This is a genomic window from Acidovorax temperans, assembly GCF_028596105.1.
Lineage (GTDB): Bacteria > Pseudomonadota > Gammaproteobacteria > Burkholderiales > Burkholderiaceae_C > Acidovorax > Acidovorax temperans.
This window is the reverse complement of the sequence record NZ_CP117193.1, coordinates 325001-382035: the sequence shown is the minus strand read 5'-3', so window position 1 is coordinate 382035 and position 57035 is coordinate 325001. Positions and strand designations below refer to the sequence as shown.

Below are 57035 nucleotides of genomic sequence, written 5' to 3'. Positions count from 1 at the left end.
CATCACAGCGGGCACCATCCGGCGCAGCTACCTCAAGGGGCTGGGGCAGGCTGCGGGCTGCGAGTCGCCTGCGGCGCCCTTGGCACCCAAGGCCGAGGAATAAGCCCCCCTCCAGCGCGGTGAAGGTGTGGGGCAGCGCCTCAGCCCTGGTTCCGCTCCCGGAACGCCCGCGCCTGGCCGAAATGGCCATTGCCAATGAAGGGCACGGGTGGCCGCAAGGCCGACAGAGGCGAGGGGTGGTTGGAGGTGAGCACGAGATGCCCCCGGCCCTGCGGGATGAAGGCGCGTTTGGACTGTGCGTGCGAGCCCCACAGCATGAAAACCACCGGGCGATCCCCTTCAGCCACATGGCGGATGACGGCATCGGTCAGCAGCTCCCAGCCCTTGCCGGCGTGGCTGGCAGCTTGCCCCTCTTCCACGGTGAGGCAGGTGTTGAGCAGCAGCACCCCGTTTTGCGCCCACTTCACCAGGCTGCCACCAGGATTGGGAAAGGGCGGAAACGGCACGCCCAGATCGCGCTGCATTTCCTTGAAGATGTTTTGTAGCGAGGGCGGCAGGCGCACGCCGGGCGCTACCGAAAAGGCCAGCCCTTCGGCCTGCCCACGCCCGGGATAGGGGTCTTGCCCCAGGATGACCACGCGCACGGCATCGGGCGGGGTCAGTTCCAGCGCGCGCAGCGGGCGGGGTGGGAAGATGCTGGCGCCTGCATCCATGCGGCTTTGCAAGAAAGCCAGCAGCTTTTGCCCCACAGGTCCACCAAAAAACTCATCCACCAACGGCTGCCAGCCAGGGGCCACAGGCCAATCGGCAGGGTTGGCAGAGGTGAGCTGAGTGGGGGCTTCGTTGGCAGGGGCAAGCAAGTCGGTCATGGCAAAGCAGCGGGAATGTGCGCGGGGCTAGAGTATCGGCCGAAACGACCCTCACGCCTGCTGCGGCTCTCCAGTGCAACTGATAGTCATCAAAAGCTATCATTTTGATAGCTTCTCGCGCTTACCCATCAAGCGCTAGAGCCTTATTTCATCTAAAAATTCAGCCCGCTTGGTGTCTCTGCGCCACATCGGCAAAAGCCTCGTGCGTGCTCAGGAACACCTGGCCCTGCATGCGCCGACCGAAGTCAGTATGCTTGAGCCGGTCCATCACCGGGCCCTTGACCTCGGCCAGCAAAAAGCGAATGCCGCGCTCGCGCAGGCTGCGCTCCAGATCGCCCAGCACCCCGAGGGCGGTGGTGTCGATCTGGTTGACGGCAGAGCACACCAGCAGCACATGGCGCGCGGCGGGGTTGGCGTGGACCAGCGCCTCAATGCGGTCTTGCAGCACGCTGGCGTTGGCGAAATACAGGCTTTCGTCCACCCGCACCGCCACCAAGCCGGGCTCGGTGACGACCTGGTGCCGGTCTACGTTGCGGAAGTGCTCGGTACCCGGCACCCGGCCCACCACGGCCATGTGCGGGTGGCTGCTGCGCCACACCAGGGTGCCCAGCGACAACGCCACCCCCAGCAGAATGCCTGCCTCCACACCCAGCGCCATCACCCCCAACGCGGTGGCGATCAGCGACAGCGCATCGGCCTTGTCATAGTGCCATGCCTCGCGCAGCGTGCCCCAATCGATGAGACCAGTCACGGCCACGATGATGGTGGCCGCCAGCACGGCTTGGGGCAGCGCATGGAACCAGCCGGTGAAGAAAGCCACCACCAGCGCCATCAGCGCGGCGGAGATGACGCCTGCCAGCGGTGTGTTGGCACCGGCAGCAAAATTGACGACCGAGCGGGCAAACCCACCGGTGACCGGAAAGCCCCCCGACACGGCGCTGGCCAGGTTGGCAGCGCCCAAGCCCAGCAGTTCGCGGTTGGGTTCAATGCGTTGCTGCCGCTTGAGCGCCAGCGACTGGGCCACCGACACGCTCTCGACAAAGCCCACCAGTGAAATCAGCAGCGCAGGCAACCACAGCGCCTGCACAGAGCCCCAATCCCAGGCGGGCAGACCCAGCGCGGGCAAGCCCTGCGGCACGGTGCCCACCACGGGCACACCGTGGCTGCGGTCCAGCCCCCACAGGCTGACGACGGCCGTGGAAACAACCACCACCAGCATCGGCGACAGCTTGGCGGCCATGTCAGCCGCTTTGGCAGGCCAACCTGTGCGCACCAGCAACTTGGCCAGGTATTTGCGGGCGAACCACAGGAACAGCACGCTGGCGCCCCCCAGCGCCAGCACGGCGGGCTTGGTTTGGGGCAAGGCGTGGGCCAGGCTGAAGAGGGTCTGGAAGACGTTCTCGCCCTGCACCTTCACGCCCAGCAAGTGCTTGAGCTGGCCCACGGCAATCAGTACCGCAGAGCCGGTAATGAAGCCGCTGATGACCGGGTGGCTCAAGAAATGCGCCAGAAACCCCAGGCGCAACAGGCCAAACGCCAGCAACATCACCCCGGAGAGCAGCGACAGCAACACGGCCAGCTGCACATACTGCACCGAGCCCGCCGCAGCCAGCGGCTGCAAGGCGCTCGCTGTCATCAGCGAAGCCACAGCCACGGGCCCCACAGCCAGCGTCATGCTGGAGCCCAGCAGCGCATAAGCCACGATGGGCAGCAGGCTGGCGTACAACCCCACCTCAGCCGGAAGCCCCGCCAGCAGCGCATAGGCCAGGCTTTGCGGGATCAGCATCACCGTGACGATCAGGCCCGCCACCGCATCCCCGGCCAGCCAGGAGGCCCGGTAGTTGCGCAGCCAATCGGGAATGGGGTTCATGGCGGGCCTTCCTTGCCGTGACAACTCAAGGCGATGAGTCAAGCTCAGGCTTTCGTGGAGCGGCGCGATTCCAGCCATTCAAAAATGGCCATGCCAGCCACCATCGCAATGACGAACACGATGGCCTTGGGCTGGCCAGCGCCCGCCGACACGATGGCAGGCCCAGGGCAGAAACCGGCCACACCCCAGCCTGCGCCAAACATCAAGCTGCCAATGACCAGGCGCTTGTCGATGTGGCGCGCCGTGGGCAACTGCATGGCGCCACCCAGAAATGCGGTGGTGCGCTTGCGGGCCACAAAAAAGGCGCCAATGCCGACCAGGATGGCCCCGCCCATCACAAAGGCGAGCGACGGGTCCCAATTCCCGGCCAGATCCAGAAAGCCCTGGACTTTGGCCGGATCGGTCATGCCTGCCACGATGAGGCCGATGCCAAACAACAGACCAACAACAAATTCCATCAAACGGTGTGCCATGGTGTACTCCTCAGCTTGAAAACGGGCGGCTTACGCGAAGACGTGGCGCAGCAAGAAGACAGTGATGAAACCCGCCGCCATGAACGACAGCGTGGCCACCAGCGAGCGGGGCGACATGCGCGAGAGGCCGCACACCCCATGGCCGCTGGTGCAGCCCGAGCCGTAGCGGGTGCCAATGCCCACCAGCAAGCCCGCGACGATCACCATGGCCCAACTGGCGTCGATGGTCGCGACCATCGGGCCGATGAAGGCCACATACAGGCTGGGCGCCACCAGCATGCCCAGCAGGAAAGACAGGCGCCAGACGATGTCGCGCGTCTTGGGCCGCAGCAGCCCGCCCACAATGCCGCTGATGCCCAGCACCCGCCCGTTGAACAGGATGAACAGGGCCGAGGCCAGGCCCAGCACGATGCCGCCGGCCAGCGACATCCAGGGGGTGAAGTGGTTCCAGTCAATCGTCATGTCTCTGTACTCCTTGATTTCACAAAATGGCTTGAACAGTTCCGCGATCACTGCCCGAATGTCCAAGACAGCATCGTTGCGTTCGCATGGCTGGAAATTGTATATGATTTGATATATTATTCAAACACATTCTGTTTTTTCTAAAACGTAGGGAGCTGCCATGCAAGCTCAAGTGAAAGCCTTCTTTGACCCGGCCACCTGGACCGTGTCCTATGTGGTGTTCGATGCGCCTGGCGGCCATTGCGCGCTGGTGGATTCGGTACTGGACTACGACCCCAAGTCCGGCCGCACCCGCCCGGATTCAGCCGATCAGCTGATCGCTTTCGTGCGCGAGCAGAACCTGACGGTGGACTGGATTCTGGAAACCCATGCCCATGCCGACCACCTCTCGGCGGCGCCGTACCTGCGCAAGCACCTGGGCGGCAAGATTGCCATCGGCGGCAAGATCACCCAGGTGCAGAACGTGTTCAAGGGCATCTTCCATCTGGAGCCTGAATTCGCTACCAACGGCAGCCAGTTCGACCACCTGTTTGAAGACGGTGACACCTTTGCGATTGGCGCCCTGCAGGCGCAGGCGCTGTCGGTGCCCGGCCACACCCCTGCCTGCATGGCCTACCAGGTGGGTGATGCGGTGTTCGTGGGCGATACGCTCTTCATGCCCGATGTGGGCACTGCGCGCTGCGACTTCCCCGGCGGCAACGCCCACACGCTGTACCAGTCGGTTCGCAAGTTGCTGAGCCTGCCACCCGAGACACGTCTGTTCATGTGCCACGACTACCCACCCGAAGGGCGAGAAGCCCAATGGGAATGCACCGTGGCAGACCAGCGCGCGCGCAACATCCATGTGCACGATGGCGTGAGCGAAGCAGAGTTCGTGGGCATGCGCACAAAGCGCGATGCAGGCCTGGCCATGCCGGTGCTGATCCTGCCTTCGGTGCAGGTCAACATCCGCGCGGGCGAGCTGCCCCCCCCCGAGGCCAATGGCGTCAGCTACCTCAAGATCCCGCTGAACGCGCTGTGATACCTCCCAGGGGCTTCAAAAAAAAACGCATCCCGCCCCAGATCACTGTGCGGGATGTGCACGGCAGCACGCTGCACGGCGGCCAAGCCACAGGACTGCAAGCCTGAATTGGAGGGCCAGCAATTGGACGCGGAGGGCTGACACCGAAGCGCAGCGCCAAATGCCATCAAGCCCTCCCGCGCAGCGCGGAAATGCGGAGCGCTTGTGCCCCGCCCGTCCAACCCTCAGGCGAACAGTTTGGCGAGCGCCAGCCCTGGGTCGTCGGCCCGCATGAAGGCCTCACCCACCAGAAAGGCGTGCACACCCGCGTCGCGCATGGTCTTCACATCGGCGGGCTTGAGGATGCCGGATTCGGTCACCAGCAGGCGATCGGCGGGCACGTCCTTCAGCATGCCCAGGGTCGTATCGAGCGTGACCTCGAACGTCCGCAGGTTGCGGTTGTTGATGCCCACCAGCGGAGTCTTGAGCTTGAGCGCGCGCTCCAGCTCGGGGCGGTCGTGCACTTCTACCAGCACCGCCATGTCCAGGCTGCGGGCGATGGCTTCAAAGTCAGCCATCTGCGCGTCATCCAGACACGCGGCGATCAGCAGAATGGCATCGGCCCCCATGGCTCGCGACTCATAGATCTGGTACGCATCCACCATGAAATCCTTGCGCAGCACGGGCAGCAATGTGCTGGCCCGGGCCTGCTTCAGGTAGTCGGGCTGGCCCTGGAAAAACTGCCGATCGGTCAGCACCGACAGGCAAGCCGCGCTCACCTTGCCGTCGCCTTCCATGTAGCTCTGGGCAATGTCGGCAGGCTCGAAGTTGGCGCGCAGCACGCCCTTGCTGGGGCTGGCCTTCTTGACCTCGGCAATCACCGCCGCCTGACCCTTGGCGATCTTGGCGCGCAGCGCGCCTTCAAAGTCGCGGGTGAGCACACGGCTCTCGGCATCGGCGCGCATGGCGGGCAGCGGCAGGCGCTTTTTGGCGGCGGCCACTTCTTCGTGCTTGACGGCGACGATTTTGTTGAGGATGTCACTCATGGTTTGCAGCCTTCTTGTCGGGCTCCTCAGAGCCCTGTTTCAGTATGTTGGTGAACACGCGGTGCATCACCACGCCCACCACGATGAACAGCGCTGATACGCCCAGGGCGATCCACAGTCCAGGGTCGCTCCACATGGCTGCCTCAGGCCGCCAGCGCGTGGGTGCGCACCACCAGTGCCTCCAGCTTGGCCTTGGCGGCGCCGCTGGCGATGGCTGCTCGTGCCTTGGCGATGCCGTCCTGGATGGACGCCGCCACATTGGCCGCATACAGCGCCGCCCCTGCGTTCAGACAAACGATGTCGTGCGCGGCGCCGGTCGCACCACTGAGCACATCCAGCAGCATCTGGCGCGACTGCTCGGGCGTTTCCACTTTCAGCGCCCGGTTGCTCACCATGGGCAGGCCAAAGTCTTCGGGGTGGATTTCGTATTCGGTGATCTGGCCATTCTTCAGCTCGCCCACCAGCGTAGCGGCGCCCAGGCTCACTTCGTCCATGCCGTCGCGGCCGTACACAACCAGCGCGTGTTCGGCGCCCAGGCGCTGCAGCGCGCGCACCTGGATACCGACGAGGTCGGGGTGGAACACACCCATCAAGATGTTGGGCGCGCCTGCCGGGTTGGTCAGCGGCCCCAGGATGTTGAACAGCGTGCGCACGCCCAGCTCCTTGCGCACCGGCGCCACGTTTTTCATGGCGGGGTGGTGGTTGGGCGCAAACATGAAGCCAATGCCCACGTCGGCAATGCACTGGGCGATCTGCTCTGGCTGCAGGTTGATGTGGATGCCCAGAGCGTCCATCACATCCGCGCTGCCGCTCTTGCTGGAAACACTGCGCCCACCGTGCTTGCTGACCTTGGCGCCCGCCGCCGCTGCCACAAACATGGAGCAGGTGGAGATGTTGAAGGTGTTGGCACCGTCACCACCCGTGCCCACGATGTCCACCATGTGGGTCGTGTCCTGAACGTGCACCTTGGTGCTGAACTCGCGCATGACCTGCGCGGCGGCGGTGATCTCGCCAATGGTTTCCTTCTTCACGCGCAGGCCGGTGATGATGGCGGCGGTCATCACGGGCGAGAGCTCGCCGTTCATGATGAGCCGCATCAGGTGCAGCATCTCGTCGTGGAAGATTTCGCGGTGTTCAATCGTGCGCTGCAGCGCTTCCTGGGGGGTGATGGGCATGGGGTACCTACTGGGTGTGGGGTGGTGACCGAAACGGTAGCGGCACTCAGGCCCGCTGCTCCAAAAAGTTCTTGAGCATGGCGTGGCCGTGCTCGGTCAAGATGCTTTCGGGGTGGAACTGCACGCCTTCAATCGGCAGCGTCTTATGGCGCACGCCCATGATTTCGCCGTCCTCCGTCCAGGCCGTTACTTCCAGTACCTCGGGGCAGGTGGCGCGCTCGATGGCCAGCGAGTGGTAGCGGTTGACCGTGAACTTTTCAGGCAACCCGGCAAACACGCCCTTTTGCGTGGTGGTGATGACGCTGGTTTTGCCATGCATCAGCTCTTGCGCGCGGATGATGTTGCCGCCAAACGCTGCGCCAATGCTCTGGTGGCCCAAGCACACACCCAGGATGGGCAGCTTGCCCGCAAAGTGCTTGATCGCAGCCACCGAGATGCCAGCCTCGGCCGGTGAGCAGGGGCCGGGCGAGATGACCAGGCGATCCAGCTTGCCAGCATTGAGGCGCGCTTCAATCTCGGCCACGGTGATCTCGTCGTTGCGGAACACTTCCACCTCTGCGCCCAGTTCACCAAAGTACTGGACGATGTTGTAGGTGAAGCTGTCGTAGTTATCGACCATCAAGAGTTTCATGCGGCGCTCCCGGCAGTGGCGGGCTCGCGCAGGCGGGCGAACTCGCGGTGTTCATAGGCAATGCAGGCTTCCATGAGGCTGCGGTAGATGGCTTCCATCACATCGGCGTCGCCGCCTTCGGCCAGGGTCTGCTCGCGCACGCGGTCCACAATGGCCTGGATGCGGGCTTCGTCACGCACCTGGGCAGGGTCTTGCTTGATGCGGGCGGCCTGGGTCATGTAGCCCACGCGCTCCACCAGCAGGGGCACCAGCACGTCGTCCAGCGCGTTTACTTCACGGCGCACATCCTGCATCGTGTGGCAGTGTTTGACTTTGTCGATTGCGCGGGTCATTCGAGGCCCTCCTCCACCAGTTCGGCCGCACGCAACAGTGCGCGGGCCTTGTGTTCAGTTTCTTTCCATTCCAGCTCAGGCACAGAATCGGCCACCACACCGGCGGCGGCCTGCACATACAGCGTGCCGTTCTTGATGATGCCGGTGCGAATGGCGATGGCCACGTCCATGTCGCCCGCATAGCTGAGGTAGCCACACGCGCCACCATACAGGCCACGCTTGGTAGGTTCGAGCTGGTCGATGAGTTCCATGGCATGCACCTTGGGCGCACCCGTCAGCGTGCCTGCAGGGAAGGTGGCCTTGAGCACATCCATGCTGGTCATGCCGTCGTGCAGGATGCCTTCCACGTTGCTCACGATGTGCATCACATGGCTGTAGCGCTCCACCACAAAGGCTTCCGTCACCTTCACGCTGCCGGTTTTGGCGATACGGCCAATGTCATTGCGCGCCAGGTCGATCAGCATCACATGCTCGGCGCGTTCCTTGGGGTCGTTGATGAGTTCCACCTCGGCCGCCTTGTCCTTCTCTGGGGTGGCGCCGCGTGGGCGTGTACCAGCCAGGGGACGGATGGTGACTTTGGTGCCTTCTTCCGTCTTTTCCTGGCGCACCAGGATCTCGGGGCTGGCGCCCACCACATGGAAGTCGCCAAAGTCGTAGAAATACATGTAGGGCGATGGGTTCAGCGAACGCAGCGCACGGTACAGCGACAAGGGAGACTCGGTGTAGCGCTTGTGGATGCGCTGACCCACCTGCACCTGCATGAAGTCACCGGCAGCGATCAGCTCCTTGGCGCGCTCCACAGCGGCCAGGTAATCGGCCTTGGCAAAGTCGCGCTGGGCGGGGTGGCTTTCGGTGGCCTTCACCACCGGGGCGCTCACCGAATACTTGAGCTGCTCCTTGAGGTCACGCAGGCGCTTTTTGGCCCGGGTGTAGGCCTCGGGCTGGGCCGGGTCGGCGTAGACGATGAGGTAGAGCTTGCCCGACAGGTTGTCGATGACCGCCAGCTCTTCGCACTGCAGCAGCAGAATGTCGGGGCAGCCCAGGGTGTCGGGGGGGCAGGTGGATTCGAGTTTCTTCTCGATGTAGCGCACCGCGTCATACCCAAAGTAGCCCGCCAAGCCGCCGCAAAAGCGCGGCAGGCCGGGGCGCAGGGCCACCTTGAAGCGCTTTTGGTACTCCGCAATGAAGTCCAGCGGATTGCCCGCAGCGGTTTCCACCACTTGGCCGTCGGTCACCACCTCGGTGCGCGCATCGGCACCAAAGCCACTGGCGCACAGCAGGGTGCGGGCAGGCAGCCCGATGAAGCTGTAGCGCCCAAAGCGCTCGCCGCCCACCACGGATTCGAGCAGAAAGCTGTGCTTGCCGCCGTCCTTGGTGTGCGCCAGCTTCAAGTACAGCGAGAGCGGGGTTTCCAGGTCCGCAAAGGCCTCCACCATGAGGGGAATACGGTTATAGCCTTCGCTGGCCAGGCTTTTGAATTCAAGTTCTGTGATCACGGGGAGAGCTCCCAGCTGTCGCAGCGCGCATCCCCTGGGTAGTGAAACGGGGGCGCTGCGGTCCATTCAATCGGCCTTGCCGCCTGAATGGGGCAGAGGCCACGGGTGCACGCCGGGCTCAGGCCCAGGTGCCATCAGGCGTTCAAAGCGGCAGGCTGACGCCAGGGCCAGGCTCCCCGGTCGCTGCAACCTGTGATGAACACGTGATGAATGAACATGGGGCCAAAGTGTAGCAAAGGCTCCCGGGGAATTTGCCTGCGGATAACCCCATCACAACAAAACCAACGCCTACCCCATCGAAAACCCTGTTGCACAGGCCCGGGAGGCAAGCAACAATTTTAAACGAACGACCGTTCTTTTTTCGGGAGCTGTAGATGACGATCTTGAAGCGATGGGCTCTGGGCGTGTGCGCCTTCATCCTGGCAGGCAGTGCCTGGAGCCAGGCAGTGACCGTGGCAGACGTGAAGTACGAACCCACCCAGACGCTGGGGGATAGCACCGTGCAGCTCAACGGCGCTGGCGTGCGCTACAAGGCGGTGTTCAAGGTGTACACCGCCGGTCTGTACCTGGAGAAAAAAGCCTCCACCCCACAAGAAGTAGCCAGCCAGCGCGGCCCCAAGCGCCTGAGCATCACCATGCTGCGCGAAATCGACTCGACGGAACTGGGCAAGCTGTTTTCCCGAGGCATGGAAGACAACATGGACCGCGCCGCGTTCTCGCGCATCGTGCCGGGCGTGCTGCGCATGAGCCAGATCTTTTCAGACCACAAAAAGCTGCAGGCGGGAGATCAGTTCATGATCGACTGGATTCCTGGCACCGGCACTGTCATCACCGTGAAGGGCAAAGTCCAGGGCGAGCCCTTCAAGGAGCCTGAGTTTTTCAATGCCCTCTTGGGCATCTGGCTGGGCAACCTGCCCGCCGACTTCAAGCTGAAAGACGCCTTGCTGGGCAAGCCTGCCTGACGCGGAGCAGACACGGCCTGCGCGTCACCGGCGGGCCAGCCACTGCCCCACTTGTTCCAGCGAATCGACGTACCCGTCGGCGTCCACATGGCGCACCGGCTGGCCGTGGTTGTAGCCATAGGTCACCAGCACCACCGGGCAACCGGCGGCGCGTGCTGCCTGCGCGTCATTGCTGGAGTCGCCCAGCATCAGCGTGCGCGCGGCGGAGGTGCCCAGCGCTTCGCAGGTCTTGACCAGGGGCAGCGGGTCGGGCTTTTTGCGCTCAAAGCTGTCGCCGCCAAACACGCGTGCAAAAAAACCATCCAGGCCTTTGGCCTGGAGCAGTGGCTGAGCGAACGCCAGCGGCTTGTTGGTCAGGCAAGCCAGCGGCAGGCCCGCCCCCTGCAAGGCTTGCAGCCCCTGCACCACGCCGGGGTACACGGCCGAATGGCTGCCGTTGATTTCCAGGTAGTGGTGCTGGTAGCGGGCCCAGGCTTGCGGAAACAGCGCTTCAATTTTGATAGCTGCCTGCGCTTGTTCCACGGGCGCTAGAACGTGTTTTAGCACCGAACGCAGCAAATGCTCCGAGCCCTTGCCCACCATGTTCTCGGCCTGATCGGCGGCAATGGGGGGCAGGCTCAGATCGCGCAGCATGCGGTTCAATGCTTCGTTGAAGTCACCCATGGTGTCCACCATGGTGCCATCCAGATCGACGATGACGGCGTCTACGCCGCTGGGGTTCAGGGTATTCAGGTTCACAGGAAGAAGGGGCGGAAAGGCGCCAGCACAGCGATGAAAGCGCCTGAATATAGACCAGCGCCAGCACGCCACGGCGCCCCGCCGCGTACGCCCAGGGCAGGCCTCGTCTGACAATGCCCGGCCGCTCAGGCTTTTATGCTTTGCCTTCATTTCCCTGGCTTATCGCAAGGAATATCCATGAAACGCACAGCATTTTTGACATCAACCTGCACCATGGCAGCCGCCTTGGCCTGCGCCACCGCCCTGGCCCAGCCCGCGAATGACGCCCGCGCCCGCTACGAAGAAGAACGGCGCGCCTGCATGACCCAAAACACCCAGGACTCCCAGGCTACCTGCCTGCGCGAAGCCAGCGCCGCACGCGATGCTGCGGCCAAAGGCCAGTTGAGCAGCCCCGGCACCGCCGCTGAGGCCAACGCCCGTGAGCGCTGCAAGGTTTTTCAGGAGGCCGCCGACCAGGCGGAATGTGTGCGTCGGCTGGAGTCCACCGCCAGTGGCTCCGTCGCAGGCGGCGGGTTGCTGCGCGAATCCGTCACCACCACCTACGAGCCGCGCTGAACCCCGGCACCGTGTGGGGCAGGCTCGGCGCCCGAGCGAAAGCGGGGGCTACCACAACCCCCCGCAGCTTGTTTGGGTGCGTCAGGCCAGCTGAACGCGCATGGCGTCGATCACCGACTTGTAGTCCGGTTTGCCGAAAATCGCGCTACCCGCCACAAAGGTGTCAGCACCGGCATCGGCCACGCGGCGAATGTTGTCGGCCTTGATGCCGCCATCCACTTCCAGGCGGATGTCCTTGCCCGAAGCGTCGATGCGCTTGCGCACGGCTTCGATCTTGCGCAGGGCCGAGTCGATGAAGCTCTGGCCACCAAAGCCGGGGTTCACGCTCATGATGAGGATGAGGTCGATGTCGTCAATCACCCAGTCCAGCACATCCAGCGGCTCGGCAGGGTTGAACACCAGACCGGGCTTCACGCCCTTGGACCGGATGGCCTGGATGCTGCGGTGCACATGGCCCGAGGCATCTGGGTGGAAGCTGATGTAGTCAGCGCCAGCGTCGGCAAACGCGGCGGCCAGCGCGTCCACTGGCTGGATCATCAGGTGCACATCAATCGGCACCGCTACGCCCGCTGGCGTTTTGGCGTGCGGCTTGAGGGCCTGGCACACCATGGGGCCGAAAGTGAGGTTGGGCACGTAATGGTTGTCCATCACGTCGAAGTGGATCCAGTCGGCGCCAGCGGCAATGACATTGCGCACTTCTTCGCCCAGGCGGGCAAAGTCGGCAGAGAGGATGGAGGGGGCGATTTGGAAGGTGCGGCTCATCCCCCGATTGTCGCAAAGCTGGAACGCTGCGGGGTTTTGCCTTGCCCAAGGGCACGCGCTCACACCCCGCACGGTTACCATTCGGCCCATGCCAAAGTACCAGTTTGCGGTGGAAGTTCTGCCCGAATACCTGCCCGAGGAATCGGAGCCAGAACGCGAGGTGTTTGCCTTCGCCTACACCATCACCATCACCAACACGGGCGACGCCCCCGGCCAGCTGATTTCGCGGCACTGGATCATCAGTGACGCCCGCGGCCACACCGAAGAGGTCAAAGGCCTGGGTGTGGTGGGGCAACAGCCCCTGCTCAAGCCGGGTGAGGCCTTCCAGTACACCAGCGGGTGCCGCCTGCGCACGGCCAGCGGCACCATGCACGGCACGTTCCACTGCGTGGCCGAAGACGGCGAGCCTTTCGCCACGCCCGTTCCCCTGTTTGTGCTGGAAGCCATTCACCACGGCCCCACAGGCGAGCCCCTGAACGGAAGGGTGCTGCATTGAGCCGCCCCACCGACCTGGCGCGCCTGCTGGCGGAACTGGACCCCGAGGCCGACCTTCCCCACCGCCACCTCTGGCTCATCCATTTGCTGGAATGGGTGCGCGGCGATCGCGACTCCGTGCCCGGCGCCACGGCCAGACTGCAGCTTTTTCTGGATGCGGTCGAAGCCCGGCCAGAGCTGCGCGCGCGCCTGCAGGCTTGGTGGGCGCAGCTGGTGGACACGGTAGATATCACCACCTTGTTGGCCGACTTCGGCTTTGCGCCACGCACCGCTTTTGTGAGCGAGCTGGCGGCGCGCCTGCGCACCAAGTGGCTGCCGGGCACGCCGGACACGATCGATGCGTCTGAACTGTTCGTGCTGGCAGTGCCCCATGAATTTGACGCGCAATGGATGGCCGCGCTGGACGAAGCACAGCTCAACCGCCTGGCCGCCCTGCTGGTGCCGCCGGGCGAGGAAAGCGGCCTCTCGCTGTGGCGCCACGCGCTGCTCAACGCCATCACCTACTGCGCGGGACAAATCCTCTCGACCGGGTTTGCCCCTGAACTGCGCCTTCGCATGAGCGAAGAGGCGCGCGAAGCCCAGCCCTTCCATGCGCTGATCCGCGACGTGGAGAGCCTGCGCGTGGAGGTGCTGCACGCCTTGCGCACCCCCGACCGGCTCAACGAAGCCGCGCAGCGCCTGCGCGAGCGGCTGGAGGCCTGCCGCGCCGCCACGGCCACGGTGTACACGCACTTTGAAGACAACGGCATCTCCGTCGGGCTGGTGTTCCGCCTGCGCCAGCTGCGCGAGCGCATCGTGCGCGTGCGGCTGCTGCTCGACTGCCTGCTGTCGCCCAAGCCCGCCCTGGCGGCCGCCCGGCTGATGTCTTCGCTGGTGCAGGTGGGCCAGGAGCGGCGCAGTCTGCGCGCGCTGTTCGCCTCCAACTCCTCGCTGGTCGCGGCCAAGGTGGCCGAGCGCAGCGCAGAAACCGGCGAGCACTACATCACCCGCACGCCAGCCGAATACCGCTCCATGGTCCACAAGGCAGCGGGCGGCGGGCTGGTGATTGCGTTCACCACGCTGATCAAGTTTGGCTTGTATGCCCTGGCGCTGTCGGCCTTCTGGGCGGGCTTCTGGGCGGGTGTGAACTATGCAGTGAGCTTTGTGCTGGTGCAGTTGCTGCATTTCACGGTGGCCACCAAGCAGCCAGCCATGACCGCCCCGGCCATGGCGGCCAAGCTCAAAGAACTGGGCTGCGGCGACGCCATCGAGTCGTTTGTGGACGAGATCACCCATCTGGTGCGATCGCAGGTAGCCGCAGTGCTGGGCAACGTGCTGGTGGTGATGCCTGTGGTGCTGGGCATTGCACTGCTCATGCTCCACACCCTGGGCACACCGCCCATCTCGGAAAAGCAGGCGCTGCATGTGCTGGAGTCGCTGCACCTGCTGGGCCCATCGGTGTTTTTTGCTGCCTTCACAGGCGTGCTGCTGTTTGCCTCCAGCATCATTGCCGGGTGGACGGAAAACTGGTTCGTGCTGGCGCGCATGGACTCGGCCATTCAATACAACCCACGCATCACCCGCCTGCTGGGCACTGCGCGCGCGGCGCGCTGGGCGCACTTCCTGCGCGAGAACATCTCGGGCTTTGCGGCCAACATTTCACTGGGGTTCATGCTGGGCCTGGTACCCGTGATTGCCACCTTCTTCGGCCTGGGGCTGGATGTGCGCCATGTCACCTTGTCGGCGGGCCAGATTGCCGCTGCCTGCGCCACGCTAGGGCTGGATGTATTGCACCAGCCCGGCTTCTGGTGGGCAGTTGCCACGTTGCCCTTGCTGGGGGCGTTCAACGTGGGTGTGAGCTTCTACCTGGCATTCAATCTGGCCATGCGCGCCCGCAACGTCAGCGGCGTGGAGCGCTCGCGCATTTATGCAGCGATCCGGGCCCGCCTGCGCAGCGCACCGTTGAGCTTTTTCCGACCTGAACGCGCACGGGCTGCCTGAGAGTCTTCTCTGCGTGCCCGCGCGTTTTGACACCGCCAGGACACCGGTGGCGACAGACGAAACTGTCCTACACACACATCCTGTTGCAACCCGTAGAGTCTGGCGGTACGTCAAAAAACGTCTCTGTGAACGCTCTGAAGGGAGTTGCTTGAATGCGCCGCTGACCTTTGCTGATGCAAAGAGCGGTTGATCCGCGCGGCGGGTATCTGGTACGGTCGGGTGGTTGAGCGCCCCCTGCGTTCGGTCGCAGACTCGTCCCAGAGTCCTGTTGGCTCGTTGGCCCGTGTGCAGTTTTTGCCCCCAGCCTGCCTGTCACCGAACCCTTTTGCAGGACATGAGCCTGCAGGGCTTGCCGGGGGTCGCACAAACGCCAGCCGCCGCGCTGGATGCACCACCGCTCGCCCAGCCCATGCATGCTCCGCAGGTGCAGCGCCCCGCTTGCACTGCAATGGGCGCACCAAGGCACCGGGCGTTTTGTTCCACCTCCGGGCCGCAGGCCCGTTTCCACCCGAGGTCACCACCACATGAATGAACTTATGAGTTTTTGGGCCCAGTGGCTCAGGCCATCGGCGGGACTGCCCACCGTGCAGTGGTCACTGCTGCTGGCGGTTGCTGCCATGGCGGGCTACCTCATCCAGCGCCACACCGGTCTGCCCAAGGTGCTGGGCTATTCGCTGGTAGGCACGGCCGCCGGGCTGGCCGGCTTCAGCGGCGCGGTGTGGCCTTTGCAGGGCATTGGCCTGTTCCTGCTGGAGCTGGGCATTGCGCTGGTGCTGTTTGAATGCGGTGGCCGTATCTCGCTGCGGTGGTTCCGCCACAACCCCATGGTGCTGGTGCAAAGCATTGCCGAGTCGGCCCTGACGTACTTTGCCGTGTATGCGGTGCTGTTGTGGCTGGATCAGCCCACCCAGGTGGCCGGGCCGCTGGCCTTGGTGGCGCTGGCCGCTTCGCCCGCCGTGCTGACACGCGTGGTGGCCGACACCCGGGCCGCCGGGCCGGTGACGGAACGCGCCGTGGTGCTGGCCACGTTGTCCACGCTGTACGCGCTGACGCTGGGCTCCGCCTGGTCCGAGCAGATGAACCGGCAAAGCGCCACCTTGCTGGATGCGATTTCGCCCGCCGTGGTGGTGCTGGGCGTGTCCATTCTGGTCGCGGCCGTGCTCACGCTGGTGCTGCGCACTGCACTGCGCTTCATGAGCCCCACCAGCGAAAACACCTCGATGCTGCTGCTCACGCTCATCGCCGCGGGCTCCACCGTGGCCTCGCACATGGGCGGCTCGGCGCCGCTGGCAGCGCTGCTGGCGGGCATCTTGCTTAAGCAATTGAACCCCCGGCCCTGGGCCTGGCCACGGCAGCTGGGCAACGCCTCATCGCTGCTGACCATGCTGATGTTTGTACTGGTGTCCACCGTGGCCGCGCAGGCAGACTGGAGCGGCCCCGTGGCCGGCGCCGTGCTGGCTCTGATTGCTGCGCGCCTGATCGCCAAAGCCGTTGGCGTGGGCCTGGGCAACGTGGGCAGCGGCGCCAGCTGGCGCCAGGCGCTGTGGGCGGGCTGCGCGATGACGCCCATGTCCTCCATCGCGCTGCTGATTGCATCGCAGTTTGTGGTGGCTTCGCCCTCCACCGGCTACCAGATTGCCAGCGTGGCGCTGCCCGCCATCTTGCTGATGGAAGTGCTGGGCGCCGTGATTGCCACCGTGGCCATCTACCGTGCGGGCGAAAGCTCGAAACCCTGGGCACCGCTGCTGCGCGGTGGCCGCAACGGAGAATCGAATGAGTCTTGAAGCCTTCCACCATTCCGAGCCGCTGACGCTGGGCGTCGAGCTGGAGTTGCAGCTGGTCAACACCAACGACTACGACCTTGCCCCGTATGCGGAAGACATGCTGCGCCTGATGAAGAAAACCCCGCTGCCCGGCAGCGTGGTGCCCGAGATGACGAACAGCATGATCGAAATCTCCACCGGCATCTGCCACTCGGCCAGCGAAGTGGTGGGCCAGCTCACCCCCATCCGCGATGCGCTGGTCAAAAGCGCCGACAAGCTCAACATCGCCGTGGTGGGCGGTGGCACGCACCCCTTCCAGCAGTGGCATGAGCGCCGTATCTACGACAAGCCGCGCTTCCGCGAACTGTCGGAGCTGTATGGCTACCTCTCCAAGCAGTTCACCATCTTTGGCCAGCACGTGCACATTGGCTGCCCCAGCGCCAACGCGGCCCTGCTCATGCTGCACCGCATGAGCCGCTACATCCCGCACTTCATCGCGCTGTCGGCCTCCAGCCCCTACGTGCAGGGGCAAGACACGGCCTTTGATTCGGCGCGGCTCAACTCGGTGTTTGCCTTCCCGCTGTCGGGCCGCGCACCGTTTGCTTTGACGTGGGAAGACTTCACCGCCTACTTCGACAAGATGACCCGCACCGGGGTGGTGAAGAGCATGAAGGACTTCTACTGGGACATTCGCCCCAAGCCCGAGTTCGGCACCATCGAGATCCGCGTGTTCGACACCCCGCTCACCATCGAACGGGCCGCGGCCCTGGCGGGCTACGTGCAGTCGCTGGGCGCATGGTTCCTGGCCGACGAGCCCTTCATGCCGCAGGAAGACGACTACCTCGTCTACACCTACAACCGCTTCCAGGCCTGCCGCTTCGGCATGGAGGCGGTGTACGTGGACCCCGCCACGGGCGACCACATGCCGCTGCGCGAGCACATCCTGATGACCATGGACAAGATCGCCGGCCACGCTGCGGCGCATGGCGCCTCGAACGCCCTGCACCTGCTGCGCACCGACACCCAGGCCGGCCAAAACGACGCCCGCTGGCTGCGCGACCGCCAGCGCCAGGAACAGTTGCTGGCCGAGGTCAGCCGCCAGGCAGCGCAGCGCTTTCGCGGCGCACCTGTCTGAGCAGTGCGCCTCAACCCGCCGACAATCAGGCCATGGGTGAATTTGACCTGATTGCGCGCTACTTCACGCGCCCCGTTCGCCACGCCGCCTTGGGCGTGGGCGACGACTGCGCCTTGCTGGCCCCGCGCCCCGGCATGCAACTGGCCATCAGCAGCGACATGCTGGTCGAAGGCCGCCACTTCTTTGCCGATGTAGACCCCGAGGCCCTGGGCCACAAGGCACTGGCCGTCAACCTGTCGGACCTGGCGGCCTGCGGGGCCAGGCCGCTGGCCTTCACGCTGGCACTGGCGCTGCCGCGAGTCGATGAAGCATGGCTGGCTGGTTTTTCCAAAGGCTTGCTGGCGCTGGCCGATGAGTACGGCTGCGAGCTGGTGGGCGGCGACACCACGCAAGGCCCGCTGAACATCTGCATCACCGTATTTGGCGAAGTGCCTGCGAGCCAGGCCCTGCTGCGCAGCGGCGCGCGCGCGGGTGATGACATCTACGTGAGCGGCACGCTGGGCGATGCACGCCTGGCGCTGGAAGCCCTGCTCGGCCACATCCACCTGCCAGGCGAACTGCTGGCCCAGGCCCGCCAGCGGCTGGAGCGCCCCACACCCCGCGTGGCGCTGGGCCTGGCACTGCGCGGCATTGCCAGCAGCGCCATGGACGTGAGCGACGGCCTGCTGGGCGACTTTGGGCACATCCTCAAAGCGTCTGGCGTGGGTGCCTGCATCCGCACCGATGAAACTATTAAATTGATAGCTGCTGGCGCTTTCCCATCAAGCGCTAGAGGCCAATTTGAGCAAAAACTTCTGCAGCAATGCACCCTGGCGGGGGGTGACGACTACGAGCTGCTGTTCACCGCCCCACCCCAGCACCGCGCCGCCGTGGCAGAGGCTGCAACCCAGAGCCAGACACCTGTCACGCGCATTGGCCAGGTGGAAGCTGCACCGGGCTTGCGGCTGGTGGATGCACAAGGCATGCCGGTAGAAAACCGCTTCGCCTCGTTTGATCACTTCGCCTGACAGCCAGAGCGCCCTGTGGGAGCGCCCCGGAAGAAGGCGCCCCGCTCAGCGCATCTGAAACAGCTCCTGGTGAAAGCGCCCTTGCCTGCGCCCCAGGCGCTGCATGGTGTCGCGCAGCGCCTGGCCAAAGCCCTGCGGCCCGCAGAACCACACGCTGGCCTGGGGCCCGGCGCTGGCCAGCAGCGCATCGGCGGCCACCTTCCCGGTGACGTCGCTGTGGTGGATGTGCAGCGTCACGCTGGGCAATTGCGCGCACAGCTGCTGCATGCGCTCGGCAAACACGGCCTCTTGGGCGTTGCGCACGCAGTAGTGCAGTTGCACCACCGGGGCCTGGGCCGGGTTGGCCACCAGCGATTCCAGCCAGGCCACAAACGGCGTGGCGCCAATGCCTGCGGCCACCCACACCTGCTCGGGGGCACGGTCCTGGCGGAAGTCGAATCGCCCGTACGGCCCTTCCACCCACACCTGCTGGCCCACGGCCACCTGCTGCGCCAGTCGCGCGGTGTAGTCGCCCAGCGCCTTGATGGCAAAGCGCAGGCGGCCGTCGCCGGTATCGGCGTTGACCAGCGTGAAGGGGTGGTGCCCCTCGCCCGCCTGCAACGTCAAGAACACAAACTGCCCGGCCCGATGCTTCCAGGCGCCCTGCACCTGGCATTCCAGCTCGACCACGCCACTGGGGTGCACCTGCACATCCACCACCTGGGCCGCATGGCGGCGGCTGCCGCCAATGCGCCCGGCCAGCGAACGCACTGCGCACAGCACCCCCACCAGCGAGGCCACGGCCACAAAGGCGCCTGCAGGCTGCGCCCACCAGGCGGGCGGCACCAGCACCACCGCATGAAACGCCAGCACCAGGTACACCCCAGCCAGCAGTTTGTGCAGATAGCGCCAGACGTGGTACGGAAAGCGCTGCCACAGCGTGATGACCAGCATGGCGGCCAGGAACCATACCGCCCACTCGCCCATGTCTTCCGCCAGGTGGCGGAAGGTGTTGAGCCACCAGTCCGCGCGCGGCCCCCGCACCGGGCGGCCCACCAGCGTGATCAGCAGGTCTTTGGACAGCTGCGTGCCGTAATGCAGCAGCGACAGCACGATGGCGCCAATGCCCGCCCACTTGTGCAGGCGGTAGATCTTGTCCATGCCGCCAAGCGGCCGCTCCAGCCACACCGGGCGCAGCGACAGCACCATGATGAGCGACATCAACGCCCAGCCCCCCAGCCCGGTGAGCAGCAGGATCTGGTTGCGCCACCACCAGACATTCATGGCCGGGTCTTGCCACGGCACCGTCATCGCCCACAACAACACCGCCAGCGCCAGCGTGCTTCCCAGAACCTTCTTCATCATCGACCCTGTATTTGTTTTATGAGACTTCTCACGATAGCCCTGGGGGATGAAGGGCGCCTTAACCCGACATAAACAAGCCGTAAAGATGGGCAGCGCCGCGCCCTCTCGCTGCTAGGATTCGCCCACCCCAACACCCCGCACGCCCTGCGCTGCGCTACCGGAGCCCCACCGTGAAGCCATCCCTGCGCCCTCTTGCCTCCACCGCCGCCGTTGCGCTGGCCGCTGCCTGGGTGGCTGCCGCCAACCCGGCCCTGGCGCAAGACACTGCCTCGCCAGTGACTTCGCGGATTGCCCGCGTCACCGTGTACCCCGGCAGCGCCACGGTGGAACGTGTAGCCAAGGTGCCCGCCGGTGCGCGCAGCATCACGCTGGGTTGCCTGCCTGCGTCGCTCGATGCGCAAAGCCTGCAGATCAACGCCGACCCCGCCGTGCGCGTGGGCGAATTCAATGTGCGCACCGAAGACCGCGACGTGGTGGCCGCCTGCGCCAGCCCGCTCGATGGCCGCATCCGCGAGCTGGAAGACCAGATCGCCGCCGTGAAGGCCGAAGCCGCCTCGCTGCAACTGGTCGATGGCTACCTGAAGAACGTAGCGACCGGGGGAGCTGGCACTGAAGCGCCCGGCGGCCGCTTGCAAGCCACCACGCCCGCACAGATCGCTGCCACCGCCGACGCGCTGCGCAAGTCGGCGCACGAATCGAAAACCCGCGCGCACCAGTTGCAGCGCAAGCAAGAGGCACTGGAGCTGGCCCTCAAGCCCTTGGCCGCGGAGCGCGAACGCACCGCCAGCCAGCGGGCGCAGGTGGTCTCCATCACCGTGACGCTGGCCACCGACCGCGAGGCCGAGTTGCGCCTGTCTTACCAGGTGCGCGGCACCGGCTGGCAGCCCACCTACCGCGCCACTCTCGATGCCGCCAAACCCAGCGTGCTGCTGGAACGCCAGGCCCTGGTGGCGCAAAACAGCGGCGAGGACTGGAGCAACGTGCAGCTCACCCTCTCCACCGGCCAGCCCGGCCGCACCACCCAGGGCCGCCTGCCCCGCCCGTGGACGCTGGACATCGCACCGCCCACCCCCAAGGCCGCCCCGGTGCCCGCCATGGCCATGGCAGCCCCTGCCCCCGCATCGCCCCTAGCGCGCCGCAGCGTGGCCGAAGACGCCCTGCCCAGCTTTGAAGTGACCAGCACCGACAAAGCCTTTGCCACCGAATTTGCCGTGCCACAGCGCATCACCGTGCCCTCCAACGGCCAGCGCGTGACGCTGGCCCTGGGCAGCTACACCGCGCCCGCCACCCTCATCACCCGCACCGCGCCTGCCATGGAAGAAGCCGCCTATCTGGTGGCCGAACTGGCCCCGCCCCCTGGCGTGTGGCCGGCGGGCAATGCCAACCTGTACCGCGACGGCGCCTTTGTGGGCACGGGCCGCATCGACTTTGCCGCGGCCACCAGCGCCAACGGCACCAGCAGCCTGGCCTTTGGGCGCGACGAGCTGGTGACCGTGCGCGCCGAGCCCGTGCAGGATTTGACGGGCAGCGCAGGCTTCACCGGCTCGCGCGTGGAGCGCCGCACCCGCCGCGCCTACACCGTGGAAAACCGCCACAAAACACCCGTCACGCTGCAAGTGCTGCACGCCGCGCCCGTCTCGCGCAACGAGAAGATCGAGGTGGAATCACGCTACCAGCCCCAGCCCACCGACCTGGCCTGGAACCGCAACCCTGGCACCGTGGCCTGGCAGCAGCCGCTGGCTGCCGGGGCCACTGCGCAGTTCAGCGCAGAACACACCATCCGCCACCCCAAAGACCTGGACGTACAGGAACGCCAATGACCTTCGCTTCCCCGACTTCTGCAGCAGCAGCCCCTGGCGTGGCCGCCCCGCGCCGCGCCAGCGCCGCCTTCATGCTGGCACACCCGGCCCACGCCATAGCGCTGGGCTTTGGCTCCGGCCTCTCTCCGTTGGCCCCCGGCACCGTGGGCACGCTGTGGGGCTGGATGTCGTTCCTGGTGCTCATGCCCTGGCTCAGTGCTGCGCAAATGGGCCTGCTGATTGCAGGCGGCGCGCTGGTGGGCTGGTGGGCCTGCACCACCACGGCACGCAACCTGCGCGTGGCCGACCCCGGCGCCATCGTGTGGGACGAAATCGTGGCCTTCTGGCTCGTGCTGTGGCTGGCCATGCCCATGGGCCTCATGGGCCAGATCGTGGCCTTTGCCCTGTTCCGCTTTTTTGACGCCGCCAAGCCCGGCCCCGTGGGGTGGGCTGACAGCCTGTTCAAAGGCTTTGGCTGGCGCGGTGGCTGGGGTATCTTGTTCGACGACTTTGTGGCAGCCTTCTGTACCCTGCTGGTCATTGCACTGTGGAGGTTCTTCGCATGAACCCCGCAGCGCCCATCACCCCTCATCCACTATCAAAAAGTGAGCTACCAGCGCTTACAAATCAAGCGCTGGAGGCCAATTTGATTCAAATCTCCACCACCCTGCTGGCCCGTGGCTGGATGCTGGCCACCGCCGAAAGCTGCACCGGCGGCATGATCGCCGCCGCCTGCACCGACCTGGCAGGCTCCAGCCAGTGGTTTGAGCGCGGCTTCGTCACCTATTCCAACGAGGCCAAGACCGAACTGCTGGGCGTGCCTGCCGGGCTGATCGCCACCCACGGCGCCGTGAGCGAACCCGTGGCCCGCGCCATGGCCCTGGGCGCCGTCGCCCATTCCCGCGCGCAAGTGGCCGTGGCCGTCACCGGTATTGCGGGCCCCACCGGCGGCACTGCCGACAAGCCCGTGGGCACCGTGTGGTTTGGCTGGAACGTGAACGGCAACATCACCACCGCCACCCGCCGCTTTGACGGCGACCGCGCTGCTGTGCGCCAGCAGACGCTGGCCTGGGCGTGCGCGCGGTTGAACGCCCTATTGCAAACACCCCCGCCTGCACCCCGCTAATTCAACGGAAAGTCATCCAGACAAACACAGGCAACGCCGCCCAGGCGGCACTGCAGCCGCCGCGCTGCGGGTAGCATGCCCCCCACATTCAGGAGGAGACCGCATGCACCCCAACGCCCAGACCCTGCAACGCTTCTACACCGCCTTCAGCCAGCTTGACCACGCCACCATGGCCGCCTGCTATGCGCCGGATGCGATGTTTGAAGACGAGGCCTTTTCGCTGAAAGGCCGCGAGCAGATCGGCGGCATGTGGCGCATGCTGTGCAGCGCCGCCCAAAAGCCCGCCGCTGCCAAGCACTGGAAGCTGGAGTACAGCGGCATCGAAGCCGACGCCAACGGCGGCCGCGCGCACTGGGAGGCGCACTACCTCTTCAGCGCTACCGGCCGCGCGGTGCACAACATCATCGACGGCACCTTCACCTTCACACCCGACGGGCTGATCGCCACCCACCGCGACCGTTTCAACTTCTGGCGCTGGTCGCGCCAGGCTCTGGGGCTGCCAGGGCTGCTGCTGGGCTGGTCGCCCTCGCTGAAGCGCAAAGTGCGCAGCACGGCAGCGGCCAATCTGAAGAAGTTTTTGGCACAGGGCTGATTCAGGCGCCATCCGTGGCGCGGGCTTCTGCCGCGCCACCCATGCGGTCAATCAACACGGCACTGGCCGCGTTCAGCCCCAGCACCTGCACCGTGCAGCCGTGGTGGCGCAGGCGTTCCACCACCTTGTCGAGCGCGGCTACGGCGGTGATGTCCCAGAAGTGGGCGTGCGTCACGTCGATGACCACCGCGCGGCCTTCGGCGCCCAGCACGTCAAACGCCTCGATGAACGCATCGGCGGAGGCAAAGAACACCTGGCCGGACACCTGCCAGGTGCGTTGACCGGTCTGCGGGTCGTCGTGCACGCGCACGTCCAGCATGCGCGAGACCTTGAAGGCAAAGAACACGCCGCTGAGCACCACGCCCACGGCCACGCCAGCGGCCAGGTTGTGGGTGGCGATGGTGACGGCCACGGTGGCCAGCATGGCGGCGCTGGAAAGGCGCGGGTGGCGCACCAGGGCGCCGAGCGATTTCCATTCGAACGTCTCGGCCGACACCATGACCATGATGGCCACGAGCGCGATCACCGGCACCTGCGACACCCAGTCTTTCAGCGCCACCATGAGGATGAGCAGAAACACCCCGGCAAACAGCGTGGACAGGCGCCCGCGCCCGCCGTACTTCACGTTGCCCACGGCCTGGCCGATCATTCCGCAGCCAGCAATGCCACCAAAGCAGCTGGCTGCGATGTTGGCCACGCCCAGCCCGGCGCATTCGCGGTTCTTGTCGCTGGGGGTGTCGGTCAGCTCATCGACCACGGCAGCGGTGAGCACCGATTCGAGCAGGCCCACCATGGCAATCGCCAGCGCGGGCAGCAGGATGATGCGCAGGGTGTCGAGCGACACGGGCACCTGCGGCAACGCAAACACGGGCAGCGCATCGGGCAACTGCCCCAGGTCACCCACGGTGGTCAGCTTGAGGCCTAGAGCCGACGCCAGCACCGTCAGCACCACCACGCAGATCAGCGGTGACGGGATCACGGACAGCGCAGGCCATGCCAGCCGCTGGCCCAGCCACGGCAGGCCGTAGATGAGCGCGAGCCCCAGCGCCAGCGCGCCCCAGGTGGCTGCGCTGGCCCCGTGCAGGTGCGGCAGCTGCGCGGCAAAGATCAGGATGGCCAGTGCATTCACAAACCCCGTACGCACCGAGCTGGACACAAAGCGCATCAGCACGCCCAGCTTCATCAACCCAAACGCCACCTGCACGGCCCCAGCCAGCAGCCCGGCCGCCAGCAGGTAGCCCAGCCCGTGCGACTGCACCAGCGGCGCGGCCACCAGCGCCACCGAGCCCGCAGCGGCCGACACCATGGCGGGCCGCCCGCCGGTGAAGGCGATGACCAGGCTGATGACAAACGAGGCAAAGAGCCCCACTGAAGGATCGACCCCGGCCACGAACGAGAAAGCGATGACCTCGGGAATGAGCGCAAACGTGGCCACGGCCCCGGCCAGCAGTTCGCGTGGAATGCTGGGCGCCCATTCGGCGCGCAGGCGGGTGAGGAAAGATGGATTCATGGAAGCTGCAAAGCAAAGCGCGCCCGAAGGCGCGCTGCGAGACATATCAAACAAAAACAGGCTCTAGCGCTTATCTATAAAGCGCAAGCAGCTACAAACTCAATAGCAAAACACAATACATCTCACCGAGGATAGGGGCCACACATTCGCATCAATCCCGATCTCTTCAGTGCGCGCAGCCCTACCAGCGGCCACCGCGCAAGGGCCGCCAAGCCGCTCAAGCGGCGCTTCGCTTGCGGGCGCTGGTGGCGTCCCCCTTCCCGAATCGCATAGCGATTCGAGAGAAGGGGGAAGGCGCGCAGCGCCTCAGGGGGTTGTACTCATCCTCCATGGCACTTCTTGTACTTCTTGCCGCTGCCGCAGTGGCAAGGATCGTTGCGGCCGGGCTCGGGGACCTTGCGCAAGGTTTCCACACGCGGGCCCATGCTCTTCCACAGCTGGCGCAGGTCGTACACGGCCCAGATGGCTTCGCCGAAGGCTTCCACGCGCGCCTGGCTGGTGCTGGGTGGGCCGTCTTCGTTGTACATGCAGACTTCGGGCTTGCCGGTGTCGTCTTCGGTCAGCGCGACGATGCTGTCGAGCGCATCGTCCAGCCACTGGGCGGCTTCCTTGTCGCGCGGGGCGGCCCAGTCTTCGGGCCAGTTTTCCACAGCGAACATGAAGCCCAGGGCCCACACCTGGCCGAAGGATGGGATTTCCTGGCCTTCCATTTCGGCGCGCTCGGCCTCAGGCAGGCTGGCCACGGCACCGCGCATGTCCATCGCTTCGGGCTGGAAGGTGCGCTCGTCGTCCAGCGTCTTCACGTCGGTGTCGAGCTGGGTGACGATCTCGTTCCAGCGGCGGTCCCACAGCTCCAGAAAGCGCGCTTGCTGGGCAGCATCGGCAAAGGCGGGCAGCAGCGGCAGCGGCTCGCCTTCGGCCACTTCCAGCTCGGCACCATCGCCCAGCAGCATGGGCAGGTATTCGGCGGGGGCGATGGGGCGGCGGCTGCAGATCACGGCCGTCATGAAGCCATCGCAGAACTCCCACTGCGGGATTTCTTCGCCACGCGTGCGCAGGTCGTCCAGCAGGTTGTCGAGTTCTTCCAGCTCGGCAGCCGTCAAGCCCAGCGCCGGGGCGGCAGCCGAGGAAGTGGTGGTCAGTTCAGTATCGCCCTGGGGCGCAGTGGATTCGGTGGGATTCATGGGTGGGCTCCGATAGGGCGAAGGGGCAGGCGGGGTGCGCTGGGCCTTGCAGGTGCGGCAGCGTGGTGGCGCAACGCCGAGGCCGCGAGTTTATCCGGCAGCACACCCCGCGGCCAGCCCACGGCCGCGACAGCGGCACAATAGCGCCCTTGCCCACCGGTGCCCTGAGAACCTTTTCAAAGAGCCTGTGCCCCCGTTTTCAGGCCCGCACCGTGGTGCAGCCGTGCCCTGCGCTTTCATGAATTTGCCCACCATCACCCAGCCCGCTGCAGCGCCCCAGCCGCCTGTGGACTATGCCGCCTATCTGGCCCGCCAGCTGGCCGTGCAGCAGTTCAACGTGGCCAGTTACCGCCTGGGCGATGAGCAGGTGTGGGTGAAAAAAGCCAACACGCCCCATGGCATGGCGCGCTACCGGGTGCTGGGGGCCCTGGCCACGCTGTTTGGCCTGCCGGTGCTATACCCAGTGCCCAACCTGGGCGGCCGCACCGCCATTGCCACCGAAGTGCGGCGGCTGCGCGATCTGGCCGCACGCGGGCTGCGCGTGCCCACCGTGCTGGCAGCGCAGGAAGACGGTTTCATCATGCGCCACCTGGGGCGGCCGGCAGAGCAAACGCCATCGCTCGGCAACGAGATCGAGGCCGCCGTGCCCGCAGGCCCCGAGGCCGTGCTGCGCCTGTGGCTGCAAGGGCTGCGTGCCATTGAACTGGTACACAACCAGGGCACCTGCCTGAGCCAGGCCTTTGCCCGCAACCTGGTGCGCTGCCCCGACGGCGTGGTGGGCTACATCGACTTTGAAGACGACCCCACCGCCGTGCTGCCCCTGCCGCTGTGCCATGGCCGCGATGCACTGTGCTACGCCCATTCCACCGCCATCTACCTGCGCCAGTGTGGCGCGCTGGAAGATGCCCGCCCGCTGTGGGCGCAGTGGCTGCAGGCCCGTGGCCCGGCGCTGCAAGAGGTAATGGAGCAGACCATGCACCGCATGCGTTTTGCCCGCCACCTGCCCCAAAGCCGCAAGCTGGGGCGTGATGTGCAGCGGGTGCGGGCGGCGTACGATCTGCTGCGCCCCTGACATGCGCCCACGGGCAGCGCACCCTCTGGGGTGCCCGCAGTCGTGGAAGAAACATCGGGAGCAAAAGCGAAAAGGCAAAAGGCCAGACTCGGTACGCGCGCCGGTCTGAGCTGCCGAGTCGGCTTTGGCTGACAGGTGCGGGGTGGGCGCATCCCCTATGGTTCAGCCAGCTGCTTCGCACCCTTATTTTTCCACCGTTATATGCCAGACACCACTCCTGCGACAGCCCTGACCGACACGGCGGCTGCCCCTGTAGCCGCGCCGCAACCCACCCCAAAAGCCCGTCGCCGACGCCCGCCCACGCTCTCCTGGTCTGCCTGGAAGCAGTTCATGAGCGTGGCTCGCCCCTACTGGCTGGGCGACCAGAAACGCATGGCCTGGGGGCTGCTGGCCCTGCTGGTTGGCCTGATGGTGCTGGAGACCCAGCTCGCCGTGATGCTGATCGACAAGACCGGTGAACTCACATCGGCCCTGGCCGCCAAGCAGGTGGACCGCTTCTGGAGCGCGGTGCGCGCCAGCCTGATGGTGGTGGCAGTGGCGGTGCCCGTGTACGCCTTCTACTACTACATGCGCGATGCGTTCTCCAACCACTGGCGCCGCTGGCTCACGCACCGTTTTCTGGATGGCTACCTGAGCGAGCGCAAGTACTACGACATCGGCAACGCCCGGGACATCGACAACCCCGACCAGCGCATCAGCGAAGACATCAACACCTTCACCGGCCGCTCCACGCACTTCCTGCTCATCTTCCTGGGCTCGCTGATGCAGCTGGTCGCGTTCAGCGCGGTGCTGTGGTCCATCTCGCACACGCTGGTGGCGTTTTTGGCGGTGTACGCACTGCTGGGCACCTTTGGCGCGCTGTACCTGTTCGGGGCGCCGCTCATCCGGCTCAATTTCTGGCAGATCCGGCGCGAGGCCGATTTCCGCTTCGGCCTGATGCGCCTGCGAGAAAACGCCGAGTCCATCGCCTTTTATCGGGGCGAGCCCCAGGAGCGCGCCCAGCTCAACCAAAGGTTCGAGGCCGTGTTCAGCAACTTTGCCAAGCTGATCAAGAAGCAGCGCTCGCTCAACCTGTACCAGCGCGGGTTCAGCCAGCTCACGCTGGTGCTGCCTGCCATCATCCTGGCCAACGACGTGCTCAGTGGCGAGCTGGAGGTGGGGCGTGCCATCCAGGCGGCGGGCGCTTTTGCGGCGGTGCTGGCCGCCGTGTCGCTGATCGTGGACAACTTCGAAAGCCTCAGCCGCTTCGTCGCCGGGATTGACCGCCTGCACGCCCTGTCGCAGGTCGTGCTCAAAACACCTGCGGCCCCAACGCCCTGGGCGGAACCGCCCACCAGCGAGGACGCAGCCCCGGCACCCCACGATGGCGCCCAGATCATCACCCGCGAGGGCGACACCCTGGCCCTGGAGGGGCTGACGCTGCACACGCCGCAGTTTGGCCGCCTGCTGGTGCAGGACCTTTCTCTCACCCTGGCCGCCGGAGACGCCCTGCTCATCACCGGCCCCAGTGGCTGCGGCAAAAGCTCGCTGCTGCGCGCGATGGCAGGGCTGTGGCGCTCAGGCCAGGGCACCGTGCAGCATCCGCCCCTCGCAGACATGTTCTTCCTGCCGCAGCGCCCCTATCTGCAGCCCGACACCCTGCGCAGCCAGATCATCTATCCCAGCCAAACCACAGAGCTGACTGACGACCAGTTGCTGGAACTGCTCGACGAGGTGCAACTGGGCTCGCTGGCTGAACGCGTGGGTGGGCTCGATGCGTCGCACGACTGGGAGAAGCTGCTGTCCACCGGCGAGCAGCAGCGCCTGGCGTTTGCGCGGGTCTTGGCCCGCACGCCCCGCATCGTCATCCTGGACGAAGCCACGAGCGCGCTGGACAGCGCCAACGAGGCAGCGCTGTATGAACGCCTGCGGGCCACGGGCATGGCGCTGGTGAGCATTGCCCACCGCCCTGCCGTGCTGCGGCACCACACGCAGGTGCTGCAGCTCAAGGGCGACGGCGCCTGGCAACTGGTGGCGGCAGCCGACTTCAGCTTCGACGAATAAAGGGAGCGGTGCGGAGCAAAGCCGTCTGGCCCCCAACTGCGGCTGCAGCTTTCAAGCAGCGGCTGCGGCCGGGCTTTCGTCCAGCACCAGCGCGGTGGCCACGTGGGCATCCAGCGTCAGGAGGCGCTTGCGCATGCAGATCACGGCCTTGTCCTTGCTCAGCAAAATGGCGCGGTGTGCGGCGGCCAGGTCAATGAACTTCTGGTCGTCCGCGTCCTTGCACACGTAGGCCACGCGGGGGGCAATCTCCACCAGCCGGGCCTGTGCGTCAAAGGCGGCCAGCACCTGCGCCGCATCCACGCGGTAGAAGTCCATGCGCGAAACGATGTGCGGGTAGGCCAGCACCCGCTCCAGCTCATCGCGCATGACCTGCGTGGCAATCCAGTCCAGGCGCCCCTGGGCCAGCAGGGTGCGCAGCGGGGCGGTGCGCGGGTCGCTGAAGATCAGCAGATCCAGCGCCACGTTGGTGTCCACCACCACCGGGCGCGCAGGTGCGCCTGGCACGCCTTCGGCGGGCAGGTGCAGCTCAACCTGCATGCTGTGCCCCGCCGCCCTCGGCCTTGTTCGGGCGCTCACGCAGGGTGCCCTTGACCATGTCGAAGCGGAACATGCGGCATTCGATGGGGCCGTTCCACATCGGCACGCGGCGCGATTCTTTCAGGCGCATCTTGCTGGGCAGCTTGAGGTCGGGCGTGAGCATCCAGGCCGTCCAACCGCTGTAGTTCTTTTTCCAGTGCGTGGCCAGTTGGGCGAAGAATTCGCCACCATCGTCGGTGTGCGCAGCCTCGCGGCCCACGCTGGCGCCCAGGGCGCGCTCGGCGGCGCGTTCGTTGGCGTTGCGCCCGGCGGTACCGGCTGCGGCAATGCGCTCGCCGTAGGGCGGGTTCAGCAGCATCACACCGGGCTGCTCGCACGGCGGCATGCGCTGCAGGGCATCGCCACCGCGCAACTGCACGGCACCGGCCACGCCCGCGCGCTCGGCGTTGCGCTGGGCAAAGTCCACCATGCGGTGGGCCACATCACTGCCAAAAATGGGCACAGGGCTTTCACAGATTGCGCCATCAGCTTCGTTTTTGATAGCAGTCCAGACGTGTGCCTGGAACGGCAACAGCTTTTCAAACGCAAAGCGGCGCAACATGCCAGCGGGAATGCGGCAGGCGATCTGCGCGGCCTCGACCACGATGGTGCCGCTACCGCAGCAGGGGTCGTACAGGGGCTGGGGGTGCTCGCCGTGCGGGTCCCAGCCGCTGGCAGCGATCATCGCAGCGGCCAGGGTTTCTTTCAGGGGGGCGTCGCCCTTGTCCTCGCGCCAGCCGCGCTTGAACAGCGGCTCGCCCGAGGTGTCGATGTAGATCGTGGCTTCGTCGGTGGTCAGGTGCATGTGAATGCGCACGTCGGGCCACTGCGTGTTCACATCCGGGCGCACGCCGGTCTTGGCACGGAAGCGGTCGGCCACTGCGTCTTTGACCTTGAGGGCAGCGAAATTCAGGCTCTGCAGCGGGCTGTGCTGGGCTGTGACCTCGATCTTGAAGCTCTGGCGCGTGGTGAACCAGATCTCCCAGGCCACGTCGCTGGCCAGGGCGTACAGGTCGTTTTCAGAGCGGTACATGCGGTGCGCCAGTTGCACCAGCACGCGCTGGGCCAGGCGGCTGTGCAGGTTCAGCTGCAGCGCCTGGCGCCAGGAGCTGCGCAGCAGCACGCCACCGCGCCCCACCAGCAGGTCGTTGCCCGTGAGGCCGGTGATGCCGTGCACCTCGTCGGCCAGAAAGCCCTCGACACCAGCGGCGCAGGGGAGAAAAAGTTGGAGTTGGTTCATAGGGGGTACCTCTGGTGGTGCCGGTGCATGGTACGCAAGGCAGGCGCGCTGCCAAGGCCCACAGGCCCTGGCACGGACGCTGCAGCGGCGGTGGCCAGCTACAACGCCTTGCGCAAATTGGCCGGCGCAATCTTGAGCGCTTCGCGGTATTTGGCCACGGTGCGGCGGGCGCATTCAATGCCTTGCTCCTTGAGCATCTCAGCCAACTGGCTGTCGGACAAGGGCTTGGTGGGGCTTTCAGCGGCCACGAACTGTTTGATGAGCGCGCGCACGGCCGTGCTGGAGGCGTTGCCCCCGGTTTCGGTGCCCAGGCCCGAGCCGAAGAAATACTTGAGCTCGTACGTGCCAATCGGCGTGGCCATGTACTTGGCCGTGGTCACGCGGCTGATGGTGGATTCGTGCAGGCCCAGCTCGTCGGCAATGTCGCGCAGCACCAGCGGGCGCATGGCCAGCTCGCCATGGGTGAAGAAGCTCTTTTGCCGCTCGACGATGGCGCGCGAGACGCGCAGGATGGTGTCAAACCGCTGCTGGATGTTCTTGATGAACCAGCGCGCCTCTTGCAGGCGCTGCTGCAGGCCCGCGTGGCCCTCGCCGCCCTTGCTCCCTTTGCCGCCGCGCAGGGCGCCAGCGTAGATGTCATGCACGCGCAGGCGCGGCATCACATCAGGGTTGAGCGAGACGATGAAATTCTGCTGCCCGCTGGTGCCGTTGCTGCGCCCGGCTTTGCGCACGATCACATCAGGCACGATGATGTTGCGCTCCACGTCCACAAAGCGCCGCCCTGGGCGGGGTTCCAGCCGGGCAATCAGGGCCATGGCGGCGCGGGTACGCTCTTCGCCCGCAGCACCGCCTTCGGTGCAGGCCTGGGTGAGGCGGCGCACATCGCGGCGGGCCAGCATTTCCAGCGGTTGCTGGCAGATTTGCAGCGCAGTCTGCACCACGTCGGGCGGCACGCCGCTGTGCGCATCGGCCGCCAGAGCGCTGAGCTGCAGCGTGAGGCACTCGGCCAGGTTGCGGGCACCCACGCCCACGGGTTCCAGGGTTTGCAGCAGGCGCTGGGCTACGGTGAAGCGGTGCACCAGCTCGTCGATCTGCTCCAGGTCGTCAGGGCCCGCCAACGCAATGGCCAGCTCCTGCAGCGACTCTTCCAGGTAGCCGTCGTCGTTGAGCGATTCGATCAGGAAGCGCAGAGCAGCGCTGTCCACTTCGGACAGGCGCAGCGCCAAGGCCTGGCGGTGCAGGAAGGCGGTGAGGGACTCTTGCGAACGCGCCAGTTCGGTCGCGTCGGCCTCCTCGCCTTCGGAGTCATTGCGGTTGCGAGGCGGGGCGTCGCCACCCCACTCACTGTCGTTGGGCGCCATCTCCACCGTGCCGTCGCCGCTCCAGTCGGGCTCGTCAGCGACGCTGCTGCTGTGGTCGGCATCTGATGAAGCATCAAAATCGCCTTCAGCGCCCGTAGATGAAGCGCTGCTAGCTCCTGAATAGATAGCATCATCGACACCGTGGTCGTCGGCCTGGGCGGGGGCGTTGGCATGCTCCAGGCCAAACTCTTCGCGCGGTGCTTCGTCGGTGGCGCGTTCGAGAAAAGGGTTTTCGTCGAGCATCTGCTCGACTTCCTGGCCCAGCTCCAGCGTGGACAACTGCAGCAACCGAATGGATTGCTGCAGCTGCGGGGTCAGGGCCAAGTGCTGCGAAACGCGCAGGGACAGGCCGGGCTTCATGCCAGAGCCCCCAGCCCACGCACCAGCGCGGACACACCATTCACAAAAGCCACACTCACACTGGCCATCACATGCGGAAGTGTTCGCCCAGGTACACGCGGCGTACCTCGGCGTTGTCCACGATCTCCGATGGCGTGCCCTGCGCCAGCACCCGCCCATCGCTGATGATGAAGGCGTGGTCGCAAATGCCCAGGGTTTCGCGCACGTTGTGGTCGGTGATCAGCACGCCAATGCCGCGCGCCTTGAGGAAGCCGATGATGCGCTGGATCTCGATCACGGCAATGGGGTCGATGCCCGCAAAGGGCTCGTCCAGCAGGATGAAGCGCGGCTGCGTGGCCAGAGCGCGGGCGATCTCGACGCGGCGGCGCTCGCCACCCGACAGGGCCAGTGCGGGCGATGCGCGCAGGTGTTCCACGCGCAGCTCCTGCAGTAGCGAGGTGAGCTGCTCTTCGATGGCCGCACGCGACAGCGGGGCGTTGTTCTCGTCGCGCTGCAGCTCCAGCACAGCGCGCACGTTCTCCTCGACGGAGAGCTTGCGGAAGATCGACGCTTCTTGCGGCAGATAAGACAGCCCCAGCCGCGAGCGGCGATGGATGGGCATGTGCGCCACCGACTGGCCATCGATACGGATGTCCCCGCCATCGCTGCGCACCAGGCCCACGATCATGTAGAACGACGTGGTCTTGCCCGCGCCATTGGGGCCCAGCAAGCCCACCACTTCGCCTTTTTGCACGACCAGCGAAACGTCCTTAACCACCTTGCGGCTGCCGTAGGACTTGGCCAGGTGCGAGACTTCCAGGCGGCTGGAGGATACGCCAGGGGCTGCGGCTTGCACGGAACGATCACTCACTGGCTGCCACCGCCCAAAGAATTGCTGGGGCGCAGCGCCGGGCCAGAGGCCGGGGCTGCAGGCGCCGCCGCACCGGCGGCGGGCTCCTTGGGCGCCAGCACCGCGCGCACGCGGCCGCTACCGGTTTGGCCGTCGGCCGAAGGCGTGGCCTTCTTTTGCCCGTCCACCGTGAACACATCGGTCAGGTTGTTGTAGACGATGACGGCGCCCGTGATTTCGTCGCTCAAGGCACCGCCCCGGTAGCGGCGCAGCTCGGCGCGGGTGATAAAGCGCACGTTGTCGGTGCGGCCGTCGTATTCGATGACCTCGCCCTCGCCTTCAATGAATTCCTCGGGTGCGCCTGGCAACGTGTCGCGCTTTTGGCGGAAGAACGCGCGCTTGCCGGCTTCAGCGGTGACGATGCCCGACTGGTAGCCATCGGCATCCTGGCGCACATCCAGCCGCGCACCGCGCAGCACGATGGAGCCCTTGGTCATCACCACCCGGCCCGAAAAGACGCTGGTCTGTTTGACTTCATCGTGCCGCAGCGCATCGGCCTCGATGTTCATGGGCTTGCTGCGGTCGGCCTTTTCAGCCTGCGCCGCGCCAAAGGCGCAGGTCAAGGCTGCAAGCACAAGGAGGGAGGTAATGCGATGTTTCATGGAGGGCACGAATCTTGCAATCATTGTAGCCATGCATTGCCGCCCAGCATGAAAAAAGCCCGCTGGCGCGCAATGCCAGTCAGTTAAGAGCTGACTGGCATTTTTTCGTTGGGAATTTGGAAGCGCGTTTTTTGACGACCCTTGGGAAGCTGCGCCCAGTGCGGCGTGGCGGCAGCACGAAGTGTCGCGATTGCGCCAACAGGGCTGCCAACTGCTTGGGCAAGGTGCCGGCAGAGTCCAGGCTGGGGACCGCCAGCAAGTTCACGATGGCGTAGCTGGCTGTGTGGAAGCTGATGCGCTGGGGCTCGACCTGGACGTGCGCTGCCATCTCGCGCATCCAGCGGCGCAGCAGCGTGTAGGCGATCAGCACACCCCACAGCTCCTGGCGCACCAGCGCGGGCTGCTTGCTGCGCAGCACCGGCTCACCCTCCTGCAGGGTCTGCTTGATCTCCCGGAACCCCAACTCGATCTCCCAACGCTGGCGGTAGAGCTCGGCCAGCTCCTGCGCCGGATGCGTGCGGGGACACAGCAAGGATGTGATGAAGCGGCGCAGCCGTCCACCCACGCTCACCTCGATCAGGCGTGCCTGCCAGTGGCTGGGCAGATGCGGGTGTGCCTTGCGCGCTTGTGGGGACACCGGCATGCGGATCAGCGCATCGCCGCGCGCCAGTTGCTGGACGATCTCATGGCGCAGATTGTCCCGCGCGCGCATCAACCAGTGGCGCTGCGTACCCGCAGCCTGCCAGTCCAACAGGAACGCTGCCGAGAAGTACGCTCGGTCAAACAGGGTCACGGAGTGATCCTCGCCGCGCAACTGCGCTGCCAGGCTCAATTCGCCGCAGTCCATGGCGCCGAGCTTGGCATCAAGCATCTCGTGGCTGTGTGTGTCCATCAGGCAAGTGGCGCGGATCTGCGGCCAGGGCGAGAGGCCATGCTGGTTGCTGCAGCTGCCCAGTTCGACTCGATTCTCAGGGGTGTCCGGCGCCGACCAGACCACACCATCCACAGCCAGTACGCGCAGTGGCTGGCGCACATTCACCGCAGGACGGCTCCAGGCTTGGGTCAGTAGAGCGAACAGCTCGGCCAGAGGCTCCTCGCCCAGGCGCTGGCGGGCTTGCACGCTGACGCTCGGTGCGGGCGGCGCTTGTCCATCCAGGCTCAAATCCAGCTGCTGCACCACCTGCCACAGTGGCCGGTCGCGAAACAGCGCCAGTCCGATCACAAGCCACACGGCATGTTCGGCAGGCAGCTTGCGCCGGCGGATGGAGGCCTTGCCGCTGGTCCCCAGCGCCTGTGCGATCCAGGTGGGGTCTATCAACGCGCTGAGCTGCTCGAGGCGATCAGGTACTCGGGGCAGGGTCTGGCGCAAGGCGTTTGCAAGCAGGCTCATCAAGCAAAAAAGGGAACGTGTTGAACACGTCCCCTTTTTACTGGATCAAGCCGCCTGCGGGCTTAACTGACTGGCATTACGCTGGCGCGGGCTTTTGTACTGCAGGGCTGAATCAGCGGTGCATCAGGCCTTGCGGGTCTGGCCCACCAGGTAGTCCACCACTTGCAGCACGGTCTGCATGCTGCCAGCCATGGTGCCATCGGTGTAATAGCGGCCTGCTACGCCCATGGAAGGCACACCTTCCACGCCGTACTCGCCTTGCAGTTGCGCAGCGCGGCGGGCCTGGTTGTTCACGGTGAAGGAGTTGTAGACCTCCTTGAACTTGGCCACATCCACGCCCTGGTTGCCCACCCAGGCAAAAATGTCGTCGTCCTTGGCCAGCTTGAGCTTTTCCACGTGGATGGCGCGGAACACCTTGGCGTGCACAGCGTCGAGCTTGCCCATGCCTTCCAGCGCGTAGTACAGCTTTTGCTGGGGCACGAAGCTGGCGTTGAACGCCACTGGCACGCGACGGACGACGAGGTCCTTGGGCGCGGCCTTGATCCAGGCGTCGAGCACGGGCTCGAACGAATTGCAGTGGGGGCAGCTGTACCAGAAGAACTCGATGATCTCGATCTTGCCGGCAGGGGCCTCGGTAGGCGCAGGCTTGGAGAGCTTTTGGTAGTCCTTGCCCTCTTTGAACTGGCGCACTTGCGCTGCAGCGGGCAGCGCCACTGGCAAAGTGACCGCAGAGGCTGCAACAGCGGAGGCAGCGGACAGGGAAAACTCGCGACGTTTCATGAAAAGAACACTCCTTGGTCTGGTCTTTAGGATGTGAGCGGCATGCCTCGAAAAAGTTCAGCCGTGGGCGACGGCCGCATCAACGCTGCACGCGCACCAGCGCAGATTCCACGCCCGTACCGTCCAGTTTGTCTTTGAGGGCGGCTGCGTCATCGCGCTTGGCGAACGGCCCCACGCGAACGCGGAAGACCGGGCGGCCGTTTTGCTCGCGCTCGCTCACGCGGGCTTCCCAGCCCATCATGGCCAGCTTGGCGCGCTGGGCATCGGCATCGGCCTGCGTGCGGAAGGCACCGGCCTGCACAAAGTAGTCATAAGGGTCCGCGCTACCTGCCTCCGCAGCCTTGGCTTTGGCCAGGTCACCCAGCGGGTCGGCGCTGGTGGGCTTGCCAGTTTCTTCTTTTTCGGGCTTGCTGGCAGCCGCCTTGGGGGCCGATGCGGCAGCCCCCTTGGGCTCCGCGGTGGCCACAGGCTGTGCGGCGGGGGTGGCGGGTTCAGCCCCGGCAGCCGAAGCGGCTGGCGCAGGCGGCTTGGCGGCCGACTTGCCACGCAGTGGCGAGTTGGGATCCCAGTCCTTGTTTTTTTGCGCCTCGGCAGCGTCCTGGTCTGCACCGCGCGCACCACCCTTGTTCAGGAATGGGACAGGCACTTTAGTGACGTACACCGCCACGGCCAGGGCAGCGCCCAAACCCACGATCACACCCAGGATGAATCCCAGGATGGTTCCGCCCAACTGTTTTTTCTTCATGGTAGTTTCCACTCACATTCTGGCCGGGGCCGACACACCCAGCACCGCGAGACCGTTGTGCAAGACCTGCGCCGTGGCCGCGACAAGCGCCAGGCGGGCCTTCTTCACCGCCTCATCATCCACCAGGATGCGCTCGGCATCGTAGTAGCTGTGGTACGCCGAGGCCAGGTCACGCAGGTAGAAGGTCACATCGTGGGGCGCCTCACCCAGCGCAGCGGCCGTGAGCATTTCGGGGTATTTGGCGAGTTGCAGCATGAGCGCCTGGGCCTGAGGGCCTTCCAGGGCCGACAGGTCCACATCCTTGAGCGAAGCCACATCGCCGCCGCCCGCCTCTTGCCATGCGCGCAGCACCGACTGGATGCGCGCATGGGCGTACTGCACGTAGTACACGGGGTTGTCGTTGTTCTGGGCCACGGCCAGATCCACGTCAAAGGTGTACTCGGTGTCGGGCTTGCGGCTCAGAAGGAAAAAGCGCACCGCGTCCTTGCTGGTCCACTCGATCAAATCGCGCAGCGTGACGTAGCTGCCAGCGCGCTTGCTGATCTTGACCTCTTCGCCGCCACGCACCACGCGCACCATGGTGTGCAGCACGTAGTCGGGGTAGCCCTGGGGGATACCTACGTCGGCGGCTTGCAGGCCTGCGCGCACGCGGGCGATGGTGCCGTGGTGGTCGGTGCCCTGGATGTTGACCACCTTGGCAAAGCCGCGCTCCCACTTGGCGATGTGGTACGCCACATCAGGCACGAAGTAAGTGTAGGTGCCGTCGCTCTTGCGCATGACGCGGTCCTTGTCGTCGCCGTAGTCCGTGCTCTTGAGCCACAGCGCGCCGTCTTGCTCGTAAGTTTTGCCGTTGGCGACGAGCTTGTTCACCGTGGCCTCGACGCGGCCGCTGGTGTACAGGCTCGATTCGAGGTAGTACTGGTCAAAGTGCAGGTTGAACGCCTGCAGATCCTTGTCCTGCTCATTGCGCAGGTAGGCCACGGCAAACTGGCGGATGTTGTCGTAGTCATCGACATCGCCATTGGCGGTGAACTCGCGGTCGTCCGCTTTCACGGTGGCCTTGGCCTTGAAGGCCTCGGCAATGTCGGCGATGTAGTCGCCGTTGTAGAAGTTCTTGGCCAGCGGGTTGTCGCTGTCGGTGGGCCAGCAGTCGTCACCCGGCTTGAAGCCCTTGGCGCGCAGTTGCGTGCTCTTGGTCAGGGTGTCGATCTGCACACCGGCGTCGTTGTAATAGAACTCGCGGTGCACACTCCAGCCCTGCGTGGCGAAGAGGTTGCTGATGGCGTCGCCAATGGCGGCCTGGCGGCCATGGCCCACGTGCAGCGGGCCGGTAGGGTTGGCCGATACGAATTCGACCAGCACGCGCTGGCCGTTGCTGGGCTGGTAACCAAAGCGCTCGCCCGCGCCCAGCACCTCACGCACCACTTCCTGCTTGGCAGCGGGCTTGAGGCGGATGTTCAGGAAGCCGGGGCCTGCGATTTCAATCGCATCCACCCAGCGCTGGTAGGCGGGGGTGGCCTCCAGCGTGGCCTTGAGCTGCTCGCCCAGGGCGCGGGGGTTGAGCTTGAGGGGCTTGGCCAGTTGCATGGCAGCCGTGCAGGCAAAGTCGCCGTGGGCGGCAACCTTGGGGGATTCAAAGGCCGCCTTGGCACCGGCGCCGGGAGAAATGGCATCCAGCGCAGTAGCCAGCGTGGCCAGGAGTTCGTTTTTGACAGAGAGCATCGGCGGATTTTACGGGTGCCCACCCCAAGCCCTGTGAACACAGTGACCAAGCACGCCACAGCGGTCCGCACCCGATGAGCGGGGTCAGCGCGCCGCCGCCCGGGGCAGCCCCACCCACAGCGCCAGATACCAGGCAGAAATCTTGATGGAACCAAGAGGCAACAGATCGTAAGAAATCTGCCGCATGATGCATGGCTGTCATCGCCGCCAAAGTTTGGCGCGTTGACCACTCACCATCCCACCCGGTTTGGTTGTCGATGTTCCACAAACGTTCTGGAGCCCCTATGAAAAAGTTTCTTTCCCTGACTGCCCTGGGCCTGGCCCTTTCGATCAGCGCAGTCCACGCTGCCGACGCGCCCGCTGCTGCGGCAGCCCCTGCCGCCAAGGCCGCTCCCGCCACCGCTGCTGCCCCAGCCGCCGCCACACCTGCAGCGCCGGCCTCCGCTCCAGCCGCAGCCCCCACCAAGCAACAAACCAAAATGGCCACCTGCAACGCAGAAGCCGGCGACAAGAAGGGTGACGAGCGCAAGGCGTTCATGAAGTCGTGCCTGAGCAACAAGCCCGCCACGCAACAAGACAAGATGAAGGCTTGCAACGCGGACCCTCAAGCCAAAACCCTCAAGGGCGATGAGCGCAAGGCATTCATGAGCGAGTGCCTCAAGAAGTGAGGGGCCGGGCGGTTCCCACTATCCGCCCACCCCACACGAAAAAGCCCGCCAAGCGCAAGCCTGGCGGGCTTTTTCCTTGGTGCAGCGCTGCTTACCAGCCCCGCGCCCAGAACACGGCAATCACCGCCACCACGGGCAGGATGTGCGACTGCACCATGACCCAGCGGCGGGTGCTGCGCACCTCGGCCTCGCCGGGCAATGCGCCCGTCTGGTTCAGGGCCTTGAGCCAGCGGCGGAAGGTAAGCGTGGGTTTGATGGACAGCAACCCCATCAGCACGAACAGCGTTATCTTGACGTGAAACAGCGGCTGCGAGACATACCAGGACAGCCCCTTCACACCAAAGTACAGGCGCGCCAGCCCCGTGGCCAGCAGCACCACGGCGGTAATGCCGTAGATCAGATCCAGCCGCGCCAGGCGCTTGACCACCGCGGGGTTCATCCATTCCGAACGGCACAGCGCGGCTTCGCTGGTCAGAAAAACCACCAGCGTGAGGATGGCCACCATGTGCAATGCGGCCAAGACAGCTTCAAGAGTCATGAAATATCCTTTGAAAACACCAGAGCCCCGCGGCAGACGCAGGACAGCCAACGGCCGCTGTTGCGCCAGAGCCCCTGATGAGCGCCGCCATTGTGCTTGATCCCCCCAACCTACCTATAAAAAAAGCGGCGCAAGCCCCCAAGGGCCGCGCCGCCATCCACGTCCACCGGAAGATGCAATCAGACCAGAGTGCGCCCTGTCGCGGTCACGGGCACCTCAGAATCCACCACGGGCGCCACCGCCGCAGCGGCTGGCAGGGCGTGGCCGTTCAGCGCAGCGTCCAGGCGCTCATAGTCCAGCGCGTTTTCCCAGCGGGAGACGACCACCGTGGCCACGGCGTTACCGATGAAGTTGGTGAGCGAGCGGCATTCGCTCATGAAACGGTCCACGCCCAGAATCAGCGCCATACCGGCCACCGGCACTTCAGGCACCACGGCCAGGGTGGCGGCCAGGGTGATGAAGCCCGCGCCCGTCACACCCGCTGCGCCCTTGGACGACAACATCGCCACCAGCAGCAAGGCCACTTGGTGGCCCAGCGTCAGTTCGGTGTTGGTGGCCTGGGCGATGAACAGCGCGGCCAGCGTCATGTAGATATTGGTGCCGTCTAGGTTGAAAGAGTAGCCCGTGGGCACCACGAGACCCACCACCGACTTGCTGCAACCGGCCTTTTCCATTTTTTCCATCAGCGATGGCAAGGCCGACTCCGACGACGACGTGCCCAGCACCAGCATCAGCTCGGCCTTGAGGTAACGGCACAGCTTGAGCACCGAGAAACCGGACAGCCGCGCCACAAAGCCCAGAATCACCACCACAAACAGCAACGACGTGACGTAGAACGAACCCACCAGCCAGGCCAGGTTCACCAGCGAACCCAGGCCAAACTTGCCGATGGTGAACGCCATGGCGCCAAACGCACCCAGGGGCGCGGCCTTCATCACGATGCCCACCACCTTGAACACGGGCGTCGTCAGCGCATCCAGAAAGTTCAGCACCGGGCGACCGGGCTCACCCACCATGGCCAGGCCAATGCCGAACAGCACGGCCACCAGCAGCACCTGCAGGATGTTGTCGCCCACAAAGGGGCTGACCAGCGTCTTGGGGATGATGTCCAGCGCAAAGCCGGTGAGCGTCATCTCGTGCGACTTGGCCACGTAGCCCTTCACGGCGGTCTGGTCCAGGTCTGCGGGGTTGATGTTCATGCCAGCACCGGGCTGCACCACGTTGGCCACCACCAGCCCCACCACCAGCGCCAGGGTGGAGAAGAACAGGAAGTACGCCATGGCCTTGCCAAACACGCGGCCCACGGTGCTCAGTTGCGACATGCCGGCAATGCCGGTCACGATGGTCAGGAAGATCACCGGCGCGATGATCATCTTCACCAGCTTGATGAAGGCATCGCCCAGCGGCTTGAGCGCTTCGCCATAGGCAGGCTCGAGGTGGCCCAGCAACACGCCCAGGGCGATGGCGAGCACCACCTGAAAGTACAGTTGCCGGTAAAAAGGCAGCTTCAAGGTCGAAGCGGCTGGAGCGGAATGGTTCTGCATGGGGGACGGGTCTCCAAAAATCACGGGGCAGCTCCACAGGGGCCACCGGTACGCGTTGAGGGTGCCGTTTGTACCGCTGCAATTTGTTTCAGCCGATAACCTATTGGTATTAGTCGCAAGCCACTCCAGAGGAGAGCCAGCGCGCCCGATCAGGGTAACTACTTAGACTCCAAGGGGCCATGCGGCACACTCTCAACCGCCCCACAGGCCCCATCCACGTTTCCCACCGCACGCAGCCATGCCCACGCCCCGCCTTCGCCAGTTCTGGACGCTGCTGATCCTGCTCACCGGCACCGTGGCCAGCATGTTCGCGGGCAGCCAGTGGGCCTGGCAGCGGTCACTGCACGCCGAAAGCGACAGCGTGCAACGCCAGCTGGCCCTGTACGGGCAGACGCTGACCCAGCGCATCGACCGCTACCGCACCCTGCCCGAAGTGCTGGCGCTGGACGCGCAATTGCAAGACGCCCTGCGCCGCCCTCTGAGCGCCGACGAGGTAGCGCAGCTCAACCGCAAGCTGGAGCAGGCCAACGGCGCCAGCCAGTCGTCCACCCTCACCCTGCTCAACTCAGACGGCTTGGCCGTGGCAGCCAGCAACTGGCGCTCAGCCACCAGCAATGTGGGGCAGGACTACAGCTTTCGCCCCTATGTGCAGCAGGCGCTGGCCCAGGGGCGCGGCAGTTTTTACGGCATCGGCGTCACCACCGGGGTGCCAGGGTACTTTTTGTCGCAGGCCATTCGCGACGACAGCGGTCATACGCTGGGGCTGGTGGTCATCAAGATTGCCTTGCGGGAGCTAGAACGCGAATGGCTGCAAACACCCGACATCGTGCTCGCATCCGACGCCCACGGCGTGGTGTTTCTGGCCAGCCAGGATGCCTGGCGCTACCGGCTGCTGCAACCGCTGAGCGACGAAGAACGCCGCGAATTGAATGCCACCCGGCAATACGCCAACCAGCCCCTGCGCCCCCTGGAAATGCAGGTGGAAGACCGCATGGACAACGGCGGCCGCCTGGTGCGCGTAGCTTCCAGCCCTGATATGCCTGCGCCCGCAGGGCGCGTGCTGTGGCAAAGCCAGACACTGCCCGGCACGCCTTGGCAACTGCACCTGGTGCACGACACGCACAGCAGCCTGGCCGACAGCCGCTGGGCCGGTGCCGCCGGCGCCGGCGGCTGGCTGGCCCTGGCGCTGCTGGTGCTGTTTGTGCGCCAGCGCCAGCGCCTGGCCCGCCTGCGCCAGCGCAGCCGCCAGGAGCTGGAGACCGTGCTGCAACAGCACGCGCAAGAGCTGCGCACCGCACAAGACGGCATCGTGCAGGCCGCCCAGCAAGCCGCGCAGCAGACGGACACAGGCCTCTCGCGCAGCCTGGAGCACCTGCCCCAGGGCGTGGTCATCATCGACGCAGACCTGAAGCTGGTGGCCTGGAATTCACGCTACGTGCAGCTATTCCGCTACCCGGCGGATCTGATGCAGGTGGGCCGCCCCATTGCCGACCTGCTGCGCCACAACGCGCGCCGGGGCTTGCTGGGCCCGGGCCCGGTGGAAGAAGCCATCGAACGCCGCCTGGCCCACCTGCGCAGCGGCAACCCCCACCTGCACGAAAGCGCCAAAGAAGACGGCACGGTGCTCGAGATCCGCGGCAACCCGCTGCCCGAAGGCGGCTTTGTGACCAGCTACGCCGACATCACCAGCTACAAAAACGCCGCGCGTGAATTGCGTTCGCTGGCCGATGCGCTGGAACAGCGCGTGGCTGACCGCACCCGCGACCTGGACGTGGCCCGCCAAGAGGCCGAGCGCGCCAACCGCTCCAAAACCCGCTTCGTGGCTGCCGCCGTGCACGACCTGCTGCAGCCCCTGAACGCCGCGCGCATGTTCACCTCGCTCTTGCGCAGCCACCTGCCCGATGAAGCCGGGCGGCACGCGGCCGACAGCATTGAAGGCGCCTTGGCAGCGCAGGATGCCATTCTCAATAGCCTGCTCGATATCTCGCGCATGGAATCGGGCCAGCTCGAAGTGCATATCCGCGACGTACCGCTGGGCCCGCTGCTGCAGGTGCTGGGCCACAACTTTGGCGTGCTGGCCGAAAGCCAGGGCCTGCAACTGCGCTGCGTGCCCACCCGCGCCGTGGTGCGCACCGACGAAAACCTGCTGCGCCGCATATTGCAGAACTTCGTCTCCAACGCCATCCGCTACAGCCGGCGCGGGCGCATCGTGGTGGGCTGCCGCAGGGCGGGAAACCACCTGCGCATCGAGGTGCACGACCAGGGCCCCGGCATTCCCGAGGCACTGCAACGCGAAATCTTTGAAGAATTCCGCCGCCTGGACGAAGGCCGCGCCGACGACCGGGGCGCAGGCCTGGGCCTGGCCATTGTCGAACGCCTGGGCCGCCTGCTGGGGCATGAAATTGGCCTGCGCTCGCAACTGGGGCGCGGCAGCGTTTTCTGGGTCTGCGTGCCGCTGGGCGACCCGGCAGCAGCGCAACCCCCATCTGCCCCCACCACCGCGCAGCCCGTATCAGACGACGCTCCGCTGCAAGGCAGCAGCGCCTGGGTGATCGAAGACGACGGCCCCACCTGCGCCGCCACGCGGGCCTTGCTGCAACGCTGGGGCTGCGACGTACCTCTGGCGGGCGGCGCGCCACAGGCACTGGAGCAGGCCCGCCCAGGGCAGGCGCCACAGCTGGTATTGCTGGATGTGCACTTGGGCGCGGGTTACCAGGGGCCGGAGGTGTATGCCGAGCTGTGCCAACGCTGGGGCCAAAGCCCCGCCGTGATCCTGGTCACCGCCGAGCGCGACGCCACCCTGCGCCGCCAGGCGGCCGAGCGCGGCTGGGGCTTTCTGGCCAAGCCGGTGCGGGCACCGGCGTTGCGGGCGCTGGTGAGCCAGACGCTGCTGCGGTTGAAATAAAGCGCCTCCGCCCGCAAAGGCTGCGCCGGTGGCGGGCACAACGCTGGGTCACGCGGCTGCGTGCCAGCTGTCGGTGGCGCAACGCACTGCCATTCCACTATTATTTTGATAGCTGCTTTCGCTTGATAGATAAGCGCTAGAGGCCATTTTCATTCAAAGCCTGCTTGGCAGACTCAAACAGAGCCGCCGTCCTCAGTCTCCAGGCTTTTCACCAGCACCGCCGCCTGCGTACGGCTGTAGCACTCCAGTTTTTTCAAGATGGCGGTGACATGCACCTTGACGGTGTTTTCGGCCAGGCCCAGTTCGGCGGCGATCTGTTTGTTCAGCAGGCCGTCGGCCAGGCACAGCAGCACGCGGAACTGCTGGGGGGTGAGCTGCGCGAGGCGGGCGGCCAGTTCGGCGTCGGCTTCGGAGCGCTCGGCCGCCATGGGCGGGAACCAGCTGCCACCGTCGAGCACGGCCTCGATGGCTTCGCCCATGGCGTCGGCGGGGGCGGATTTGGGGATGAAGCCCGCCGCGCCAAACTGCTGCGCACGGCGGATGACGCGGGGGTGGTCGTTGGACGAGATGATGACCACGGGCACCTCGGGGTACTCGCCGCGCACATGCAGCAGGGCTGAAAAGCCGCGGGCGCCGGGCATGCTCAGGTCCAGCAGCACCAGCTCGATCTCGGGGTGCTCTTGCAGCGCCTGGCCCAGGGTGGCGGCGCTGGCGGCCTCCAGGGTGCGGAATTGGGGCAGGCGCCCCTGCAGCACGTGCAGCACGGCGGCGCGGAACAGGGGGTGGTCGTCTGCGACGAGGAGCGTGGGCTCAGTCATGGGCTCAGTCTGCCACGGGGCGCGCGGGCGGGGTGGGGCGAAGGGTCATCACCGCCCCTGCCAGAAGGCGGGCTGCGCGTATTGCTGCTTGAGGTATTCGATCCACAGCCGCACCCGCAGGGGCATGTGCTTGCGCTGGGGAAACACCACGTAAATGCCGTTGGGCGGGGCGGCAAAGTCGGCCAGCACCTCTACCAGGCGGCCTGCGGCGATCTCGGCCTCGACCTCCCAGGTGCTGCGCCAGGCAATGCCGTAGCCCGAAAGGCACCAGTCGTGCAGCACCTGGCCGTCGGAGCAATCGAGCGGGCCACCGGGCTTGAGGTAGCCCACCTCAGTGCCGCCCCCTTCGGTGGGCATGCGAAACGCCCAGCCCCGGATCTGCGAGGCTTCGCTGGACAGCGTGAGGCAGTCAAACTGCAGCAGGTCGCTGGGGTGGCGCGGCGTGCCGTGGCGCTGCAAATAGGCGGGGGTGGCCACGCACAGGCGGCGGTTGTCGGCAATGCGCACGCTCACCAGCGATGAGTCGGGCAGGTCGCCCACGCGCACGGCGCAGTCGTAGCCCTCGCCCGCCATGTCCACCACGCGGTCGCTGAGATTCAGCGAGATGGTCACATCGGGGTGCAGTTCGCGAAAACGCGGCACCAGCGGCGCCACATGGCGGCGGCCAAAGCCAGCCGGGGCGGTGATGCGCAGGTGCCCCGTGGCCTTCACGCCGCCTTCGGACACACTGGCCTCGGCATTGGCCACATCGGCCAGCACGCGCTGGCAGTCTTCCAAAAAGGCGCTGCCTTCGTGCGTGAGGCTGATGCGCCGGGTGGTGCGCACCAGCAGCTTGACGCCCAGGTGGGCTTCCAGCGCGTCCAGCCGGCGGCCCATGATGGCCGGGGCCACGCCTTCGGCCTTGGCAGCGGCCGTCAAACTGCCGCGTGTGGCCACAGAGACGAACGATTCAAACGCTTTGAGTTTGTCCATGCCCGCACTTTTGCATAAAAGTCATTGGTTTTAAGATTTTCTTCGTCTTTATATCTTCAAACATTTGCAATACAGTGGCCTACAAGCTAACCACTGGCATCTTTGCCACCAGGCAGCAAACCCGTTTTTCAACCATTGTTCAAGGCACCCTCCATGACCGACCGCACCACCGTCCACGGCCTGCAAGTGGCTACTTCCCTGTTCCGCTTTGTCGAAGACAAGGTGCTGCCCGGCACGGGCGTGGACAGTTCCGCCTTCTGGAAGGGCTTTGACGCCATCGTGGCCGACCTGGCCCCGCGCAACATCGCCCTGCTGGCCGAGCGCGACCGCCTGCAGACCGAGCTGGACACCTGGCACAAAGCCAACCCCGGCCCCATCAAGGACATGGTGGCCTACCGCAGCTTTCTCGAAAAGATCGGCTACCTGGTGCCCCAGCCTGCCGAGGTGAAGGCCACCACCACCAATGTGGACGACGAACTGGCTACGCAGGCCGGCCCCCAGCTGGTGGTGCCCATCCTGAACGCCCGCTATGCACTGAACGCCGCCAACGCCCGCTGGGGCAGCCTGTATGACGCGCTGTATGGCACAGACGCCATCAGCGAAGAAGGCGGCGCTGAAAAGGGCAAGGGCTACAACCCCGTGCGCGGCGCCAAGGTGATCGCGTTTGCACGCCAGGTGCTGGACGACACGGCCCCTCTGGCCACCGGCTCGCACAAAGATTCGACAGGCTATCGCGTGGAAGGCGGCCAGTTGGTCGTTTCGCTTGCCAACGGCAGCACCACAGGCTTGAAAGACGCCTCGCAGTTCAAGGGCTACCAGGGCAACGCAGCTGCACCTTCGTCGGTGCTGTTGCAACACAACGGCCTGCACCTCGATATCCAGATCGACCGCAGCACGCCCATCGGCCAGTCTGATGCCGCCGGCGTGAGCGACCTGGTGCTGGAAGCGGCGCTGTCCACCATCCTCGACCTGGAAGACTCTGTGGCCGCCGTGGACGCCGAAGACAAGGTGCTGGGCTACAGCAACTGGCTGGGCATCATCCAGGCCACGCTGACTGAGCAGGTCACCAAGGGTGGCAAGACCTTCACGCGCGGCCTGAACGCGGACCGCATTTACACAGCGCCAAACGCGGGAACCGGCAGTCAAGCTGCCGGGGGCGGCGAAGTGCGCCTGCATGGCCGCTCGCTGATGTTCCTGCGCAATGTGGGCCATCTGATGACGAACCCCGCCATCCTGTGGACCGACGCCCAGGGCGCGCAGCGCGAAATTCCTGAAGGCATCATGGATGCGGTGGTCACCACCACCATCGCCCTGCACGACCTGCAAGGCCATGGACAAAACGGCATTCGCAACAGCCGCAAGGGCAGCGTCTACATCGTCAAGCCCAAGATGCACGGCCCCGCCGAGGTGGCTTTTGCCGCCGAGCTATTCAGCCGCGTCGAAAAGCTGCTGGGCCTGCCCGACAGCACCGTGAAGCTGGGCATCATGGACGAGGAGCGCCGCACCTCCGTCAACCTCAAGGCCTGCATTGCCGCCGCATCGAGCCGCGTGGCCTTCATCAACACCGGCTTCCTGGACCGCACGGGCGACGAGATACACACCGCCATGCACGCCGGCCCCATGGTGCGCAAGGGCGACATGAAGACCAGCGCCTGGATCCAAGCCTACGAGAAGAACAACGTGCTGGTGGGCCTCTCCTGCGGCCTGCGCGGCAAGGCACAGATCGGCAAGGGCATGTGGGCCATGCCCGACCTGATGGCCGAGATGCTCAAGCAAAAGATTGCTCACCCCAAGGCCGGTGCCAACACCGCCTGGGTGCCCAGCCCCACGGGCGCCACGCTGCACGCCCTGCACTACCACCAGGTGAAGGTGAGCGACATCCAGATCGAGCTGGAAAAGACCGATGTGAACGCCGAGCGCGACAACCTGCTGACCGGCCTGCTCACCGTGCCCGTGGCCGCCAGCCCCAACTGGAGCGACGCCGAGAAGCAGCAGGAGCTGGACAACAACGCGCAGGGCATCCTGGGCTACGTGGTGCGCTGGGTGGACCAGGGCGTGGGCTGCTCCAAGGTGCCCGACATCAACGACGTGGGCCTGATGGAAGACCGCGCCACGCTGCGCATCAGCAGCCAGCACATGGCCAACTGGCTGCACCATGGCGTGGTGACGGAAGCCCAGGTGCGCGAAACCTTCGAGCGTATGGCCGCCAAGGTGGACAAGCAGAACGAAGGTGACCCCCTCTACAAGCCCATGGCGGGCCACTTCGACACCAGCATGGCCTACCAGGCCGCCTGCGATCTGGTCTTCAAGGGCCTGGAGCAACCCAGCGGCTACACCGAGCCACTGCTGCACGCCTGGCGCCTGAAGCTCAAGGCCTCGGCACGACAGGGCAATCGCATCTAAAAGTGCGCCTTAAACCCGGCGACACTGCAGCGCTTGAGTCACTTGCCAAACGCTGTTGAGATGAGCCTGCTGCAACACCTGCAAAACATCCCCGATCCCCGCGTGCAGCGCACACGCCGCCACGAACTGCAATCGATCCTGGTAGTGGCGCTGTGCGCCACCATCGCAGGCGCAGACAACTGCGTAGAGATGGCCGAGTTCGGTCAGCAACACCAAGACTGGTTTGAGCGCTTGGTGCCGCTGCCCTCGGGCATTGCCTCGCACGATACCTTTGCACGGGTGTTTCGCCTGCTCGATGCCAAAGAGTTGGAGCGGGCCTGCCAACAATGGCTCGCCCAGGTAGCAGGCAGGGTACACGGCACGGTGGCCATTGACGGTAAAAGCGTGCGCGGCAGCAGCAAAGCAGATGCTCGCAGGCCACTGCACATGGTCAGCGCCTGGGCGGCAGACATGGGACTGCTGCTGGGCCAGTGCAAGGTCGATGGCAAGAGCAACGAGATCACTGCCATTCCCGAGCTGCTGCGCTTGCTGCACCTCAAAGGCTGCATCGTCACCATCGATGCCATCGGCTGCCAAAAAAGCATCGCCGGGCAACTGCACGAGCATGGCGCGGACTATGTGCTGAGTCTCAAGGGCAACCAGCGACACATGCACCAAGTGGTGCAAAAGCACTTTGAAGTGCAGGATAGCCAGGAGCGGTTCGAGGAGAACACCTATACCGAGAGCTGCAGCGGGCACGGGCGCCAGGAACTACGCAGCTACCGGCTCAGCCCTGTGCCTGAGGCGTTACAGCGAGCAGCAGCCCACTGGCCGGGGCTGGCCTGCGTGGTGCAGGTCGTGCGCAGGCGCCAGCAAGCGGGAAGCGAGGCCAGCGAAGAAGTCAGCTATTACCTGAGCAGCTTGCCAGCGCACACGCCCGCGAAGGTGCTGGCGCACAGCATCCGAGCGCACTGGAGCGTGGAGAACCAGTTGCACTGGAGTTTGGACGTAGCGATGCGCGAGGATGCGGCGCAGTCATACAAGGATCAAAGTCCGCACAACCAAACGGTGCTCAGACGCATGGCGCTGCAGGTGCTCAAGAATGACACCTCGGTGAAGATCGGCTTGCAGGCCAAGCGCAAGCGGGCGGGGTGGAGTCTGGGCTATCTGGAACTCCTCTTGGGCATCTCCGTTTAGATGCGATTGCCCTGCTCGGCACGATGAGATGCTATTGATTAAATAGCTAGCTGCGCTTATTCCGTAAGCGCTACAGGCTGTTTTATTGATAAGCCAACGGCACCTTCGGGTGCCGTTTTTGTTGGCTAACCTGCTCGACTATGGAGACATCGCTTCGCCACGCTCGCTCGCGCCTGAATTGAGGCCTGGAGTAGAGGTGGCTCTGGCCTAGCAGGGTTGCCACCAGAAAGATCCAACACCGTCGCAACACAACACGCTGCCGAATCATCAAAAACGGTAGGGCCGACAGATGGGTGCGATGAAACCCCTCTGGCAAAGATGTGGTGCCACCTGTGCCAACATTGGTGGGTTAGAACATGAGTGCCTTGCAGACTCCAAATTCGCTACTATTTTTGTAGCTATCAGTGCTTGATCAATAAGCGCCAAAGCCATTTTTCTTTTAAAGTGGCCGCAAGCACTGGCAAGATCTGCACCCCACAGCGGCTGATGGCCCTCGCCCTTTTGTGAATACGACCCTTCCCTCCTACGCGCAAACCTGCCCCGCCTGCGGCCAACCCAACGGCTGCGCGATCGCCGCGGGCGGCGAGGCGGCAGACTGCTGGTGCATGAAGACCACAGTGTCACGCACCGCCCTCGAACAGTTGCCTGCGAATGAGCGGGGCCAGCGCTGCATCTGCCCGGTGTGCGCACGCGCTGGCGCACCTGCTGGCGATGGTTCCGAAGGTGCCCCAGAGCCTCATCGGCCTCCCTTATGATCGTTTTTTTGCCTGAGGAGCATCCCCATGCCGACGTACCACATTGAAATGATGGAAGGCCGCACGGTCGAACAGAAGAAAAAACTGGTGGAGGAAATCACCCGTGTGTCCGTAGAAGTGCTTGGCGGCACGCCCGAGATGGTGGACATCCTGATCACCGACGTCAAACGCGAAAACTGGGCCACGGGCGGCAAGCTCTGGCTGGAACGGACATCCTGAGTCTTCTGTAGTTTTCATGGATCCTGAGCGCAGTCCACACCTCTAAACTCTTCATGACCCACGTTCCAGGATCGTTGTCCTTGCTGCGCGAGCGCTATGGCGAGCGCTACCGGTGGTTGCTGCTGCTGTCAGTGATGGTCGGGACCATGGCATCCATCATGTCCTCCACCATCGTCAACGTGGCGATTCCGGACATGAGCCACTACTTCACGCTGGGCCAGGAGCGGGCGCAGTGGGTCACATCGGGGTTCATGGTGGCCACTACGGTATCCATGCTCACCACACCGTGGCTGCTGTCACGCTATGGCTACCGCGCCACCTATGTGGGGGCCATGCTGCTCTTGCTGGCTGGCGGTGTGGGGGGCGGACTGGCCCGTGATTTTGGCCTGGTGCTGGCCGCGCGCGTGGCCGAGGGCTTGGCGGCAGGCGTTGTGCAACCTATCCCTGCCGTCATCATCTTGTACGCATTCCAGCCCCACGAGCAGGGCCGCGCCAGCGGCATTTTTGGCATGGGGGTGGTGCTGGCCCCCGCCCTGGGCCCCAGCATTGGCGGCCTGCTGGTGGACTGGTTTGGCTGGCGTTCGATTTTTTTCATGGTGGTGCCGTTGTGCCTGGCATCGCTCTGGCTGGCCTATAAGTTTGTACCTGCTAGCGCGCCTGGCGGCGTGGAACCTAACCGCCAGGGCGAAGCGCTGGACTGGCGCGGCCTGCTGCTCGGCACCGTGGGCACGCTGTGCCTGCTCAACGGACTCGTGTCACTGCACGGTGGCTCTATGGCCGAGGCGACGACCCTGCTCGCCATCGCAGTGGTGTGTGTGGCAGCGTTCATCGGCTGGCAACGCCGACTCATCCAACGCGGCCGCAAACCTTTGATGGACTTGCGGCTGTTCCAGTATCGACAATTTGCCATGGGCAGTGTGGTGGCCTTCATCTACGGCACCGCCCTGTTCGGTTCGACTTACCTGCTCCCGGTTTATATGCAGCTGGGGCTGGAGTTGTCTGCGTCACACGTCGGCACCTTGATGCTGCCCGCCGGCTTTGTACTGGCCGTCACCATCGCCCTCGTGGGCCGCCTGGCAGATAGGCAGCCCACGCATTTTCTGGTCAGTATTGGGTTGGGGCTGCTGGCGCTGTCTTTCGGCCTTATGGTGTTTGTCAGCCTGGGCTCTTCACTATGGATGCTGGTGGCCTTTGCCATCCTTGGGCGCATCGGTCTGGGCTTCATCCTGCCATCGCTCAATTTGGGAGCCATGCGTCCGCTGGACAAATCGCTGATTTCTCAAGGGTCGAGCGCCATCGGTTTCTTGCGCATGCTCGGTGGTGCGGCTGGGGTCAGCCTGTGCGGCATCGTTTTGGAATGGCGCCTGACCGCCCATGGCGTTTCCCTCGCCACCGGGGCTAGCACCCCTGCACGTATCACCGCCTTCGGCGAGACGTTTTTGATGCTGACCTTGCTCTGCCTGATCGCGTTGGTAGCAGCCTGGCAACTGCGCGCACCCAAGCCGGAGTGAGTCAGGGCAATGCGCCCCTTTGCGGGTGCATCATCGTGTCTGCATCAAGTCCATTCAACCAAGAAACGGAATACCCCCATGTGCCAACTGCTCGGCATGAACTGCAATGTCCCTACCGATTTGACCTTCAGCTTCACAGGCTTCGCCCAACGGGGCGGGAAGACAGACCACCACAGCGACGGCTGGGGAATCGCTTTCTTTGAAGACAAGGGCTTGAGGCACTTTGTAGACCACCAAGCGGCGGTGGAATCACCTGTGGCAGAGCTGATCCGCCGGTATCCCATCAAAAGCAAAAACGTCATCGCCCATATCCGCAAGGCCACTCAGGGGGTGGTCAGTCTGCAGAACTGCCACCCTTTTGTGCGTGAGCTTTGGGGGCGCTACTGGGTCTTCGCCCACAACGGCGACCTCAAAGACTTTCGCCCTCGCCTACATTCGCATTTCCGCCCCGTGGGAGACACCGACAGCGAACATGCTTTCTGCTGGATCATGCAGGAACTGGCGAAATCTCACGCCAGCGTACCGTCCATCCCAGAGCTGACCTTGACCCTCAAAGAACTGGCCGCCCGCATCAGCCCGCACGGCACGTTCAACTTTTTGCTCTCCAACGGACAAGCACTGTGGGCCCATGCCACCACAAGTCTCTATTACCTGGAGCGCCGTCATCCGTTTGGGGAAGCACACCTGAGTGACGAAGATCTCAAGCTCGACTTTTCCCAAGAGACGAGCGAGAAGGATGAGGTGTCAGTGGTGGTAACGAGTCCACTGACAAGGAACGAGGCATGGAAGGCGTTTGGGAGTGGAGAGCTGGTGGTGTTTAGCGAAGGCAGGCGGCTGGCTGTTTAGGCCAAGCTAAAACCACCAAGTTCAGTGACGGGGCTATGAACTTTGAGCGTTGCAGAGTTTTGTCCCGCAAAATGATCTTGCCTTGGAGCCCAATCAGACTGGAATCCGCAAAGCAAAACGCCCCTGTACTCGAATGAGCACAGGGGCGGTTTGGGCTGTAAGAGCCTGACGATGACCTACTTTCACACGGGAACCCGCACTATCATCGGCGCAAAGTCGTTTCACTGTCCTGTTCGGGATGGGAAGGAGTGGTACCAACTTGCTATGGTCATCAGGCATAACTTGGTGCTAAGCAGTCTTGGGACTGCTCGGCGAATTCATAGAGTTTGGAATCAGGTTTTTGTATTTGACTGCGTCTAACTTGGCATAACAGACTTTGAGCTTTTGCACTGAAGTGCATTGGCTATCAGAGTTATAGGGTCAAGCCGCACGAGCAATTAGTACTGGTTAGCTTAACGCATTACTGCGCTTCCACACCCAGCCTATCAACGTCCTGGTCTTGAACGACTCTTTAGGGGGCTCAAGGCCCCGGCAGATCTCATCTTGAAACGAGTTTCCCGCTTAGATGCTTTCAGCGGTTATCTCTTCCACACTTAGCTACTCGGCAATGCCACTGGCGTGACAACCGATACACCAGAGGTGTGTCCACTCCGGTCCTCTCGTACTAGGAGCAGGCTTCCTCAAATCTGCAGCGCCCACGGAAGATAGGGACCAAACTGTCTCACGACGTTTTAAACCCAGCTCACGTACCTCTTTAAATGGCGAACAGCCATACCCTTGGGACCGGCTACAGCCCCAGGATGAGATGAGCCGACATCGAGGTGCCAAACACCGCCGTCGATATGAACTCTTGGGCGGTATCAGCCTGTTATCCCCAGAGTACCTTTTATCCGTTGAGCGATGGCCCTTCCATACAGAACCACCGGATCACTATGTCCTGCTTTCGCATCTGCTCGACTTGTCAGTCTCGCAGTTAAGCACGCTTATGCCATTGCACTATCGTCACGATGTCCGACCGTAACTAGCGTACCTTCGAACTCCTCCGTTACGCTTTGGGAGGAGACCGCCCCAGTCAAACTGCCTACCATGCACTGTCCCCGATCCAGATAATGGACCTAGGTTAGAACCTCAAACACACCAGGGTGGTATTTCAACGTTGGCTCCATGAGAACTAGCGTCCTCACTTCAAAGCCTCCCACCTATCCTACACAGATCTGTTCAAAGTCCAATACAAAGCTACAGTAAAGGTTCATGGGGTCTTTCCGTCTTTCCGCGGGGAGATTGCATCATCACAAACATTTCAACTTCGCTGAGTCTCAGGAGGAGACAGTGTGGCCATCGTTACGCCATTCGTGCAGGTCGGAACTTACCCGACAAGGAATTTCGCTACCTTAGGACCGTTATAGTTACGGCCGCCGTTTACTGGGACTTCAATCAAGAGCTTGCACCCCATCATTTAATCTTCCAGCACCGGGCAGGCGTCACACCCTATACGTCCACTTTCGTGTTTGCAGAGTGCTGTGTTTTTATTAAACAGTCGCAGCCACCGATTTTTTGCAACCCCTTTGGGCTCCCTCCGTACGAGTTCACCTACTTGGGGCATACCTTCTCCCGAAGTTACGGTATCAATTTGCCGAGTTCCTTCTCCTGAGTTCTCTCAAGCGCCTTAGAATACTCATCTCGCGCACCAGTGTCGGTTTGCGGTACGGTCGTCAATAGCTGAAGCTTAGTGGCTTTTCCTGGAAGCAGGGTATCACTCACTTCGTCTGCAAGCAGACTCGTTATCACCCCTCATCTAAGCCCGGCGGATTTGCCTACCAGGCACGACTACAGGCTTGAACCAACATATCCAACAGTTGGCTGAGCTAACCTTCTCCGTCCCCACATCGCACTATTGATCGGTACAGGAATATTGACCTGTTTCCCATCAGCTACGCATCTCTGCCTCGCCTTAGGGGCCGACTCACTCTACGCCGATGAACGTTGCGTAGAAAACCTTGCGCTTACGGCGAGGGGGCTTTTCACCCCCTTTAACGCTACTCATGTCAGCATTCGCACTTCTGATACCTCCAGCATCCGTTACCAGACACCTTCACAGGCCTACAGAACGCTCTCCTACCACGTGCAATAAATTGCACATCCGCAGCTTCGGTAACTGGCTTAGCCCCGTTACATCTTCCGCGCAGGACGACTCGATCAGTGAGCTATTACGCTTTCTTTAAATGATGGCTGCTTCTAAGCCAACATCCTGACTGTTTTAGCCTTCCCACTTCGTTTCCCACTTAGCCAATTTTAGGGACCTTAGCTGGCGGTCTGGGTTGTTTCCCTCTTGAGTCCGGACGTTAGCACCCGGTGCTCTGTCTCCCAAGCTGTACTCTGCGGTATTCGGAGTTTGCATAGGTTTGGTAAGTCGCCATGACCCCCTAGCCTAAACAGTGCTCTACCCCCGCAGGTAATACTTGAGGCACTACCTAAATAGTTTTCGGAGAGAACCAGCTATTTCCAAGTTTGTTTAGCCTTTCACCCCTATCCACAGCTCATCCCCTAGTTTTGCAACACTAGTGGGTTCGGACCTCCAGTACCTGTTACGGCACCTTCATCCTGGCCATGGATAGATCACTTGGTTTCGGGTCTACACCCAGCGACTGATTCGCCCTATTCGGACTCGATTTCTCTACGGCTTCCCTATTCGGTTAACCTTGCCACTGAATGTAAGTCGCTGACCCATTATACAAAAGGTACGCAGTCACCCTTGCGGGCTCCTACTTTTTGTAAGCATGCGGTTTCAGGATCTATTTCACTCCCCTCCCGGGGTTCTTTTCGCCTTTCCCTCACGGTACTGGTTCACTATCGGTCGATTACGAGTATTTAGCCTTGGAGGATGGTCCCCCCATATTCAGACAGGATTTCTCGTGTCCCGCCCTACTTTTCTCTAACTTAGTACCACACGTCTGTTTTCGCATACAGGGCTATCACCTGCTATGGCCGGACTTTCCATTCCGTTTTGCTAACAGTCGTGCTATCACTAGAAGGCTCTTCCGATTTCGCTCGCCACTACTTTCGGAATCTCGGTTGATGTCTTTTCCTCGAGCTACTGAGATGTTTCAGTTCACCCGGTTCGCCTCGCATACCTATGTATTCAGTATGCGATACCTCTTGCGAGGTGGGTTTCCCCATTCAGAAATCTCCGGATCAAAGCTTATTTGCCAGCTCCCCGAAGCTTATCGCAGGCTATCACGTCTTTCGTCGCCTGTAATCGCCAAGGCATCCACCACATGCTCTTAGTCACTTGACCCTATAACTTTGACATCTCTTGCAAGATATCGCCGTCATCTCAAGGACTTGTCAGGTCTTTCACCTGACGCGTTATGCCGTAATGTGAATAATTCTTCGACTCCAGACATTTCTGCCTTTCATCTGAGAACATTCGTCATTACTGAATTTCAATCAGCTTTCGCTTATTGAATATTCGTTTTGACGCAATCAAAAAATTGTCATCAGAGGCACGGTCTGCACTAAACCTTTACGAATGTGCAGTTTCCTCTGACAACTCTGATTCGACTCTATGAATTTTTAAAGAACAGCCGATTGATC

General features: G+C 64.2%; 51 protein-coding genes and 2 rRNA genes (1 of these 53 cut by a window edge). 23 read left to right on the top strand and 30 right to left on the bottom strand.

All coding sequences use genetic code 11. The features are described 5' to 3' along the window. On the top strand, positions 1-103 hold the final stretch of the coding sequence (locus PQV96_RS01715) for a hypothetical protein (protein WP_198847698.1). It extends 488 nt beyond the left edge of the window; 103 of the gene's 591 nt are visible here — the last part of the coding sequence; its start codon lies off the left edge, out of view; its stop codon occupies positions 101-103. Positions 104-140: 37 nt separating this feature from the next. Here the strand turns inward: PQV96_RS01715 and PQV96_RS01710 are convergent, their stop codons facing one another. From PQV96_RS01710 to PQV96_RS01695, 4 genes are all read right to left on the bottom strand, one after another. Then, on the bottom strand, positions 141-869 hold the full coding sequence (locus PQV96_RS01710) for a uracil-DNA glycosylase (protein ID WP_273624365.1): 729 nt from the start codon (positions 867-869) through the stop codon (positions 141-143). Between the two features lie 160 nt (positions 870-1029). After that, entirely contained in the window at positions 1030-2739 is a 1710-nt protein-coding gene (locus PQV96_RS01705) for a SulP family inorganic anion transporter (RefSeq protein ID WP_273624364.1), read from the bottom strand. A gap of 44 nt (positions 2740-2783) precedes the next feature. Continuing rightward, complete coding sequence (locus tag PQV96_RS01700) at positions 2784-3212, bottom strand: YeeE/YedE family protein (RefSeq protein ID WP_066697276.1); 429 nt, start codon at positions 3210-3212, stop codon at positions 2784-2786. A gap of 30 nt (positions 3213-3242) precedes the next feature. Continuing rightward, complete coding sequence (locus PQV96_RS01695) at positions 3243-3674, bottom strand: YeeE/YedE family protein (RefSeq protein ID WP_066697289.1); 432 nt, start codon at positions 3672-3674, stop codon at positions 3243-3245. A gap of 160 nt (positions 3675-3834) precedes the next feature. Between PQV96_RS01695 and PQV96_RS01690 the strand changes: the two genes are divergently transcribed. Further along, positions 3835-4695, top strand: coding sequence for an MBL fold metallo-hydrolase (locus tag PQV96_RS01690; protein ID WP_273624363.1), 861 nt, complete (start codon positions 3835-3837; stop codon positions 4693-4695). A gap of 224 nt (positions 4696-4919) precedes the next feature. On the opposite strand, the gene trpC is transcribed toward PQV96_RS01690, so the two are convergent. The 6 genes from trpC to trpE are packed head-to-tail and all read right to left on the bottom strand — an operon-like array spanning position 4920 to position 9354. Further along, positions 4920-5720, bottom strand: a complete 801-nt coding sequence (trpC, locus tag PQV96_RS01685; RefSeq protein WP_066697270.1) for an indole-3-glycerol phosphate synthase TrpC — start codon at positions 5718-5720, stop codon at positions 4920-4922. Further along, positions 5713-5856: a hypothetical protein gene (locus PQV96_RS01680; protein ID WP_167336940.1), complete on the bottom strand. Its 144-nt coding sequence runs from the start codon at positions 5854-5856 to the stop codon at positions 5713-5715. Before PQV96_RS01680 ends, trpC begins: the two co-directional genes overlap by 8 nt. A gap of 7 nt (positions 5857-5863) precedes the next feature. Further along, on the bottom strand, positions 5864-6895 hold the full coding sequence (trpD, locus tag PQV96_RS01675; RefSeq protein WP_067513440.1) for an anthranilate phosphoribosyltransferase: 1032 nt from the start codon (positions 6893-6895) through the stop codon (positions 5864-5866). A gap of 46 nt (positions 6896-6941) precedes the next feature. Then, a complete protein-coding gene (locus PQV96_RS01670; protein ID WP_066697265.1) occupies positions 6942-7526 on the bottom strand; it encodes an anthranilate synthase component II in 585 nt (194 codons plus the stop codon). After that, positions 7523-7858, bottom strand: a complete 336-nt coding sequence (locus PQV96_RS01665; RefSeq protein WP_207373829.1) for a chorismate mutase — start codon at positions 7856-7858, stop codon at positions 7523-7525. The genes PQV96_RS01670 and PQV96_RS01665 overlap by 4 nt, the downstream gene beginning before the upstream one ends. Continuing rightward, the gene (gene trpE / locus PQV96_RS01660; protein WP_273624362.1) at positions 7855-9354 is read right to left on the bottom strand and encodes an anthranilate synthase component I; all 1500 of its coding nucleotides are present in this window, start codon (positions 9352-9354) and stop codon (positions 7855-7857) included. The genes PQV96_RS01665 and trpE overlap by 4 nt, the downstream gene beginning before the upstream one ends. Positions 9355-9728: 374 nt before the next feature. Here trpE and PQV96_RS01655 point away from each other — a divergent pair, with 374 nt between their 5' ends. Beyond that, the gene (locus tag PQV96_RS01655; protein WP_044396443.1) at positions 9729-10316 is read left to right on the top strand and encodes a chalcone isomerase family protein; all 588 of its coding nucleotides are present in this window, start codon (positions 9729-9731) and stop codon (positions 10314-10316) included. Positions 10317-10340: 24 nt separating this feature from the next. On the opposite strand, the gene gph is transcribed toward PQV96_RS01655, so the two are convergent. Further along, positions 10341-11054: a phosphoglycolate phosphatase gene (gph, locus tag PQV96_RS01650; protein ID WP_273624360.1), complete on the bottom strand. Its 714-nt coding sequence runs from the start codon at positions 11052-11054 to the stop codon at positions 10341-10343. Between the two features lie 177 nt (positions 11055-11231). Between gph and PQV96_RS01645 the strand changes: the two genes are divergently transcribed. After that, complete coding sequence (locus tag PQV96_RS01645) at positions 11232-11609, top strand: hypothetical protein (protein ID WP_273624359.1); 378 nt, start codon at positions 11232-11234, stop codon at positions 11607-11609. A gap of 81 nt (positions 11610-11690) precedes the next feature. Here PQV96_RS01645 and rpe read toward each other — a convergent pair whose 3' ends face one another. Continuing rightward, positions 11691-12371 carry a ribulose-phosphate 3-epimerase gene (gene rpe, locus PQV96_RS01640; protein ID WP_066695396.1) on the bottom strand — a complete coding sequence of 227 codons (681 nt, stop codon included), beginning with the start codon at positions 12369-12371 and terminating at the stop codon, positions 11691-11693. Positions 12372-12459: 88 nt separating this feature from the next. Here rpe and apaG point away from each other — a divergent pair, with 88 nt between their 5' ends. From apaG to thiL, 5 genes are all read left to right on the top strand, one after another. Then, a complete protein-coding gene (gene apaG, locus PQV96_RS01635; RefSeq protein ID WP_066695398.1) occupies positions 12460-12867 on the top strand; it encodes a Co2+/Mg2+ efflux protein ApaG in 408 nt (135 codons plus the stop codon). After that, entirely contained in the window at positions 12864-14846 is a 1983-nt protein-coding gene (locus tag PQV96_RS01630) for a site-specific recombinase (protein WP_273624358.1), read from the top strand. The genes apaG and PQV96_RS01630 overlap by 4 nt, the downstream gene beginning before the upstream one ends. Positions 14847-15370: 524 nt before the next feature. Further along, a complete protein-coding gene (locus tag PQV96_RS01625; RefSeq protein ID WP_142083013.1) occupies positions 15371-16630 on the top strand; it encodes a cation:proton antiporter in 1260 nt (419 codons plus the stop codon). Next, the gene (locus tag PQV96_RS01620; RefSeq protein ID WP_044396431.1) at positions 16620-17744 is read left to right on the top strand and encodes a YbdK family carboxylate-amine ligase; all 1125 of its coding nucleotides are present in this window, start codon (positions 16620-16622) and stop codon (positions 17742-17744) included. The genes PQV96_RS01625 and PQV96_RS01620 overlap by 11 nt, the downstream gene beginning before the upstream one ends. A 32-nt stretch (positions 17745-17776) precedes the next feature. Then, the gene (thiL, locus tag PQV96_RS01615; RefSeq protein ID WP_273624357.1) at positions 17777-18751 is read left to right on the top strand and encodes a thiamine-phosphate kinase; all 975 of its coding nucleotides are present in this window, start codon (positions 17777-17779) and stop codon (positions 18749-18751) included. A 45-nt stretch (positions 18752-18796) separates the two neighbouring features. Here thiL and PQV96_RS01610 read toward each other — a convergent pair whose 3' ends face one another. Beyond that, positions 18797-20092, bottom strand: coding sequence for a ferredoxin reductase family protein (locus PQV96_RS01610; RefSeq protein ID WP_273624356.1), 1296 nt, complete (start codon positions 20090-20092; stop codon positions 18797-18799). 173 nt (positions 20093-20265) lie between these two features. Between PQV96_RS01610 and PQV96_RS01605 the strand changes: the two genes are divergently transcribed. The 4 genes from PQV96_RS01605 (at position 20266) to PQV96_RS01590 (ending at position 23612) form a co-directional block, all read left to right on the top strand. Then, positions 20266-21915: a DUF4139 domain-containing protein gene (locus PQV96_RS01605; protein WP_273624355.1), complete on the top strand. Its 1650-nt coding sequence runs from the start codon at positions 20266-20268 to the stop codon at positions 21913-21915. Continuing rightward, the gene (locus PQV96_RS01600) at positions 21912-22460 is read left to right on the top strand and encodes a phosphatidylglycerophosphatase A family protein (protein WP_273624354.1); all 549 of its coding nucleotides are present in this window, start codon (positions 21912-21914) and stop codon (positions 22458-22460) included. Before PQV96_RS01605 ends, PQV96_RS01600 begins: the two co-directional genes overlap by 4 nt. Beyond that, positions 22457-23020, top strand: a complete 564-nt coding sequence (locus tag PQV96_RS01595; RefSeq protein ID WP_420482178.1) for a CinA family protein — start codon at positions 22457-22459, stop codon at positions 23018-23020. The genes PQV96_RS01600 and PQV96_RS01595 overlap by 4 nt, the downstream gene beginning before the upstream one ends. Before the next feature lie 103 nt (positions 23021-23123). Then, the gene (locus PQV96_RS01590) at positions 23124-23612 is read left to right on the top strand and encodes a nuclear transport factor 2 family protein (protein WP_273624353.1); all 489 of its coding nucleotides are present in this window, start codon (positions 23124-23126) and stop codon (positions 23610-23612) included. Between the two features lies 1 nt (position 23613). On the opposite strand, the gene PQV96_RS01585 is transcribed toward PQV96_RS01590, so the two are convergent. Both PQV96_RS01585 and PQV96_RS01580 read right to left on the bottom strand, forming a co-directional pair. Further along, a complete protein-coding gene (locus PQV96_RS01585) occupies positions 23614-25122 on the bottom strand; it encodes a SulP family inorganic anion transporter (protein ID WP_273624352.1) in 1509 nt (502 codons plus the stop codon). A 320-nt stretch (positions 25123-25442) separates the two neighbouring features. Continuing rightward, complete coding sequence (locus PQV96_RS01580) at positions 25443-26306, bottom strand: UPF0149 family protein (protein WP_273624351.1); 864 nt, start codon at positions 26304-26306, stop codon at positions 25443-25445. Between the two features lie 238 nt (positions 26307-26544). On the opposite strand from PQV96_RS01580, the gene PQV96_RS01575 reads away from it, so the two are divergent. Both PQV96_RS01575 and PQV96_RS01570 read left to right on the top strand, forming a co-directional pair. Next, the gene (locus PQV96_RS01575) at positions 26545-27378 is read left to right on the top strand and encodes a BUD32 family EKC/KEOPS complex subunit (protein ID WP_273624350.1); all 834 of its coding nucleotides are present in this window, start codon (positions 26545-26547) and stop codon (positions 27376-27378) included. Between the two features lie 330 nt (positions 27379-27708). Continuing rightward, positions 27709-29421 (top strand): ABC transporter ATP-binding protein/permease, encoded by a 1713-nt coding sequence (locus tag PQV96_RS01570; RefSeq protein WP_273624349.1) that lies wholly within the window; start codon positions 27709-27711, stop codon positions 29419-29421. Between the two features lie 51 nt (positions 29422-29472). Here the strand turns inward: PQV96_RS01570 and PQV96_RS01565 are convergent, their stop codons facing one another. The 9 genes from PQV96_RS01565 to argS form a co-directional block, all read right to left on the bottom strand. Beyond that, positions 29473-29958, bottom strand: a complete 486-nt coding sequence (locus PQV96_RS01565) for a putative toxin-antitoxin system toxin component, PIN family (RefSeq protein ID WP_207373814.1) — start codon at positions 29956-29958, stop codon at positions 29473-29475. Further along, positions 29948-31237 (bottom strand): THUMP domain-containing class I SAM-dependent RNA methyltransferase, encoded by a 1290-nt coding sequence (locus PQV96_RS01560; protein ID WP_207373813.1) that lies wholly within the window; start codon positions 31235-31237, stop codon positions 29948-29950. Before PQV96_RS01560 ends, PQV96_RS01565 begins: the two co-directional genes overlap by 11 nt. Positions 31238-31335: 98 nt before the next feature. Further along, positions 31336-32958, bottom strand: coding sequence for an RNA polymerase factor sigma-54 (gene rpoN, locus PQV96_RS01555; RefSeq protein WP_273624348.1), 1623 nt, complete (start codon positions 32956-32958; stop codon positions 31336-31338). A 67-nt stretch (positions 32959-33025) separates the two neighbouring features. Continuing rightward, positions 33026-33808, bottom strand: coding sequence for an LPS export ABC transporter ATP-binding protein (gene lptB / locus PQV96_RS01550; protein ID WP_420482177.1), 783 nt, complete (start codon positions 33806-33808; stop codon positions 33026-33028). Beyond that, the gene (lptA, locus tag PQV96_RS01545) at positions 33805-34449 is read right to left on the bottom strand and encodes a lipopolysaccharide transport periplasmic protein LptA (protein WP_044396402.1); all 645 of its coding nucleotides are present in this window, start codon (positions 34447-34449) and stop codon (positions 33805-33807) included. Before lptA ends, lptB begins: the two co-directional genes overlap by 4 nt. A gap of 79 nt (positions 34450-34528) precedes the next feature. Beyond that, the gene (locus PQV96_RS01540; RefSeq protein WP_273624347.1) at positions 34529-35839 is read right to left on the bottom strand and encodes an IS4 family transposase; all 1311 of its coding nucleotides are present in this window, start codon (positions 35837-35839) and stop codon (positions 34529-34531) included. A gap of 123 nt (positions 35840-35962) precedes the next feature. Beyond that, positions 35963-36619, bottom strand: a complete 657-nt coding sequence (locus PQV96_RS01535; RefSeq protein WP_044396400.1) for a thiol:disulfide interchange protein DsbA/DsbL — start codon at positions 36617-36619, stop codon at positions 35963-35965. A 79-nt stretch (positions 36620-36698) separates the two neighbouring features. Beyond that, a complete protein-coding gene (locus tag PQV96_RS01530; protein WP_142082998.1) occupies positions 36699-37364 on the bottom strand; it encodes an SPOR domain-containing protein in 666 nt (221 codons plus the stop codon). Positions 37365-37376: 12 nt separating this feature from the next. After that, positions 37377-39086 carry an arginine--tRNA ligase gene (argS, locus tag PQV96_RS01525; RefSeq protein ID WP_273624346.1) on the bottom strand — a complete coding sequence of 570 codons (1710 nt, stop codon included), beginning with the start codon at positions 39084-39086 and terminating at the stop codon, positions 37377-37379. A 284-nt stretch (positions 39087-39370) separates the two neighbouring features. Between argS and PQV96_RS01520 the strand changes: the two genes are divergently transcribed. Beyond that, positions 39371-39754: a PsiF family protein gene (locus PQV96_RS01520; protein WP_273624345.1), complete on the top strand. Its 384-nt coding sequence runs from the start codon at positions 39371-39373 to the stop codon at positions 39752-39754. A 91-nt stretch (positions 39755-39845) separates the two neighbouring features. Here PQV96_RS01520 and PQV96_RS01515 read toward each other — a convergent pair whose 3' ends face one another. Then, positions 39846-40292: a DUF2214 family protein gene (locus PQV96_RS01515; protein WP_044396392.1), complete on the bottom strand. Its 447-nt coding sequence runs from the start codon at positions 40290-40292 to the stop codon at positions 39846-39848. Between the two features lie 179 nt (positions 40293-40471). Beyond that, on the bottom strand, positions 40472-41836 hold the full coding sequence (locus tag PQV96_RS01510; RefSeq protein WP_273624344.1) for a dicarboxylate/amino acid:cation symporter: 1365 nt from the start codon (positions 41834-41836) through the stop codon (positions 40472-40474). A 238-nt stretch (positions 41837-42074) separates the two neighbouring features. On the opposite strand from PQV96_RS01510, the gene PQV96_RS01505 reads away from it, so the two are divergent. Beyond that, on the top strand, positions 42075-44741 hold the full coding sequence (locus tag PQV96_RS01505) for a hybrid sensor histidine kinase/response regulator (protein ID WP_273624343.1): 2667 nt from the start codon (positions 42075-42077) through the stop codon (positions 44739-44741). A gap of 173 nt (positions 44742-44914) precedes the next feature. Here PQV96_RS01505 and PQV96_RS01500 read toward each other — a convergent pair whose 3' ends face one another. Both PQV96_RS01500 and PQV96_RS01495 read right to left on the bottom strand, forming a co-directional pair. Beyond that, positions 44915-45559 (bottom strand): LuxR C-terminal-related transcriptional regulator, encoded by a 645-nt coding sequence (locus PQV96_RS01500; protein WP_273624342.1) that lies wholly within the window; start codon positions 45557-45559, stop codon positions 44915-44917. A 48-nt stretch (positions 45560-45607) separates the two neighbouring features. Further along, positions 45608-46531: a LysR family transcriptional regulator gene (locus tag PQV96_RS01495; RefSeq protein ID WP_207375249.1), complete on the bottom strand. Its 924-nt coding sequence runs from the start codon at positions 46529-46531 to the stop codon at positions 45608-45610. Between the two features lie 153 nt (positions 46532-46684). On the opposite strand from PQV96_RS01495, the gene PQV96_RS01490 reads away from it, so the two are divergent. The 6 genes from PQV96_RS01490 (at position 46685) to PQV96_RS01465 (ending at position 53441) form a co-directional block, all read left to right on the top strand. Continuing rightward, entirely contained in the window at positions 46685-48934 is a 2250-nt protein-coding gene (locus tag PQV96_RS01490) for a malate synthase G (protein WP_207375248.1), read from the top strand. Positions 48935-48994: 60 nt separating this feature from the next. After that, entirely contained in the window at positions 48995-50110 is a 1116-nt protein-coding gene (locus PQV96_RS01485; RefSeq protein WP_273624341.1) for an ISAs1 family transposase, read from the top strand. Positions 50111-50613: 503 nt separating this feature from the next. After that, a complete protein-coding gene (locus tag PQV96_RS01480; RefSeq protein ID WP_207375246.1) occupies positions 50614-50865 on the top strand; it encodes a cysteine-rich CWC family protein in 252 nt (83 codons plus the stop codon). 27 nt (positions 50866-50892) lie between these two features. Next, entirely contained in the window at positions 50893-51084 is a 192-nt protein-coding gene (locus tag PQV96_RS01475; protein WP_044396727.1) for a 4-oxalocrotonate tautomerase, read from the top strand. A 53-nt stretch (positions 51085-51137) separates the two neighbouring features. After that, positions 51138-52595: a DHA2 family efflux MFS transporter permease subunit gene (locus PQV96_RS01470; protein ID WP_207375245.1), complete on the top strand. Its 1458-nt coding sequence runs from the start codon at positions 51138-51140 to the stop codon at positions 52593-52595. A gap of 78 nt (positions 52596-52673) precedes the next feature. Further along, entirely contained in the window at positions 52674-53441 is a 768-nt protein-coding gene (locus tag PQV96_RS01465; RefSeq protein WP_207375244.1) for a class II glutamine amidotransferase, read from the top strand. 163 nt (positions 53442-53604) lie between these two features. On the opposite strand, the gene rrf is transcribed toward PQV96_RS01465, so the two are convergent. Further along, a 5S ribosomal RNA gene (gene rrf / locus PQV96_RS01460) occupies positions 53605-53717 on the bottom strand. 140 nt (positions 53718-53857) lie between these two features. Beyond that, positions 53858-56736, bottom strand: a 23S ribosomal RNA gene (locus PQV96_RS01455). Positions 56737-57035: the final 299 nt, after the last annotated feature.

Coding starts and splice junctions, on each gene's coding strand:
- PQV96_RS01710 (WP_273624365.1), bottom strand. CDS start 869: ATGACCGACTTGCTTGCCCCTGCCAACGAAGCCCCCACTCAGCTCACC.
- PQV96_RS01705 (WP_273624364.1), bottom strand. CDS start 2,739: ATGAACCCCATTCCCGATTGGCTGCGCAACTACCGGGCCTCCTGGCTG.
- PQV96_RS01700 (WP_066697276.1), bottom strand. CDS start 3,212: ATGGCACACCGTTTGATGGAATTTGTTGTTGGTCTGTTGTTTGGCATC.
- PQV96_RS01695 (WP_066697289.1), bottom strand. CDS start 3,674: ATGACGATTGACTGGAACCACTTCACCCCCTGGATGTCGCTGGCCGGC.
- PQV96_RS01690 (WP_273624363.1), top strand. CDS start 3,835: ATGCAAGCTCAAGTGAAAGCCTTCTTTGACCCGGCCACCTGGACCGTG.
- trpC (WP_066697270.1), bottom strand. CDS start 5,720: ATGAGTGACATCCTCAACAAAATCGTCGCCGTCAAGCACGAAGAAGTG.
- PQV96_RS01680 (WP_167336940.1), bottom strand. CDS start 5,856: ATGTGGAGCGACCCTGGACTGTGGATCGCCCTGGGCGTATCAGCGCTG.
- trpD (WP_067513440.1), bottom strand. CDS start 6,895: ATGCCCATCACCCCCCAGGAAGCGCTGCAGCGCACGATTGAACACCGC.
- PQV96_RS01670 (WP_066697265.1), bottom strand. CDS start 7,526: ATGAAACTCTTGATGGTCGATAACTACGACAGCTTCACCTACAACATC.
- PQV96_RS01665 (WP_207373829.1), bottom strand. CDS start 7,858: ATGACCCGCGCAATCGACAAAGTCAAACACTGCCACACGATGCAGGAT.
- PQV96_RS01655 (WP_044396443.1), top strand. CDS start 9,729: ATGACGATCTTGAAGCGATGGGCTCTGGGCGTGTGCGCCTTCATCCTG.
- PQV96_RS01645 (WP_273624359.1), top strand. CDS start 11,232: ATGAAACGCACAGCATTTTTGACATCAACCTGCACCATGGCAGCCGCC.
- rpe (WP_066695396.1), bottom strand. CDS start 12,371: ATGAGCCGCACCTTCCAAATCGCCCCCTCCATCCTCTCTGCCGACTTT.
- apaG (WP_066695398.1), top strand. CDS start 12,460: ATGCCAAAGTACCAGTTTGCGGTGGAAGTTCTGCCCGAATACCTGCCC.
- PQV96_RS01625 (WP_142083013.1), top strand. CDS start 15,371: ATGAATGAACTTATGAGTTTTTGGGCCCAGTGGCTCAGGCCATCGGCG.
- PQV96_RS01620 (WP_044396431.1), top strand. CDS start 16,620: ATGAGTCTTGAAGCCTTCCACCATTCCGAGCCGCTGACGCTGGGCGTC.
- thiL (WP_273624357.1), top strand. CDS start 17,777: ATGGGTGAATTTGACCTGATTGCGCGCTACTTCACGCGCCCCGTTCGC.
- PQV96_RS01610 (WP_273624356.1), bottom strand. CDS start 20,092: ATGAAGAAGGTTCTGGGAAGCACGCTGGCGCTGGCGGTGTTGTTGTGG.
- PQV96_RS01600 (WP_273624354.1), top strand. CDS start 21,912: ATGACCTTCGCTTCCCCGACTTCTGCAGCAGCAGCCCCTGGCGTGGCC.
- PQV96_RS01595 (WP_420482178.1), top strand. CDS start 22,457: ATGAACCCCGCAGCGCCCATCACCCCTCATCCACTATCAAAAAGTGAG.
- PQV96_RS01590 (WP_273624353.1), top strand. CDS start 23,124: ATGCACCCCAACGCCCAGACCCTGCAACGCTTCTACACCGCCTTCAGC.
- PQV96_RS01585 (WP_273624352.1), bottom strand. CDS start 25,122: ATGAATCCATCTTTCCTCACCCGCCTGCGCGCCGAATGGGCGCCCAGC.
- PQV96_RS01580 (WP_273624351.1), bottom strand. CDS start 26,306: ATGAATCCCACCGAATCCACTGCGCCCCAGGGCGATACTGAACTGACC.
- PQV96_RS01575 (WP_273624350.1), top strand. CDS start 26,545: ATGAATTTGCCCACCATCACCCAGCCCGCTGCAGCGCCCCAGCCGCCT.
- PQV96_RS01570 (WP_273624349.1), top strand. CDS start 27,709: ATGAGCGTGGCTCGCCCCTACTGGCTGGGCGACCAGAAACGCATGGCC.
- PQV96_RS01565 (WP_207373814.1), bottom strand. CDS start 29,958: ATGCAGGTTGAGCTGCACCTGCCCGCCGAAGGCGTGCCAGGCGCACCT.
- PQV96_RS01560 (WP_207373813.1), bottom strand. CDS start 31,237: ATGAACCAACTCCAACTTTTTCTCCCCTGCGCCGCTGGTGTCGAGGGC.
- rpoN (WP_273624348.1), bottom strand. CDS start 32,958: ATGAAGCCCGGCCTGTCCCTGCGCGTTTCGCAGCACTTGGCCCTGACC.
- lptA (WP_044396402.1), bottom strand. CDS start 34,449: ATGAAACATCGCATTACCTCCCTCCTTGTGCTTGCAGCCTTGACCTGC.
- PQV96_RS01540 (WP_273624347.1), bottom strand. CDS start 35,839: ATGAGCCTGCTTGCAAACGCCTTGCGCCAGACCCTGCCCCGAGTACCT.
- PQV96_RS01535 (WP_044396400.1), bottom strand. CDS start 36,619: ATGAAACGTCGCGAGTTTTCCCTGTCCGCTGCCTCCGCTGTTGCAGCC.
- PQV96_RS01530 (WP_142082998.1), bottom strand. CDS start 37,364: ATGAAGAAAAAACAGTTGGGCGGAACCATCCTGGGATTCATCCTGGGT.
- argS (WP_273624346.1), bottom strand. CDS start 39,086: ATGCTCTCTGTCAAAAACGAACTCCTGGCCACGCTGGCTACTGCGCTG.
- PQV96_RS01520 (WP_273624345.1), top strand. CDS start 39,371: ATGAAAAAGTTTCTTTCCCTGACTGCCCTGGGCCTGGCCCTTTCGATC.
- PQV96_RS01515 (WP_044396392.1), bottom strand. CDS start 40,292: ATGACTCTTGAAGCTGTCTTGGCCGCATTGCACATGGTGGCCATCCTC.
- PQV96_RS01510 (WP_273624344.1), bottom strand. CDS start 41,836: ATGCAGAACCATTCCGCTCCAGCCGCTTCGACCTTGAAGCTGCCTTTT.
- PQV96_RS01505 (WP_273624343.1), top strand. CDS start 42,075: ATGCCCACGCCCCGCCTTCGCCAGTTCTGGACGCTGCTGATCCTGCTC.
- PQV96_RS01500 (WP_273624342.1), bottom strand. CDS start 45,559: ATGACTGAGCCCACGCTCCTCGTCGCAGACGACCACCCCCTGTTCCGC.
- PQV96_RS01495 (WP_207375249.1), bottom strand. CDS start 46,531: ATGGACAAACTCAAAGCGTTTGAATCGTTCGTCTCTGTGGCCACACGC.
- PQV96_RS01490 (WP_207375248.1), top strand. CDS start 46,685: ATGACCGACCGCACCACCGTCCACGGCCTGCAAGTGGCTACTTCCCTG.
- PQV96_RS01485 (WP_273624341.1), top strand. CDS start 48,995: ATGAGCCTGCTGCAACACCTGCAAAACATCCCCGATCCCCGCGTGCAG.
- PQV96_RS01475 (WP_044396727.1), top strand. CDS start 50,893: ATGCCGACGTACCACATTGAAATGATGGAAGGCCGCACGGTCGAACAG.
- PQV96_RS01470 (WP_207375245.1), top strand. CDS start 51,138: ATGACCCACGTTCCAGGATCGTTGTCCTTGCTGCGCGAGCGCTATGGC.
- PQV96_RS01465 (WP_207375244.1), top strand. CDS start 52,674: ATGTGCCAACTGCTCGGCATGAACTGCAATGTCCCTACCGATTTGACC.